27 protein-coding genes (1 of these 27 running past the window's edge) are annotated in these 57,671 nt (G+C 43.5%); 1 reads left to right on the top strand and 26 read right to left on the bottom strand.

Annotated elements, in window-relative coordinates:
- From AABK37_RS05795 to AABK37_RS05830, 8 genes are all read right to left on the bottom strand, one after another.
- Positions 1–7,162: amino acid adenylation domain-containing protein (locus AABK37_RS05795; protein ID WP_432550649.1), on the bottom strand; the 7,162-nt coding region annotated here is incomplete at its 3' end.
- Positions 7,159–13,806, bottom strand: a complete 6,648-nt coding sequence (locus tag AABK37_RS05800) for an SDR family NAD(P)-dependent oxidoreductase (RefSeq protein WP_432550650.1) — start codon at positions 13,804–13,806, stop codon at positions 7,159–7,161. The genes AABK37_RS05795 and AABK37_RS05800, both read right to left, overlap by 4 nt.
- Before the next feature lies 1 nt (position 13,807).
- Positions 13,808–17,470: a MupA/Atu3671 family FMN-dependent luciferase-like monooxygenase gene (locus AABK37_RS05805; RefSeq protein ID WP_432550651.1), complete on the bottom strand. Its 3,663-nt coding sequence runs from the start codon at positions 17,468–17,470 to the stop codon at positions 13,808–13,810.
- Entirely contained in the window at positions 17,455–20,562 is a 3,108-nt protein-coding gene (locus AABK37_RS05810; RefSeq protein ID WP_432550652.1) for a beta-ketoacyl synthase N-terminal-like domain-containing protein, read from the bottom strand. The genes AABK37_RS05805 and AABK37_RS05810 overlap by 16 nt, the downstream gene beginning before the upstream one ends.
- 47 nt (positions 20,563–20,609) lie before the next feature.
- Positions 20,610–21,482 carry a class I SAM-dependent methyltransferase gene (locus AABK37_RS05815; protein ID WP_432550653.1) on the bottom strand — a complete coding sequence of 291 codons (873 nt, stop codon included), beginning with the start codon at positions 21,480–21,482 and terminating at the stop codon, positions 20,610–20,612.
- Positions 21,483–21,626: 144 nt separating this feature from the next.
- Positions 21,627–21,965 (bottom strand): acyl carrier protein, encoded by a 339-nt coding sequence (locus AABK37_RS05820; RefSeq protein WP_432550654.1) that lies wholly within the window; start codon positions 21,963–21,965, stop codon positions 21,627–21,629.
- Between the two features lie 56 nt (positions 21,966–22,021).
- Positions 22,022–22,993, bottom strand: a complete 972-nt coding sequence (locus AABK37_RS05825) for an acyl-CoA desaturase (RefSeq protein WP_432550655.1) — start codon at positions 22,991–22,993, stop codon at positions 22,022–22,024.
- Between the two features lie 27 nt (positions 22,994–23,020).
- Complete coding sequence (locus tag AABK37_RS05830; protein WP_432550656.1) at positions 23,021–24,856, bottom strand: fatty acyl-AMP ligase; 1,836 nt, start codon at positions 24,854–24,856, stop codon at positions 23,021–23,023.
- A 1,076-nt stretch (positions 24,857–25,932) separates the two neighbouring features.
- Between AABK37_RS05830 and AABK37_RS05835 the strand changes: the two genes are divergently transcribed.
- Entirely contained in the window at positions 25,933–26,148 is a 216-nt protein-coding gene (locus AABK37_RS05835; protein WP_432550657.1) for a hypothetical protein, read from the top strand.
- Between the two features lie 284 nt (positions 26,149–26,432).
- Here the strand turns inward: AABK37_RS05835 and AABK37_RS05840 are convergent, their stop codons facing one another.
- From AABK37_RS05840 to AABK37_RS05925, 18 genes are all read right to left on the bottom strand, one after another.
- Complete coding sequence (locus AABK37_RS05840) at positions 26,433–26,768, bottom strand: hypothetical protein (RefSeq protein WP_432550658.1); 336 nt, start codon at positions 26,766–26,768, stop codon at positions 26,433–26,435.
- Between the two features lie 35 nt (positions 26,769–26,803).
- Positions 26,804–27,445, bottom strand: a complete 642-nt coding sequence (locus AABK37_RS05845) for a GNAT family N-acetyltransferase (protein WP_432550659.1) — start codon at positions 27,443–27,445, stop codon at positions 26,804–26,806.
- 19 nt (positions 27,446–27,464) lie between these two features.
- The gene (locus AABK37_RS05850; RefSeq protein ID WP_432550660.1) at positions 27,465–28,970 is read right to left on the bottom strand and encodes an aspartate aminotransferase family protein; all 1,506 of its coding nucleotides are present in this window, start codon (positions 28,968–28,970) and stop codon (positions 27,465–27,467) included.
- A 148-nt stretch (positions 28,971–29,118) separates the two neighbouring features.
- On the bottom strand, positions 29,119–29,883 hold the full coding sequence (locus AABK37_RS05855; protein ID WP_432550661.1) for a class I SAM-dependent DNA methyltransferase: 765 nt from the start codon (positions 29,881–29,883) through the stop codon (positions 29,119–29,121).
- A 190-nt stretch (positions 29,884–30,073) separates the two neighbouring features.
- Entirely contained in the window at positions 30,074–30,379 is a 306-nt protein-coding gene (locus tag AABK37_RS05860) for a cupin-like domain-containing protein (protein WP_432550662.1), read from the bottom strand.
- Complete coding sequence (locus tag AABK37_RS05865) at positions 30,292–30,690, bottom strand: cupin-like domain-containing protein (protein WP_432550663.1); 399 nt, start codon at positions 30,688–30,690, stop codon at positions 30,292–30,294. The genes AABK37_RS05860 and AABK37_RS05865 overlap by 88 nt, the downstream gene beginning before the upstream one ends.
- Before the next feature lie 105 nt (positions 30,691–30,795).
- Positions 30,796–31,719 (bottom strand): cupin-like domain-containing protein, encoded by a 924-nt coding sequence (locus AABK37_RS05870; protein WP_432550664.1) that lies wholly within the window; start codon positions 31,717–31,719, stop codon positions 30,796–30,798.
- 82 nt (positions 31,720–31,801) lie between these two features.
- Entirely contained in the window at positions 31,802–32,674 is an 873-nt protein-coding gene (locus AABK37_RS05875) for a TauD/TfdA dioxygenase family protein (RefSeq protein ID WP_432550665.1), read from the bottom strand.
- A gap of 143 nt (positions 32,675–32,817) precedes the next feature.
- A complete protein-coding gene (locus AABK37_RS05880; RefSeq protein WP_432550666.1) occupies positions 32,818–38,238 on the bottom strand; it encodes an SDR family NAD(P)-dependent oxidoreductase in 5,421 nt (1,806 codons plus the stop codon).
- Positions 38,239–38,249: 11 nt separating this feature from the next.
- On the bottom strand, positions 38,250–39,011 hold the full coding sequence (locus AABK37_RS05885) for a class I SAM-dependent methyltransferase (protein ID WP_432550667.1): 762 nt from the start codon (positions 39,009–39,011) through the stop codon (positions 38,250–38,252).
- Positions 39,012–39,056: 45 nt separating this feature from the next.
- Positions 39,057–43,958 (bottom strand): aminotransferase class III-fold pyridoxal phosphate-dependent enzyme, encoded by a 4,902-nt coding sequence (locus AABK37_RS05890; RefSeq protein WP_432550668.1) that lies wholly within the window; start codon positions 43,956–43,958, stop codon positions 39,057–39,059.
- 133 nt (positions 43,959–44,091) lie between these two features.
- The gene (locus AABK37_RS05895) at positions 44,092–47,331 is read right to left on the bottom strand and encodes a non-ribosomal peptide synthetase (protein ID WP_432550669.1); all 3,240 of its coding nucleotides are present in this window, start codon (positions 47,329–47,331) and stop codon (positions 44,092–44,094) included.
- A 196-nt stretch (positions 47,332–47,527) separates the two neighbouring features.
- Positions 47,528–48,283: a class I SAM-dependent DNA methyltransferase gene (locus AABK37_RS05900; protein WP_432550670.1), complete on the bottom strand. Its 756-nt coding sequence runs from the start codon at positions 48,281–48,283 to the stop codon at positions 47,528–47,530.
- A gap of 123 nt (positions 48,284–48,406) precedes the next feature.
- Positions 48,407–49,426, bottom strand: coding sequence for a TauD/TfdA family dioxygenase (locus AABK37_RS05905; protein WP_432550671.1), 1,020 nt, complete (start codon positions 49,424–49,426; stop codon positions 48,407–48,409).
- The gene (locus AABK37_RS05910; RefSeq protein WP_432550672.1) at positions 49,413–50,996 is read right to left on the bottom strand and encodes a condensation domain-containing protein; all 1,584 of its coding nucleotides are present in this window, start codon (positions 50,994–50,996) and stop codon (positions 49,413–49,415) included. Before AABK37_RS05910 ends, AABK37_RS05905 begins: the two co-directional genes overlap by 14 nt.
- A 61-nt stretch (positions 50,997–51,057) precedes the next feature.
- Complete coding sequence (locus AABK37_RS05915; protein WP_432550673.1) at positions 51,058–51,894, bottom strand: cupin-like domain-containing protein; 837 nt, start codon at positions 51,892–51,894, stop codon at positions 51,058–51,060.
- 146 nt (positions 51,895–52,040) lie between these two features.
- Positions 52,041–52,889 carry an aspartyl/asparaginyl beta-hydroxylase domain-containing protein gene (locus AABK37_RS05920; protein ID WP_432550674.1) on the bottom strand — a complete coding sequence of 283 codons (849 nt, stop codon included), beginning with the start codon at positions 52,887–52,889 and terminating at the stop codon, positions 52,041–52,043.
- A gap of 96 nt (positions 52,890–52,985) precedes the next feature.
- On the bottom strand, positions 52,986–57,671 hold the 3' portion of the coding sequence (locus AABK37_RS05925) for an SDR family oxidoreductase (RefSeq protein WP_432550675.1). 1,209 nt of this gene lie beyond the right edge of the window; only the last 4,686 of its 5,895 coding nucleotides appear in the window; its start codon lies beyond the right edge, outside the window; it ends in the stop codon at positions 52,986–52,988.

A 57,671-nucleotide genomic window follows, 5' to 3' on the forward strand; every position in this document is an offset into this window, starting at 1 on the left:
AGGCAACTAAGCGCTTATCGCCGGCAATTTCTTTGGCAATGACAACAGCTTGTTGCACAGTTGGGTGTTGGCTCAACAGTGCCTCAATTTCGCCCAATTCGATACGGAAGCCCCGTACCTTCACTTGGTAGTCAATGCGTCCGAGATACTCAATGTTGCCATTAATTAAATAGCGGACTAAATCTCCAGTTTTGTATAATCTATGACCAGCATTTCCAAACGGGTTGGGAATGAACTTATCGGCAGTCAATTCCGGGCGGTTGAGGTAGCCCCGCGCCAAGCCATCGCCACCGATGTGCAATTCACCCGGTACGCCTACTGGTACTGGTTGCAGATTGGCATCGAGGATGTAGAATTGGGTGTTGGCGATCGCTCCTCCGATGGACACCGATCCAGAACCTGCCTGTACTTGAGACACCGCTGACCAAATGGTGGTCTCTGTCGGACCGTACATATTCCACAGGGTATGGGTGCGCTCAAGTAATTGCGCTGCCAGTTCGCGATCGAGGGCTTCACCACCGCAGAGTATTTTCAATTGTGGGTTGCCAAGGAAGCCGACTTGAAGGAGCGTTCGCCAAGTAGCTGGTGTGCCTTGCATCACTGTGGCGCTTGATGTCGCTAAGGCGGCAGTGCTTTGACCACCATCGGCAATCAGATCGGGGGTGAGGACGAGGCGTGCGCCTCTGCTCAATGGACTGAACAACTCCAACGCGGCAATGTCAAAGGTGATAGTCGTCACCGCCACCAGCACATCTTCGGACACAATTCCCGGTTTGTGGGACATTGAGCTTAAGAAATTGACCACGGCGCTGTGGCGAATTTGTACTCCTTTGGGTCGTCCGGTGGAACCACTTGTGTAGATGGCATAAGCCAGGTTATCGGCGCAGACATTGCTGTTGGGGTTGGATGAACTTTGGGATATGGGCCAATCTGAGTCCAAGTAAACAACACGCCCATGTACATCCGGCAGTTTGTCCGCCACCGCCTGTTGTGTGAGCAGTACTGAGGCACAGGAGTCTTCCAGGATATACGCCAATCGCTCTCTTGGGTAGATCGGGTCGAGGGGTACATATGCACCTCCCGCCTTCAGGATTGCCAGCAGTCCCACTAACATATCAGTTGAGCGTTCTGCACAAATGGCGACCAAGATTTCAGGTCTTACACCCAATGAAACTAGGTGATGTGCTAGTTGGTTGGCTTTGGCGTTTAACTCGCGGTATGTGAGTTGTTGGTCTTCATACACAACTGCCACAGCATCCGGTGTTTTCTCGACTTGTTGCTCAAATAACGAATGCAGGCACAAATATTTGGGGTAGTCGGCTTGGGTGTTGTTCCACTCCCGTAATATCTGGTGTTGTTCGCTGGCAGTTAGCAGTGGTAGGTCTGATAGCTTTTGCTGTGGATTGACAACGACTGCTTCGAGTAAAGTTTGATAATGTCCTACCATCCGCGTGATGGTGGCGGCGTCAAACAAGTCAGTGTTGTATTCGATTGACCCGTTGAATCCTCGCTCCGTGTTTTCTAGCGATAAAGTCAAATCAAACTTGGCTGTCGAGCTTTGAAGTGGCAATGGTACGAGTGTTAAGTCAGTCAGTTCCAACTCAGGCATCGGTGCATTTTGCAGCACAAACATCACTTGGAACAGTGGTGTGTGGCTTAAAGAACGCTCTGGCTGCAATTGCTCGACTAACTGCTCAAAGGGTAGGTCTTGATGGGCGTAAGCACCAAGTGCTACTTCCCGTACTTGCGACACTAAATCAGCAAAACTGGGATTGTTTGACAGATTACTGCGGAGTACTAAAGTGTTGACAAATAACCCAATTAACCCTTCTATTTCACTGCGATTGCGGTTGGCAATTGGTGTGCCAACGCAGATATCAGTTTGCCCGCTGTAACGATACAGTAATGTTTGAAACGCTGCTAAGAGCGTCATGAACAGGGTAACTCCCAGTCGCTGGCTCAAGGCAAACAGCGCAGAGCCTAGCTGTTGAGAGATGGCGAATGGCTGAGTTGCTCCCTTGTAGGTTTGAATCGCTGGTCGCGGTCGGTCAGTTGGTAGTTCCAACAAAGCCGCAGCACCCGCCAGTTGTTCCTTCCAGTATGTTAGTTGGGACTCAAGTACCTCCCCTTGCAACCACTGCTGCTGCCAATGAGCAAAGTCGGCATACTGAATCGGCAACTCTGGCAGTGCAATTGGCGTAGAGTTGCACTCCGCTTGGTAGACTGCTGCTAGCTCTCGCACAAGTACGCCGATTGACCAACCATCTGATACTATATGATGCATCACTAGTAGCAAGACGTGTTCTGTCTCTCCTAGCTTGAGCAAACTAGCCCGCACTAACGGGTCAACAGCTAGGTTAAACGGACACGCTGCTTCTTCAGTCACCAATTGAAGGCAAGTGGTTTCTCGTTCCGTTTGGTTTAGCTGCTGCAAGTCTAGAACTTGCAGTGTTAAGGTCAAGCTGCTAGCAAACACCTGTATCGGTTGCCCATCTACGGTTACGAAGTTGGTGCGTAAGACTTCGTGGCGGTTGACAATCTGATTGAGACTAAACGAGAGAGCCGCAACGTTAATCTGACCTTGAAAACGCATTGCCACTGCGGTGTTGTAAAAGCCACTCTCAACTTCTAACTGCTGTAAAAACCACAAGCGTTGTTGGGCAAACGATAGTGGCATTGACGACTGCCGTGGGATTCTAACAATGGGCGGAGCTTGTCTTGATTGTCCTTGTGAGAGTGTTGTGTCGATGCACTCGGCTAAAGCAGCGACAGTGGGTTGCTCAAACAAACTGCGTAATGGTAAGTCCACGGCAAATGTGCTTTGCAACCGCGAAATCAATTGCGTTGCCAGTAAGGAATGTCCGCCGCTTTCAAAGAAGTTGTCATAAATCCCCACACGTTCTACATTCAGCAGCGATGCCCAGATGCCAGCGAGTATCTCTTGTGTTGGTGTTCTAGGAGCCACAAAGTTGTGTGATTCGGGTTGTGCTGTGGGTGTGGGTAAGGCACGACGGTCAACTTTGCCATTGGGTGTCAGTGGTAAGCTATCGAGCACCACAAAATAAGCGGGCACCATATACTCGGGTAGCTGCTGTTTGAGGAAGTCACGCAACTGTGTGATGGTGGGTACTGACTGTGCGTGCAAAACAATGTAAGCTACCAAACGCTTGTCGTCTGCAATCTCTTTGGCAATGACAACGGCTTGTTGCACAGTTGGGTGTTGGCTCAACAGTGCCTCAATTTCGCCCAATTCAATGCGGAAGCCACGTACCTTCACCTGATGGTCAATGCGTCCCAGATACTCGATGTTGCCATCTATTAAGTAGCGGACTAAATCCCCAGTTTTGTACAAGCGAGTCCCCGCATCGCCAAACGGGTTGGGAATGAATTTTTCAGCTGTCAGCTCCGGTCGGTTGAGGTAGCCCCGCGTCAAGCCATCGCCACCAATGTGCAATTCCCCCGCGACACCCACTGGTACTGGTTGTAAGTGCGAGTCTAGGATGTAAACTTGCGTGTTGGCGATCGGTTGACCAATAGGAATCGTGTTTTCGACCTGCCCTAGGAGATAGGTAGTAGACCAGATGGTAGTCTCAGTAGGACCGTACATGTTGTAAAGTAACGATCGCATCCCAGTGAGATCCTCTGCCAGTGATACTGAAAGAGCTTCTCCACCGAGCATAAGTTTCTTGAGCGATCCTAGGGCGTTAAGCGATTCCGGATTCATAGTCAGTATTCTTGCCAAAGCAGGGGTACACTGCATATGAGAAACACTGTGCCTTGTAATTTGTGCCGGTACTGAGTAGTCTTCTCCCTTTGTGCTTGTTGCTTTGTTACTGTTTTGCCTGACTGTGTCCAGATAGTGAAGACTGGACATCACCGAATCAAAGTCCATACCAAAATCAATCAAACACCCTAACTCGTCAACACCTACCGCCTTCAGTCGCTCAGTCATCTCCTGGCAAATGGTTGGTGTTCCAAAAAGAGCGCTAGTCTCAAAGTAGCGATTAAATGCATGAGATAAAATCACCTCCATATCATCTTCTGTGAAATCTTTGGAGTTGATATCTTTATTCATGCTTTGCGCCAAGTTTTTGAGCAAACCAACAGAAGATTTTAAATAGTTGCAAAAAGGCGTTCGGACTTTCTCGCGCACAGTATCAATATCTTCACCAACGAAAGTGTGAAGCATGAGTGTCACATGACCTGCACTTGCTTGATGACCAGACTTGCGCCAAGCGTCTCGATAAATCGCGATTTTTTCTGCCAGTTCCTCGATTGTCTGACCCAGTAAGTGAGTTAGTACGTTAGCCCCCATCTCACCTGCCATTTGAAATGTTTCTGGGTTGCCACTAGCGGTAATCCAAATTGGTAGCTTTTGCTGAAGCGGTCGTGGCAGAATCTTGACATCCACATTGTTTCCCGCACCGCCTTGCACAGAGATTGATTCTCCTTGCCAAAGCTTGTGAACGGTTTCGATGTCGCGGCACATGATTTCCTTGCGACGCGTATAATTGTCTGGCGCAAATACAAAGTCATTCGCATGCCAGCCTGAGGCAAATGCAAGACCGATTCTGCCATTCGACAGATTGTCCACCATCGACCATTCTTCAGCAACCCGAATTGGGTTATGAAGTGGTAAGACCACACTGCCTGCCCTGATTTGGATTCGCTCTGTGATTGTTGCAATGGCAGCGCTGGTGACTGAAGGGTTGGGATAGAGACCTCCAAAAGTATGGAAGTGACGTTCAGGTGTCCAAACTGCCTCAAAGCCGTGTTGATCGGCAAATTTAGCACCTTCGATCAAAAGTTTATATTTGTCTTGATCCGTATCGTTCTCAGCGCTGGCAAAGTAAAACAGGCTAAAATCCATCTTTTTGGCTGCCAAGCGCGATCGCACCGTGGCAGCAGAGGAAACGGCATCTTGTTCTCGCTGAATAACAACTTTAAATCCGCATGTCAGTGTCCAAAATAACTCCAATACAGAAATGTCGAAACAGATGCTGGTAACTGCTAGCCAAGTGCCTGAAGCGTCGCCACCAATGCTGTCGTCCATTCCAGTAAAAAAGTTAACAACATTTTTGTGGCAAACCATTACCCCCTTCGGTTTTCCTGTGGAACCTGATGTGTAGATTACGTAGGCTATATTGTCACAAGTTACTCCACTCGTTAGGTTTGCCTCGCTCCGTTGGGCAATAAGCTCCCAGTCTGAGTCCAAGTAAACAATACGCCCCTTGAAGTCGGGCAGTTTGTCCGCTACCGCCTGTTGTGTGAGCAGCACTGAGGCACAGGAGTCAGAGAGGATGTACGCTAATCGCTCTGGTGGATAGATCGGGTCAAGGGGTACATATGTACCTCCCGCCTTGAGAATTCCCAACAGTCCCACTACCATATCTAGTGAACGTTCTACACAAATGCCTACCAGTACATCTGTTCCTACACCCAATGAGCGCAAGTGGTGTGCCAATTGATTCGCGCGACAATTCAACTCATGGTAGGTCAGCTGTTGATTTTCATACACCAGTGCCACTGCATTTGGTGTACGCTCTACCTGCGACTCAAATAAGGAATGGATACACTTATCAGTAGGATATCCCACAGTCGTATCATTCCACTCTACCAATAACTGCTGTTGCTCAACTTCACTCAGCAGGGGCAATTGGCAAATCCGCTCAATCGGATTGGCAACAATTCCCTCTAGCAATGTCTGGAAATGACCCGCCATCCGCTCAATGGTGCTAGCATCAAAAAGGTCTGTATTATAATTGAAAAAACTCTTAAGCGATTCCTTTGTTTCAATTATGTCTAAGATCAAATCAAGCTGACCTTCTTGTTGCTCTATTTCAAATGGTTCCAGCAGTAAACCACCCCAGTTCTTTGGGATTCTTGTTTCGCTGTTGTTGAGTAAATCTACGACCTCATTTTGCTGTGGTTTTTGCAAGGAGAACGATACTTGGAATATTGGCGAATAGCTGGGATCGCGATTCGGCTGCAATTGTTTGACTAATAGTGGAAAGGGATAATCTTGATGGGCGAGCGCTCCTAATACCGTAGAACGGACTTGAGCTAGGAATGCTTTAAAAGTAGGATTACCCAAAAAATTTGCTCGCAGTACAACCTGATTGACAAAGTAACCAACAATGTTTGCAAATTCAGTCTTACTCCTACCTGTGGTTGGAGAACCCACCAAAATGTCTGACTGCCCTGTGTAGCGATGGAGTAGCACCTCAAAAGCTGCCAGAAGAATCATGTAAAGGGTTACTCCCTCAACTTGGGCTAACTCTCTAAGCTTTTGTAGCAATTCTTTAGACAACTTAAAAGCATGGGAGGCTCCCTGATAAGTTTGTACTGATGGTCGAGGTCGGTCTATTGGTAGATTTAGTACTGGCAATTCACCAGCTAACTGTTGCTGCCAGTATTTCCAAAGATCCTCTCCTTGAGAGCTACCTAATGTTTGAGTCTGCCATTGAATAAAATCTTGATAGAAAAATTTTATTGTTGGTAAAGTTGCCTTGACTCCTTCTTTTTGAGCTGCATACAGTAACGGCAATTCGTTCACAAGCATCCAAATAGACCATCCGTCGCAGGCGATATGGTGGATGGTGATTAACAAAACATAGTCTTGTTCTGTGACACCAAACAAACTTACCCGCATGACAGATCGAGCTTCCAAATCAATTGGACGCTTGTACGCTTCAACGACCTGCTGCTTTAGTTCCTCCGAATTCCAAGTGGAAGCATCCACCTCTTCAAACCAGACTTCTTGAAACTGATGAACTTCTTGAACTGGTTCACCGTTTTGCTCGCGAAAAGTGGTACGCAGCATTGGATGGCGAGCTATCAGTGTCCCAAAAGCCTGTCGCAAGGCTAGAACATCTAAATTGGAGCGGATGCGGGCTGTAAAAGCAACATTATAAGCTGCGCTTTCAGGTGCCAGCTTGTACAAAAACCATAGTGCTTGCTGACCGTGAGACAAAGGATAGGTATTAGATGTTGCAGCACGCTTTTTGAGAGTATTTATAATTTCTAGTTTATGTTGCTTAATTTCGCTTAATAGTACTGGAGTCAACGCGTCCTGGGATCCTCTGCAGCGCAGCTTATCACCCTCAACCCATAGTTCGACATTTTGCGTCGAAAGATTCTGGAGGAACTCAACTAAATTCATAATTCAACTTCAATCCAATTATTTAAATTTGATGTCACTGCTAATTCGACAGATGCTTCTGTTGTAGATTGAACCTTTGTTAATTGTTCGTTCACGTAAGTTGTTATACTAGTGACACTGAGTCCCTCCATGAATTTTACCATCGGGATGTCCACCCCGAAGTTATTTTGAACCCAGTTTCTTAGTTCTAGAGCCGTTAATGAGTCAAGTCCCATATTGTTCAAAGGCTTATCTACGTCCAGTTGGTTAGTTATACTAAGAATTTTGGCAACTTCTTCTTGAATATAAGCTGTTAATAAGGAGTGGCGATCGCTTACTGCCGCAGACTTTAACTGTTGTAGAATTTCAGACTTTGGCACTGATGAGTGAGCGGTTTTCTCTTGAAGTTCTATCTTGATAAATGATTCAAAGAACAGCTGCGGTTGTTGACCTCTCACACTCAATTGCTGCCCCAAGACCGACCAATCAACTGGTACCACTCCTATCTGTGAAGTTACTTGTCCCAGCACCTGTTCTAATACCTGCAATCCCTGCTCTGGTGCGATGCGATCTAATCCCAAGGTCGAGTTGGTAGCTTGGTGACGGCTTGCTAAATTGGCTGCCATTCCAACTTCTGACCATGGTCCCCAGTTGATACTCAAACCCGGTAATCCCATGGTGCGGCGATGCTGCATCAGCACATCCATAAACGTATTGGCAGCTGCATAGTTGCCTTGACCGAGTGAACCAAATAAAGCCGCAACTGAAGAGAAGCAGACAAAGAAGTCAAGTGGTAATTCTTTAGTTAAGTTATGCAGATGCCAAGTTCCTTGAACTTTCGGTGCCATCACCCTCACAAAGCGCTCCCAGTTCTGCTGCTGCAAGACTCCGTCATCCAAAACTCCAGCTGCGTGAATAATTCCTCGCAGCGGTGGCATAGTTGCTTGAACTTTATGAAGTAACTGAGCAACATCTTCTTGTTTAGCAATGTCTGCAGAGGCAACCAACACTCTAGCTCCCATCTGTTCTAATTGCTGGATGGCTGCAACAGTTCTGTCGTCAGCGCCACGACGCCCAGCCAGGATAAGATGTCGCGCCCCTTGCTCAACTAACCAGTGTGCTACCTTAAGTCCTAAGGCTCCTAGACCGCCAGTAATGAGATAGCTACCATCTTCTCGCACCAGTTCCTCTAAATGATTTGCATTTGCTGCAATTTCTGGCTGAGAAACCACGACTTTGCCGATATGTTTAGCTTGCGCCATGTACCGGAAGGCATTAACCACTTCCTCCAGAGGAAAGACCTTGTGTGGCAAAGGTTTCAGCTTGCCGTCCTGGAATTCCTGCATCAGTTCTTGCAACATAGAGGCGATCACTTTTGGCTCGTTCATTGAAATGTTGAACAGATCGAAAGGGAAGTAGGACACATCCGGTCTAGTCGCTTGTACCTGCTCATGCTCCCAAATGCCGATTTTACCAATTTCGACGAATCTTCCCCCTCGTCCCAATACCTCAAAGCTCTTGGAAATGAATTCACCACTCAAGCTGTTAAGCACAATGTCCACACCCTGTCCCTGGGTAATTGCCATGATTTCTTCCGCAAAATCTAGGGTTCGGGAGTTCATCACATACTCCACGCCCATAGACTTGAGGAAGTCCCATTTACTTGGGCTAGCAGTGGCAAATACTTGTGCTCCTGCTGCTTGAGCAATCTGAACAGCTGCCTGACCAACACCACCAGCCGCTGCATGAATCAAAACGCGATCGCCTGGTTTGATTTTAGCCAAACACCGCAATCCGTAGTGTGCCGTCGTGAAGGCGATCGGAATTGTCGCTGCTGCTTCAAAGCTCAGTCCTTCCGGTTTGTGCCCTACCAAATTAGCATTGACAACGACAAAGCTGTTAAAACTACCTATAGCATTGGCTGCAATCACTTTGTCACCAACCTTAAAGTTGGTCACACCTTCACCTATTGCTACAATCTTGCCCGCACACTCCCCACCAAAGGGTAGGTCGTCTGTTGACTTAATCCCCAATTGCTCGCTATGTTCCTTGAGCATTCCCAAGGCATTAAGCACATCTCGGAAGTTCAATCCAGTCTCACGGACTTGAATTTCCACTTCTCCTGCTCCTGGCTGGCGTCGGGTCAACGGTACTAAGGTTAGATTATCTAAAATACCGTACTCGGAAATCTTCAATTCAAATGGTTCAACGCCAATCTGAACTTGTCCTTGTTGAACAGTCTCGCTCGACTGGTATCGCTCCAATCTAGAAACGTAACGCAAACCCTGGCGATACGCAATTTGGTTTTCTCGGTCTGGAGAGGATAGCTCTTCCACCAAAGCTGAGATATTATCGTCTGCTACCGGATCTAAATCCAAACACATGCACTGCAGATCGGGGTGTTCCAGAGTTATGACCTTACCCAGTCCCCACAATGGAGACTGTTGAACTTGCACTAGGGAAGCTCCTCCAACCAACTGTGCTCCTTTGGTTACCAACCATAAATGTTGCAACCCAGACAATTGAGTCATAGACAGGGCTTGAACCAAGTGAAGAACACTACCGCTGCCTAAACTTTGCGCCTGTTGTAAAGCATCCGAAGAAAGCTCATTACTCGCTGACTCTAAACTCCACAAATGCACAACCCCACAGAAAGAAGATTCACCATCCTTACCAATGTCCTGAAGTAAACGTTGGAAGTCTGCAAGTGCTAGTGGATCAAGCTCGTAATGTTCTGATGCTATCTGCTTATAGGTGGAGCCAACAAAAGCTAGAACACAGCTATCGCCTTGTGCTCTCAATTGTTTAGCTAGTTTTGTACCAATGCCAGTGCTATCTGCAAAGATGAGCCAGTTGCTTTGCTGTTTGGGACTTACTGATGACGATTGAGGCTGACGTGGCTGAGGTTTCCACATGACTTGATACAGCCAGCTTCCTAAATTTTCCTTTTGAAGCATGCGCTGCAAAACTTTGGAGTTAGTTCGTCTGACGGTTAGTCCCTCCACCTGAGCAATAACCACTCCATTCGGGTCTAGTAGACTCAAATCAGCGCTCAACAGTTGCTGCTCTGACCCCTTAGCTTGTAGAATTTTGACTTGACTCCATAATAAATGAGTATTGGGGCGATCATAAATTCTCAAGCGCTCTACACTCACAGGTAAATAAGCATTTTGCCGCTCATCTCTTGAAAAAATACCCGCTATAACCTGAGAGCTAGCGTCTAGGAGAATAGGATGTAATTGATACTGAGCAACTTCTGAGTGTAATACTTCTGGCAATCTAATTTGTCCGATCGCCTCTTGTTGACGTTTCCTAATTTGTGCAACCGCTTGAAAGCTTGGACCAAAGTCGATGCCTACAGCCTGAAATTGTTGATAGAACTCAGCAACAGAAACTTCCTCTGGGTATTGAGTTTGTAAAGCAGTTAAGTCTACCGATTCTGGCAAGAGTGCTGCTTCGTCCCTCTTGATTTTTCCAATTGCGTGTAATGTCCAGATGGGTTTCTCTTCATTCTGACTTTCTGTGAGGCTAAAGATTTGGAAAGAGTAGCCATAAGTCTCTTGAGGCGTCAACAGCATTTGCAGAGTTTTACCCTCATCTTTTGGCAACATCAAAACTTGCTGAATCTCAACATTCTCTAGCACCAAATTTGAGGATTTGAAGACAGCTGCTCCTGCTGCGAAAGCCATCTCCAAGTAAGCTGTGGCTGGTACAATTACCACACCAAAAATGTTATGAGCCTTCAGATAAGCTGGCGAATCTTGACTGATTTGGGACTGGAAATGAATATTCTCAGAACCCGGTAGATGCAAGCGTTGACCAAGTAAGGGATGATACTTTTTAGCATTTATACTTATTGACGAAAGCTGCGTTTGATGATGGGTAATATTAGTCGTCTCCACCCAACAGCGCTGTCGTTGAAACGGATACGTAGGCAACACCACTCGCCGATGTGCATACTCCCGGTCAAACCCTGACCAGTCTACCTCAGTTCCACGTATGTATAACTGTGCTAAACTCTGCAGCATCTGCTGCCAATCTGACTGCCCCGGACGCAAGCTCGCAAGCCAAACTCCCACTTGTTCGCTTAAGCAGTTACGCCCCATCCCCAACAATGTCGCTTTGGCTCCTATCTCTAGAAACACCTCATAACCCTTTGCATGCAGTGTCTTGATACTTTTGGCAAATTGTACCGGACGCCGTAAATGTTGACACCAGTAATCAGGCGAAATCTCTTGCGATGTCAGTTGTTCTCCTGTGAGGTTGGAGATGAACTCAATTTGGGGAGTGGCGTAATTGACTGTGGCTGCTACCTCACGAAATTGAGCCAGTATTGGCTCCATTAGTGGTGAGTGGAAGGCGTGTGATGTTTGTAGCTTTTTCGTTGTGATTCCTGCTGCTTCTAAGGAGGCACAGATACTTACGACTGCCTGCACTTCACCAGATATCACCGTGTTTTCTGGTCCATTAAAAGCTGCAATCGCTACTTTATCTGGCTTTAACTCCGTGATAGCACGTATGGATTCCTCCGAGGCAAATACTGCGACCATCTCACCACCAGCAGGCAAACTTTGCATCAGTTGGCTTCTTGCTACAATCAACTTGAGTCCATCTTCCAAACTCAAGACTCCCGCCACAGTGGCAGCGACGTATTCCCCGACACTATGACCCATGACTGCATCTGGAACAATGCCCCAAGATTTCCACAACTGGAACAGGGCATATTCTATGGCAAATAGGGCTGGTTGCGTGTAAGCTGTTTGGTTTAATTTTGGATTTTGGATTTCTCCGTCAAGCTCAGAGGACGACAAAACCTCTGGATATAGGATAGATAACAGCGACTCGCCCAGGTAGGGACGTAAAATTTCGTCGCAACGGTTTATAGTTTGTCTAAAAACAGGGGCAATTTCATAGAGTTGACGCCCCATATTAATGTATTGTGATCCTTGTCCTGTGAATAAAAATGCTATTTTCGAGTGCTTGCTGAGTGCTTGAGCGCTATAAAGTCCTGTTGTCGTTTCGGCTCTAGTAAAAGCCCCTAGCTGTTCGTATAATTCCACGGCTGATTGGGCTACCACAGCTAGCCGATAGTCAAAATGCGTACGCCCTGTATTAGCAGTAAAACACATGTCTTCTACGGCTAACAATGGATTCGCTCTTAGGTAATTCTCATACCGAAGTGCTAACTGCTTGAGTGCCTCAGAGGTCTTCGCTGATAGCGTCAGCAGATGCATGGGGCGTTCCACTTGAACTGCCACTGTCTCTAATACTGGTGCTTCTTCCAACACTATATGCGCATTTGTACCACTCATGCCAAAGGAACTGACTCCCGCCAACCGCCGTTTTTCTCCTGAAAACCAAGGCATTGGCGACTTTGACACCACCACTGGCAGTTCATCCCAGTTGATGTAAGGACTCGGATGTTTGAAGTGCAGGTGGGGTGGAATCTCGTTATGTTGGAGGGAAAGCACCACCTTGATGACACCCGCTACTCCTGCTGCTGCTTCCAGGTGACCCATGTTAGTTTTCACTGAACCAATTACCAGAGGGTTCTCTGGCGATCGCCCTTCACCCAGCACAGTTCCTAAAGCTCTTACCTCAATCGGGTCTCCCAAAGACGTTGCCGTACCGTGAGCCTCCACATAGTTTATTTCGGAAGGCTCTACCTTAGCGTTCTTGAGTGCTTGGCGAATCAGCACTTGTTGAGCCGAACCATTGGGAACCGTCAAACCACTGCTGGGTCCATCGTGGTTAATCGCTGAACCCCGAATAACAGCTAAGATGTTGTCTCGATCTGCCTCAGCATCCGAGAGACGCTTGAGAACTAAAACCCCGCATCCCTCGCCCCGCGCAAAACCATTGGCAGCGGCATCGAAGGTGTAGCAGCGACCATCAGGGGAGAGGGCATGAGACCTGGATAGAAAAATATTTACTCCTGGTGACAGCATCAGTTGTACCCCGCCAGTCAAAGCCATATCGCACTCTCCGGTGCGGAGGCTTTTACAGGCTAAATGGATAGCCACCAACGAAGAAGAGCAAGCGGTATCCATAGATACGCTTGGACCCTGTAGCCCTAGAATATAGGACAATCGACCAGACGCAAAGCAAAAGCCATTTCCCGTGCCGTCATAAGCGCTAATGTCTGTATTACCAGAATTCAGTTGCAATTGTGCATAATCATTTTGACCAATACCTACAAAAACACCAGTTCGGCTATTAACTAAAGACTTTGGTGCAATTCCAGCCCTCTCCAAAGCTTCCCAGCTCACCTCTAAGAGTAACCGCTGCTGCGGATCTATGCTCGCCGCCTCTCTAGGGGAAATCCCAAAGAACAGGGGGTCGAACTGGTCTACCTGTTGCTGCAAAAATCCACCCATACGGGTGTACATTTTCCCTTGGGCATCGGGGTCTGGGTCATAGAAATCATCGATATTCCAGCGATCATGGGGAACTTCTACCATCGCATCTACACCATCGCGCATCAGTCTCCAGAAAGCATCCGGATCGTCAGCACCCCCAGGGAAACGGCAGCCGATACCAATAATAGCGATCGGCTCTGTTTTTGAACGCTCAACCGCCTCAAGTTTGGTTCGCGCTTCTTTCAACGCCAGAAGAAGTCGTTGTGATTCAGACAGTTTTTCTATTCTATCAGAAATGTCGCTCATTTCAGTTTCCCCTTACCAAATTTTCTAGTTTCGCGAGTTCCTCGGCAATTGATGCTTCTATTCCATCATCGGAAATCTCTTCTACCTGTGATAAAGCCAAGGCTTGCTCGTCTTCACCTTTAGGTAACTCCGTGTCACTAAAAGCAGGTAACTCCCAACCCATAACCTTCTTAGCCAGATATCCGGCAACATCTTTAATCGTCGGAAATTCAAAGGTTAAAGTCACTGGAAGAGAAACGCCAAAACTAGCTTCCAAACGGTTCTTTAGCTCGACTGCCATCAGAGAGTCCATGCCCATGTCAAAAAAACCTTGTTGCGAATCTGGCAATTTGGATGGCTCAAGCTTCAGTACCTTGGCGACTTCACCTTGAATGTAAGCAGTTAAGACAGAGAAGCGTTCGCGAAGCGTCTCCGCAGGAGATTCGCTTGCCGAGTACTGTTTTAACTGTTGTAAAATATCACTCTTTGGTACCTCTAACCTTTCAGTTTGTAGCTGTGTTTGGTTCTTAAGTTCGGAAAGCAGCGGGGATAACTCAGAGAAGGGCAAATTTAAAAGAAGCTGCGACCAGTTAACCGACACCACTCCAACCTGAGACAGGTCTTGTTGAAGTAACAGTTGCAGCATTTCTAATCCTTGCTGGGGTGCAATTCTCTCAATCCCTAAACGAGCAAGACCCTCATGTGCCTTACGTCCGTAGGGTGTAGCTGCGTGACCAATATCAGCCCAAGGTCCCCAATTGATGCTCAGAGCAGGTTGACCGTGAGCACGTCGGTGATGTGCCAGAGCATCAAGAAAAGCATTGGCTGCTGCATAGTTTCCTTGACCGGGCATACTCACCAGGCAAGCAGCAGAAGAGAAAAGAACGAAGAAATCCAAAGGGCTATTCTGCGTTAGAGTATGTATATTCCAAGCACCCTCAACCTTAGCTGTTCTAACCTTGATAAAGCGCTGCCAGTCTTGCTGAACCAATAAGCTATCGTCAAGAACTCCTGCTAAGTGAACAACACCGCGTAGCGGCAGTTGAGAGCGCTCGATATCTGCAATAACTTTGGCTACTTGCTCTTGACTAGATACATCTAAGAGTACTGTCTTGACTTCAACACCAAGCTTTTTGAATTCGCTCAACGTTTGATTAGCTGTCTCGGAAGCTGCACTACGTCCTAACAGCACCAGATGTTTTGCTCCTCGCTCCACCATCCACCGTGCAACCAACAGTCCCAAACCGCCTAACCCACCAGTAATCAAGTAGGTGGCATCAGGTAATAAATCCGATTGTCTAACTGGCAAGAGCATTTTCCTGGCATATCTCAGGCGGGCGACATAACGCTGTTCCTGACGGAAAGCTATTTGGTTTTCTCCATCTGGATTTTGTATGGTATTAAACAGCAGCCCAGCAGCTTCGTCCAATGACGATGACCGTTCGAGATCCACAAGTGTTGTTGGGAGGTTTGGGTATTCAACAGAGACCACTCGTCCCAATCCCCATAAAGGTGCCTGAGCAACTGCCAACGTTGTAGACTCCTTACTAACTGGCTGTGTTCCCTTAGTTACAAACCATATAGGCAGCTTTGTTGTCGCTGTCTGAGCCAGTGCCTGAATTAAGTGCAAGGCGCTAGCAACACTTAATACCTGATCTTTCTCTAGAGTAGCGATGGTCGTTTCTTCTAGAGGCGTTGTGTCTAAACTCCACAAATGCACCACACCCCGGCAAGGCGATCGCGTCTCCCCCAGTATGGTCTGAATTAACTGATGCATTTGTTCTGGAGCGCTGGGGTTGAGACAAAATTGCCCCTCCAGTGAAACCTTGTAGGCTTCACCTGGGGTAACAATAAAGCAGGTTTCTCCTCGTGCTTTTAACAGTGCTGCCAGCTTTTGTCCTATACCACTCTTGTCTGTAAATATCAGCCAGCTACCTGGCTGTTGTGGTGGCAGAGACTCTTTTTCTTCTTGCAGCTTGAGCTGCCACTGTAGTTCGTAAAGCCAATCCTGTAGAGAAGTTGTATGCGTTTCTACAAGGTTATCTTGGTTACTACGTTTAACTCCGTGGGTAGTTCGCTGTAGTCGCAACCCAGAAACCGTGACTACTACATTCCCTAACCGATCCAGAAGGCGCACATCTCCTTCCAGTAATGGGTCAGCACTATTGCTTACCTCTGACCGCAGAACAGCGTGACTCCAAAGGGTCTGGTCAATGCGACCGTGGAGTTGCAAACTGCGAAGACCAGCAGGTATGTAAAGCGTACCCCCATTATTTAAGAGACTGTAAGTTGGTAGTGCAGCTACTAACACTTGGAAACAAGCATCCAAGAATGCCGGGTGGATTTTGTAAGCATCTGCTGATGGTTTGAGTTCTTCAAGTAGCTGCACTAGCCCTAAGGCTTCCCCATCACGTCGCCAGATGTGTTCTATACCCTGAAAACTCGCTTCCAACTGCACGCTGTATTCGCGCAACTTGTGATAAAATTCCGAACCAAGAATTTCCTCTTGACATCGAGCTTGGATTTGTTCTGGTAGTTCTAAACTAGAATTAGCACCATTAGTTGAAGTTTCCGAAAAACTTAATGCAGTCAAGGTTTCGGCTACAGTTGAACGACCATTTAGCGGCGATCGCTTTTGATCGACATTGTAACGCTCTTTTAGTTGATTTAAATAAGGTAGATGCTTTAAAATTAAATCTGCGCTTGGTCCAAAGTCGAGCAGACAGGCTGCTTCATCGACACCTATACTATCTAATTGCTCTAGCAAATTAACACAGGTTTCTGGTGTTCCGATGAGTCCTCTAGAAGAAGCAAATCTTTCAAATAAGAAATTAACAAAATCATCCAGGTCTTTTGCAGACATGGCAGCGATATTTATGCTGTGACCTCTACTGCTGCCAAGATTCTTAAGCAGACCGATGTTTGACTTGAGATATTCGCAGTAGGGTGTGCGAACCAGCTCGCGGACAACATTCATGTCCTCTCCAACAAAGGTATGCAACATCACCGTTACCACACCTGTTTTTGGATCGTGTCCGTGCTTCGCGCGTGCCTGACGATAAAGGGCAATTTTTTCGGCTAACTGCTCAATGCTCTGATCTAATAGATGAGTCAAAAGATTGGCACCAATCTCCCCAGCTTTAATAAAAGTTTGGGGGCTTCCAGCAGCTGTGAGCCAAATGGGTAATTCTTTTTGGATTGGCGTTGGGTAGATCCGCAGATCAATCTGATTACCAATGCCATTTGTTGTCTGGATGGATTCCCCCTGCCAAAGTTTTTGTACTATCTCGATGCCAGAAAACATTTCTTTATGGCGATCTTGATATCTTTCTGGAAAGAAAGCAAAGTCATCAGGGTTCCAGCCAGGAGCAAAGGAAATTCCTACCCTACCTCCGGACAAATTATCGACAACAGCCCACTCTTCCGCAATCCGAATGGGATTGTGTATTGGCACTACCACACTGCCTGCCTGCAAGCGGAGGTGCTTAGTTTCCCTTGCAAGTGCCGCGTGCAGCACTGCTGGATTTGGGTAAAGACATCCAAACTTAGTAAAATGCCGTTCTGGTACCCACAAACTAGAAAAGCCGTGTTGGTCTGCAAATTTAGCACTATCAATAACCAGATGATATTTATCTCCGATTAAAGCTTCTTCACTGCTGGCAAAAAACATCAAGCCGAACTGCATAATTTTTTCTCCTGTTCGTTACTGTGAGCAATTTTTGCAGTTGCGTGCAGTGTCCACTTTTTAGAGGATGGGTCTGCATCTGTTGGGCGGCTGTAAACTTGAAAAGATGTTAAGCCATCCACATCAGTAGCAAGGATAATCTGAACGGTTTGAGTGCCATTCTCAGGAATGAACAGTACATTGTGCAGTTCCAAATCCCTGACTTGGTGAAATCCCCCAAAGGCTTCTTCGCAAGCAACCAAAGCCATTTCTAAGTAAACTGCGACAGGTACAACTGCGGCTCCAAGGAGTCGATGCTGCGTTAGATAAGGGAGGCGGTGCTTATCGAGCTCAATTTCCCAAAAGTAATGGTTGGGAAGATGCGCTAAGTTTTTTAATTGAGAACCTAAAAGCGGATGTCCCTTGATACTGTTTGAGTTCTCCCAAGCTTCCAGAGGCTGCGAGTTTTTCGATGGTAGTTTTGTCTCAATCCAATAGCGCGATCGCTCCCAGGGATAAGTCGGTAGATTTACCCACTGCCCCTGATTTTCTTGGTAAAAACCAGACCAGTCTACATCTACCCCACGTACATATAGTTCCCCCAAACTTTCGAGCATTTGCTGACAATCTGACTGTCCTTGGCGCAAGCTGGGGAGCCAAACTCCCTCGACTGCGGGCAAGCAGTTGCGACCCATCCCCAACAACGTTGGTTTTGGTCCAATCTCCACAAACACCTCATAACCAGAGGTATGAAGTGTCTTTAAACTTTTGGCAAATTCTACGGGGGAACGTAAATGGCGACACCAGTAGTCAGGGGTGATATCTGATGTCAGTTGCTCACCCGTAAGGTTGGAGACGATCGCCATTTGCGGAGCTGCGTAGGTAACATTGTCCGCCACCTCACGGAATTGAGCCAGTATCGGCTCCATCAGTGGTGAGTGGAAGGCGTGGGAGGTTTGTAGCTTTTTAGTTTTAATTTTTGCTGCTTCTAATTGGGTACAGATTGCCTGCACTGCTTGCGCCTCTCCAGAAATTACGGTGTTCTGCAATCCATTATAAGCGGCAAATGATACTTTTTTATTATCAATTTCATGAAGTTTCCGTATAAATGCGGGTGAGGCAAACACTGCTACCATCTCACCACCAGTCGGTAAACTTTGCATCAAGCGGGCACGTTCGCTGATGAGCTTTAGTCCATCCTCCAAGGTGAAGACTCCCGCCACAGTTGCGGCGACGTATTCCCCTACACTATGACCCATCACCGCTGATGGGTGAATGCCCCAAGATTTCCACAACTGCACCAAAGCATATTCTAGGGCGAATAAAGCTGGTTGGGTATAAGCGGTCTGGTCTAGCGGTGAAGCCTCGCCAGGTTTGGGATAGAGGACTTGCAGCAGTGACTGCCCCAAGTAGGGACGCAGAATTTCATCGCAGCGGTCGAGGGCTTGCCGGAAGATGGGCGCTTGTTCGTAGAGTTGGCGTCCCATGCCCAAATACTGAGAACCTTGACCAGTAAACAAAAACGCTATTTCCTGGCGCTTGCTGTTGTTTACCTGACCGCTTACTAGTTTGGCAGTCTCTTTCTTAGCAGCGAAGGCTTCTAGCTGTTCTCGTAACTGCACGGTAGATTCAGCAACTACGGCAAGGCGGTGGTTAAAATGCGATCGCCCCGTATTGGCAGTAAAGCAAACATCCAAAAGCGATACTTCAGGATGAGACGCTAAGAAATCTACATAACTTTGTGCTAGTTCCAAAAGTGCCTTCTCGCTTTTTGCTGAAAGCGTCAAAAGGTGCATCTTGGGTTGAATATCATTAACACTTGTGGTGGTAGGTGGTGCTTCTTCCAGAATAACATGACAATTTGTGCCACCGAAGCCAAATGAGCTTACCCCTGCCAAGCGGCGTTCTGTGAGCGCAACCCAAGGCTGGCGTTCAGTAGGGATAGAAAAAGTTGTTCCTTTTAGGGAAATATAAGGATTTAGCTGCTCTAAATGCAGATTCGGTGGTATCTCCGCGTGTTGCAGTGAAAGTACCACCTTGATCAGTCCAGCAATTCCAGCAGCACCCTCTAAATGACCAATATTAGTTTTAACCGAGCCAATCCAACAGGGTTGGTCTGGCTCCCGACCCTGCATTAACACGGCTTTTAGGGATTTAACTTCGATTGGGTCTCCCAAAGAGGTAGCAGTGCCGTGAGCTTCAACATAGCTAATCTGTGTTGATGCCACGCCTGCATTTTCCAAGGCTTCACGGATAACCGCCTGTTGGGAAGGTCCATTGGGTGCAGTCAGTCCATTGCTCAGACCATCTTGGTTAACTGCTGAACCTTTGATAATTGCTTGAATATTGTCTTTATCCCGAAGTGCATCTTTTAGGCGCTTAAGAACTACTATGCCGCAGCCCTCCCCCCTTACGTAACCGTTAGCACTTGCGTCAAAGGTTTTACACCGACCATCAGCTGACATCATGTGTGCCTGAGAGAAAGTTATGCTCGGCTCAGGGGACAGAATCAAGTTTACCCCTCCAACTAAGCACAGATTGGACTCGCCGTTCTGCAAACTTTGACACGCGAAGTGGACTGCAACCAAGGAGGAAGAGCAAGCAGTATCTATTGCCACACTCGGTCCTCGTAAATCCAGCACATAGGATACGCGGTTAGCGGCAATGGAGAAAGCAGTACCTGTACCGCTGTGTGCATTTATGCGGGAGGAGTCCTGGTAGGTAAGTCTGTGATAGTCAGCATTACATATGCCGATAAAAACTCCAGTCTTGCTGCCTGCTAGCTTTTGCGGTACAATTGCGGCGTTTTCTAAAGCTTCCCAAGCGACCTCCAACAATAATCTTTGCTGGGGGTCCATCGGTTCTGCCTCACGAGGGGAAATGCCGAAGAAGCTTGGTTCAAATTGATCTACCTGCTCTAGGAAGCCACCACAACGGGTGTTCATTTTTTCTGGAGTAGCTGGCTTTGGGTCATACAAGGTGTCAATATCCCAGCGTTCTTTTGGTACTTCGGTAATGGTATCTACCCCGTTACGCAAGAGCTGCCAGAATGATTCTGGGTTGTTAGCACCAGGAAAACGACAGCCAGTACCGATAATTGCTATAGGTTCCATTTCCTTCACGTATCATTACTAATGTGCTAGCCAATTAAGGACGAGGACTAATTACGAGGGTTGTCAATGCGGCGCATGGAAATTCGCAATAGGTCCATAGTTCCTATGTGGAAACCAATCTTACAAAAGTTGAGATATTTTTCATATTTGGCAACTACTTCCTCTCCAACCAGTTTGACTGCTTGTTCCCTGTTCGCTTTTAGCCTATTGAGCCAAACTTTGAGTGTGCGTTCGTAATGTTCGCGATCGTTTTGAAGTGTGACAATCTCGAAAACCCGTTCGCTCGCTTTGGCGATGTCTGCAATAGTTGGTAAATCTGATTCGGGGAATATATCATCGCCGATGAACTTGCTCATGTCTTGTTTGCGACAGTTACCATGAGCGATTGTTTGAAGCGATACCCAACCTCCTGGTTTCAGCCAGTCGTGACAGCGCTGGAAAAATGTACGATAGCCCTCTATTTTCTGAGATTCGGAAAAGTCCGGTTTAGCAAAGTGCTCGAAGGCACCAATGGAAATTATTGCATCGTAAGGTTCTTTTGGGGAATGGTCTGACCAGCTCTCTAACTTAACTTCAATTTGTGGATGGTTCAACGACGCAATCCAGTCTGCCTGTGCCTTGCTCAAGGTTAGACCAACACCGTGCTCAACACCATAGATTTCCACAAGGCGCTTTAATGTGGAACCCCAGCCGCAACCCACATCTAAAACTCGTTTGGCACCCTTTGCTCTAGCCCGCTCAATATGAAAGTCAATTTTTCTTAACTGCGCTAATTCGAGATCATCGTTTTCTTCCCAAAGTGCAGACGAATAAGTGTTTGTGCTATCAAGCCAAATTCGATAAAAATCGTTACTCACATCATAATGATGCTGAATTGCCTCTACCGATGCACCAGGATTTTGAGTTTTCACAGAATTCATAGCAATGTCCTCCCTTTGACAAGCTGATTGACCTGATTGTTACTGATTTCAAAAACCCAGCATTAGGGCGCAAACCGCCTCACGCTCCAAACTACCGCACGCTTATTGCCAAGAAATGGTGAGGGGGTATATGCCTGATGAGGCTTACACCTTTACTTTCAATTCCTCAGCTAAATGCCGCGCCAGACCCTCAATGGTAGGGTAATCGTAGAGTAAAGTAGGATCGATTTCACATCCAAGCCAGTCCTCTAAGTCACCACTCAGACTTACTGCTGCTGAGGAATCCAGACCGTAGCGCTCGAAGGGAATCGTGACATCAATATCATTTGAGTTAATTTCTAGTTGTTCTGCCAGATGGGAGACAAGCCAGACTTGAATTTCTGTTGCAGTCGGCGGTTGCTTTTGTGCATTTTTTTTCGCATCGGCATTGTTATTTCCAGAAATCGCAGGCATCTGGTTAACTTCAACATTCTGTATTTCCATTGATTGTGCCTCTAGAGGTTTAACAAAGACGTTTCTTCACAAAGCGGTTGAAAGTACTAGGCGATTTTTTTGGCTTCTTTTTTGGCTTTTATCATGCCTGCTGTGGGAGACTTGACATCCCAGGCTAGACCAATCATTTCAAGAACTCGAATTACCCAGTAACCGAGGTCAATTTGCCACCATGAGAGTCCGAACTTTGCTGAGTTTGGAAAAGCATGATGGTTGTTGTGCCACGCTTCGCCACTAGTGGGAATGGCTAGCCAGATATTGTTCCTACTCCAATCGTCGGTATTAAAGGGACGGGTGCCAAAAAGATGGGTGATTGAGTTAATGCTGTTGGTAGCCTGATATGTGAGGAACAAGCGGACAAGACCACCCCACAAAAATCCTGATAAAACACCCATCCAAGTCTTGGTCAAAATTCCGCCTAAGATAGCAGGGATGAATAGACCCAGAAGTACCCAAACGTAGTAAAGCTGGTTGACTTTGGAGATGACAGGATCTCGAAGCAAGTCTTTGGCGAATAGAAAAGTATTAGTGATTTCCTGGGTAAACGTCCAGCCAACGTGGGAATGCCATAAACCCTGGAGAAAACCTAGCTGTTCATCATCCTTGACATATGGAGAATGGCTATCCCCAGATTCATCGCTGAACTGGTGATGACGCCGATGAGTGCTCACCCAAAAAATGACCGGACCTTGGCAAGCCATAGACCCCAAAATGGCGAGTATAACTCTAACCCAAGTGTGAGTCTTAAAGGTGCAGTGCGAAAACTGCCGATGAAAACCCACACTAATCGCAGTCACGGTCAAGACATACATGCCGATCAATAGCCCTACTTCTATTGGACTAATTCCCGAACGCGAGGCTATGGCAATTGCTACTACTGTTCCAAGTAAAGGAATTAAGACACTAGCCAAGGCATGAAGTTGCTGTGGAGTTTTCAGGCGATCGCTTTTGATTGTTATTTTCTGCTTATGAGGTGAACTCACAAAAGCTTCATCTGTGCTATCTAAATACATCGTCATTGGTTTATTCTTATTGCTTTTGAGTGTTCACAAACTTTGATTTACTGCCATAGTTTTTGTTGCTTGCGTTTCTTGCAGTTGTTGCAATAAAGAATCAACTTCACTATCCAAATGCAGGAATTTCGTTTTGTTCTGAGGATTCTCACTCCAATCTTGCACCACATCTAAACTTCCACTTACAAAACCAGATCGACAAGCATGACGCTGAATTTTATTACTGGAAGTTTTGCAAATAGTGCCAGTCCTAACTAATACCGCAGCATAAATTTGGAGACCGTGGTGCGTCGCTACGCTGTGGCGGATATTTCCAACTACCTCATTCACATCGAGTTTTCGCAGGTAAGAGCGCTCCACCTCATGAACAATTACCAGTCGTTCTTCACCCTTTACCTCTACCGCAAACGCTGCCCCGCAACCACGCCGCAGTGCCGGATGACTTTTCTCTACGGTCAGTTCAATGTCTTGGGGATAATGGTTTTGCCCTCGGATGATAATAACATCTTTGATGCGCCCTGTGACAAACAACTCGCCATCCTGCAAGAATCCCAAGTCGCCCGTCCGCAGGAAGGGTCCTTCTTCTGTGTCTAGCAGTTGCGCTTGAAAGGTTTGCTTTGTTTGCTCTAGTTTATGCCAATAGCCCTGTGCCACAGAAGGACCTGATACCCAAATTTCACCTATCTCATTGGGCTTACAGCGGGTCATTGTTTCTGGATTGGCAATGACAACCTTTATGTCTTGCAAGGCTTGACCGCAACCAACCACTGTTTGGCTGCCGGATTTCTCCTTGCTAGCTGTAACTACCCGATTTTGCTCTAGCGCTTCTTTTTGAACGTTTTGCAGGACTGGCGCGGCGCTTGCATAACCACCAGAAACGATCAGAGTCGTTTCTGCCATGCCGTAACACGGGTAGAATGCCTCGCGGCGGAAGCCACAAGGCGCAAAAGCCTCTACAAAACGCTCCATAGTTTCGGGGCGTATCTGTTCGGCTCCGTTGAAAGCCACCTGCCAGCTACTGAGGTCGAGAGTCGCCCGCTCTTCCTCCGTAATCTTGTTCACGCATAGCTCGTAAGCAAAACTAGGTCCGCCGCTGGTGGTGCCTTTATATTGAGATATTGCCGTCAGCCAGCGCAAAGGCTTTTGTAGGAAGTTTTCCGGCGACATAAGTATGACGGGGAATCCACCATAGAGAGGCTGTAAGACTCCACCAATCAATCCCATATCATGGTAAGGAGGCAGCCATATAACTCCTTTGCTGTTGGGGGTATGCTCAAAACCCTTATGGATCAGAGTTGAATTGTGCAGCAAATTGCCGTGACTTACCATCACCCCTTTTGGTGTTCCGGTAGAACCTGAGGTATACTGGAGAAAAGCTAGGGCACTGCTTTCCAAGGCTGTTTTCTGCCATGACTCCGCCTGATGTTCGTCAATGTTGTCAGTAGCCAAACAGTCCAATCTGGCTAGTTCTGGATTCTCGGCAAACCGACTCTCGATGTTACTCAATAGAGCTTCTGTGGTGAGTAACACCTGAGGTTGGGCATCTGCGACAATCGCCTCGATTCGGGACATTTTTTGATTGCGCCTGGGTGGATAAGCGGGAACAGCCACAACAGAAGCGTACAGACATCCGAAAAAGGCGGCAATGAATTCCAGACCGGATGGATATAGCAGTAAAGCTCGTTGTCCGGTAGCTCCTATGCTCTGGAGTTTCGCCGCGATCGCCCGTGCCTGACGATCCAATTCTGCATAAGTTAGACTACTTAATTCTGTGTCTGCATCTTTTATAAAGGTATAAGCTCTTTGGTCTTGCTGCTGTTGCGACCTTTCTCTCAAGACATCTACCAAACTAGAAAATTCTCGTAACATTTCTTTTGAATACTCCTAATTATTAGACAGGTGGATTTTGATGAAATGTTTTCGTCTGAAGTTATCAGATTAGCGATCGCTCACTTTAATGAATGCTGAAAATGATGCTTTGAACTTCAGTTCATCGAATTTTTACTTGATTTACAGTGTACCAAGCGCTACTCCGTTTGGAGGCTCTTTTAATAACTTTGCTACGCTAACCCCGTATATTCACTTAAGCATAATTTATCTGATTATGTTCTCTAGTATCCATTCTTTACTGAAAATATACATAAACTTTATATAACCCTTTAATCTTTAAATAACCCAATCGTGGGTAATATATTGTTTATCGTAGAAAATGCACCATGAGCGTAATTGTACTAAGACTATCCTTACTGAAAGCTCTACACTTAAGTACTTAGCAATAATTATACTCAATATTATTTGTATTTTAAAATACTCTTAGTTTGTCGCTTGATGACTTCATAATAGACCCCGTCCGCGCAACCAGGGGGACTAATTAATAATATGCCACGGTTATATTTCTGGAAAATCTAGTCTGAATCCCCGCAACGGTGTTTTTTTTCTCTCATAAAACATTTACATTCCTATACAACTGAGTTTTATTGAAACTACACGATTTGTCAACATTAATTTGTAATCTCTTTCTAAAGAGAATAACCAAATCCATCACAACTGCTATAAACTAGCGAGACTTTAATAAGTTAAACTAATACATTGTTAAGTATCTAAAAATACATTAACCCTAGAAATAATACATGCATAGGTTCATCAAAAGCATCGTCAGCCTACATTTAGTTACTTTCTGAACATTATCTACCAACTACTTTTGCAGATGTTCTTACATATGCTAAAATTCACACGCAAAACAAAGAAGATTTTAAACATTAGATAAAGATTAGAAGCTGGCAAGGCAGATTTATAAAGATTAAATGAAATTATAATAATTAATATTTATATCTTTCTCAAGATATATGAGGAAAAAATTATTTTTATTTCTCAAGATAGATATCTAAAACAATCAAAAAAAGATAATAATTTCTAAATATCAAAGAAAAAAGCCAAACAGAAAAATGTATCAGGCAAAGCAAACGGCAACTAAAGCTGACAATGAAGCAAAAAAATGGGAGCAGGAAGAGGAACTGGATGATGCAGATTTAATGACTGTGGTAGGTGGGTTTTTGGATGTAAGTAATAACAATGTGTACATCCCTATTGGTGGACTTACATTACTGGGAGGAGGTTCGGGAGGATCTGGAGGTCCGGTATTTTCCAATTCTAAGGATTAAATGGACTTAGGGGCTTACTCGACAATGCTTTCCACAATGGTCAGTTACTAATTTGTATTGACGAAGCCCACATTCATCTTGATAGCGATGAAGGCTATGGTTAGTCAATTAAAGGGAACATTTTTGGGTTGTTCTAATTCTCCAGGAAGACTCTTTCAAAGCGGTTGCTGTTTTATAAAGTCGCAGACTTGCTTCAAGGGGATATTCCCCTTCCGACAATCTTTGCACTAACTCGCTCATAAAAGTCTTTCCTGAAACTGGGGTGCTTTTTTTAAGCCAAATACCTATGAATGATCTGTGTCTTTACCTGCGGATGTTTGTACCTGCACAGGTTCGTAAACTGGAATATCGAACAAAAGTGTATTTTTACAGAACTTTTGCCATTCAAGTGTTATATTGTCAAAAATGATATTTTCATCCTTAAAAATACCATCTGTGACTACATAGTTTTCTTGCAGATAAAGAAAGTCATCATCAGTCAGCACCCGATTAACTTCGACTTCCTTACCATCGACTTGTTGCTTTTCTTTTCTTGTATTTTCTGAATGCTCAGTCCACTGACTGAACTCACGTAATTTTTTGAGTGAGTAAGCTTTGCAGTATTTTCCCATTGTTGCCATAGTTTTACTTCCTTTATCCAGTCAAAAAGTATGGGCTAAACATCCTTAACGTAGGAAATCCAAGTGTAGAGCTTATAAAAGCCAACGGATTCGTAAAGCTGCAAAGCACCATTCGGGTTATTAAAATAGACTGACAGCTTTGCCATATCCGCACCAGCAGCTTGCAGGTGACGCATTCCAAAAAGCAACATTGCACGTCCCAGCCCTATGCGGCGAAAACCACGTCTTGTACCAAGTTCGTCGATCCAGCCTTCGTTGTGTCCAGTGCGAATATTACTCTCTGAGTTAATTATGCACTTGCAGCAGGCCGCAAAAGTACCATCAGGAGCGATCGCCACCAGATCCAAATCGGGTCTGTATGTAGGGTGACTCCGCAGGTATTTGTAATGTTCGACCGTTAAGTCATGGTGATTCCAGGCATCGATAAAAGACTGGTTGTGCATTTCTACCCATGCTTCGGCATCCTGTTGAGGTTTAACTTGGCGGAGGGTGAAATTTGCTGGGAACTGCGGTTCTGGGATGGGTTCTTTAAGCGATCGCCTCATTGTCAACAAGTAACGGTCAGACTTGAAACCACTACTTTCCAGCAGAGCAATAAAATCTGCTTTGTCATCACGAGCGGATGCATGCAGTTTAACAGTTTTGCCCTGATAAGAGCGGATTGTTAGACTAATCATCAATTGCTCCCAATAGCTTTTATGTTTTAGCCGATTTGTCAGAGGGACTGGGCAAGAAACCTCCGTCTTGCAGTTCCCTTACACTATCCTTAATAGCCTGAATAATGAAATCAAGGTCTTCATCTGTATGGGTTGTGGATAGTGCATGTAATGACGATCGCAGGTAAACTCCTTTATCGAGAAGGTGATGATATAGTAATAAATTTATCATCTGCATCTTCTCTAAAGAATCCGAATTAGCTTTATAGGCTGAATTTCCAAAACGAACAGAGTTAAATATTGAACCAAAATTCGCAAGTCTGATGGGTATTTCATCAGCTTCAAAGTAAGTATTCAGCGTTTTAACGAACTGCGATGTGCGTTGATTCAACTGTTGCTGAAGGGCAGGTCCTTCACTCTTAAGACGCTTTAGTACAGCTCGTGCAGCAGCCATAGCTAACGGATGCTTACAGAAGGTGCCAGAAAAAAATGTCATTTCTGCCTCTGGCTGAGGATAAGATAAATCCCCATAGTTCCACATACCACCGTCGATTTTATCCATGTAGGTAGCCGATCCTGCGATGATACCAATTGGCATACCGCCACCGACAATCTTTCCGTAAGTAGCTATATCGGCTTTAATACCAAACCAAGCCTGTGCGCCACCTAAATGAACCCGGAAGCCAGTAATTATTTCATCAAATATTAAAACTATCCCTGATTTTCTTGTCAATTGCCTCAGTTGCTGGAGAAACTCTTTAGGCTGTAAGTCTGGTCGGCTACTCTGTACTGGTTCAACGATAACAGCTGCTAATTCGTGCTCATGCGCTTTTATGATTTCAAGCGACTGAGGATTTACATAGTCTAGAACTAAAACATCAAGAGCAACATTTGGTGGTACTCCTGGATAACCTGGTACTGAATGTGGATAGCCGTCTGCTTTTTCTGCTTTAACTAGAGTGCCATCAGAATGTCCATGATAAGAGTCTGAAAACCGAACAATCTTATAGCGACCTGTTGCTGCTCGTGCCAAGCGTATTGCTGTCATTACAGCTTCTGTGCCTGTATTACTAAAGGTCACTCGCTCCATCCCCGTGAGTTCACTGACTAACTCAGCAACCTCACCAGCAAGATCTGATTGTGGTCCGAAGTGTATGCCTTGTTCAAGTCGCTGTTGGAGAGCTTCCTTAATAAAGGGGGGGTTGTGACCAAAGAGATTTACTCCAAACCCCATTACTATATCTATATATTCATTGCCATCGATATCCCAAACTCTAGAACCCAAAGCGTGCTTACCAATAACCGGATAAACCATCTCTTTTACAAGAGGGTAAAATCCTTCTAAACCTCTTGGGTCAGCCAGAACCGGACGATAGGCTTGCGTGAGTTGTTTTGAGGTTTTTGTGCGCTTGGTGTAGCGTGCAATTAAAGTTTCTAAATGTTTCTGTTGACGGGAATTCAGGCTTCCTGTTGATATCTGTTCAGGAGATTGTATTGAATTAATCTGCGGCTGAGTTTCTTGTAAGTTAGATTCTTTGGTTTTCATAAAATTGTATGTTTATTGACTTGAGGGGAAAAAATAGCGAGTCACAAAATGAAATATTTTTCCTACCTCTTTGGCTGTACCTGGTCTACGTCATAGTCTGTAAAGATGGACAGTAGTAATGAATTTACGGCAAATTTATACTGAGTATTCAACTTTGTTTACGACAAACAAAGCAGACCATATCAGCTTCTGTAATTAATCCTAAATCAAGTTGTAAATCATAGACAATAACTTCTGTAAAGCCGACATTCTCTAAAGATGACTGAACTTCATCCTTTGAATAACTCATGAGTGAAAAACTAGTATCTAGGCGTTTCCAGCAATCTCTTTCTCCTAATTGAAATGTCGTTACAAAAACTCGACATTCTTTGCTTTCTGGATGAGAAATGTTTTTCATAGCCCAAGCATAGTCATCTTTAACATCGCCTAATAAACGATTGTTCAAAGTGGAACTATATGCATCTTCTAGACGTAAGTCGAATACAAATATACCGTTACTATGAAGTGCGTTGTATACATTGTGAAAAGTACCTGTTAACTCTTTCAAATTCAGAATATGATTGAAACCTAAACCCATTGAAGAAACTGCATGGAAAGTAGGCGAAAACTCAAAGAAGCGCACATCGCTAAGAATCAATTTACAATTAGGTGCATTATGACCAGCATATTGCAACATTCTCTGGGAGCGATCAATTCCAGTCACCTGATAACCTTTATTTAGCAGCCATTGTGACAGTTCCCCCGTGCCACAACAAAGGTCAAGGATATTTGCTTTCTCAGGAATGTAAGGTAATAGTAATTTTTCTAAGGTTGGCAAGGCTATTTTGTTGTAACTTGGTCCCAAAGTCTCGTTATATATTCGGGCAAATGGTTCATCAAATTTGTTATAGCTAGTTGCTGAAGACGAAGACATAAAAGTTTTTCCTTGCTTTACGTATTGTTTTGCAACCCTATTATTACCAACGCAATGAAAAATGATTTATTCATAATTTTGACCAAAAAACCAGGTTTCGTTGGGCTGCAATAAGTAAATTATGGTTTTAAAAGACGTAAAAACTGGCTTTCTCAGTCTCGCGTTTTATTACTGAATCGATGTTCTAGTTTTATAGCAAACCAACAGCCAATAAAGCTCTGCCTAGGAACGGAAATTTCACAATTAGCGGAAAAAGATGACCTTTTATTGGATCCCTCTCTAAAATCTTTTGGCAAACTACTTCATAGTCCCATTCATTTAGTGTGTTGATAGCCAAACTGATTGTGTTTTCAAGGTTTTTTACATGATGCCACCAATCCGATGGTATGTAGAGCATTTCTCCCTGGTTTAGTATGCATTCCACTGGTTTGGCATTGGCGTAGAGTGGAAACTTTTGTAAGTCTGGGTTAAAGCAGTCAACTTGACCATTGTACAAATATTTTTCTTGACTGACCCGTACTGTGACCTGAAAAAATCCACAGTCCACTTTGTGGAGGCTTTCCAGTTTTTCATCGCATCAGTGATGATGACAGGCTTTCCAACAGATGCGTACTCCCTGACAAACTCCTCATACGAAAGGTTACTGCGACGCTCTACAAAATCAATTGGCGTCCATACCAACTTACATTTTTTGTACCGCATCCTCTGAACCAAATAGATAACTAAGGGTATGAGGAAAATAAATGTAATTGTGAAAAAACTCAACTCAATAATGTTGGAGAAAGAAAAAAGTGATTGTATAGTCATATCAAGTTTGATTGCTTTGTCTATAGATATTGATTGTTCACTTCTATTTTGAGCTTACTTTCAAGATGAATGGCACACTGGATGTAATAAGCTAAACCCTTAGTGTTAGAGCAAACCAACAGCCAATAAAGCTTTGCCTAGAAACGGAAATTTCACAATTAGCGGAAAAAGATGACCTTTTATTGGATTTTGCTCTAAAAAACCTTGACGAACTAATTCATAACTCCATTCATTCATCGTGTTGATAGCCAAGCCGATTGTGTTTTCGAGGTTTTTTAGATGATGCCACCAATCGGGCGGTATGTAGAGCATTTCTCCTTGGTTTAGTATGCATTCCACTGGTTTGGCATTGGCGTATAGTGGAAACTTTTGTAAGTCCGGGTTAAAGCAGTCAACTTGACCTTCGTACAAATATTTTTCTTGGTCTGGTGACAACAATACTACTTGCTTCTGCCCAGAAATCACAGCAACCCATGCATTATCATGACGGTGATCGCAGTGAAGACCTACCGATGTATTTTTCTGACCTATCTGGATGTCATAGGTATCGTTGATATATTTTTTAAAAATTTCTAATGGGATTTTTCTATACCAATCGTTGAAATATATTGGATCTTTGCAATCTTCCCAAAGTTCGGGATGATCGCCAACATGGAATTCCGATAGGTAGAGCAATTTGTCACAAGTACCACTAGTTATGACATCTATATAATCAGCAATATTCATTGACATGTAAGTTCGACTCCACATCTTAGTTTCAGCCTTATAATCCAATACAAAAGCCTCGTATGAGCCGTACTCTGACTTGAAGAAATCCATATTCCACTTCGTCAAAGCTTTCCAGTTTTTCATGGCATCAGTGATGATGACAGGCTTTCCAACAGATGCGTACTCTCGAACAAACTCTTCATATGAGAGGTTACTGCGACGTTCAACAGAATCAACTGGCGTCCATATCAACTTAGATTTGTTATTGTACCGCTGAGATTTGGAATTGCTAGTTTGAGAATAGCTAGTTGCTGAAGACATAAAAGGTTTATCCTTGTTGAATAATTAATGATAAATGACAGTTTCCTGGCGTTAATGTGCAAGTTAAATGTGAAACAGCTTATTAAAACTTAAGGTTACTTAGGGTAGTAAAAACTTGCCGTCGGTTATCGTTAAATGCTCCACGACCGTGTAGAAATCTTGAATTATCCATCATCACTAGATCGCCTGCTTGCCACGGTATCTTCTCCGTTAACTTGTCGAAGATTGTTTCAATTTCGTCAGCGACTTGATTAGAAGCTCTTGAACCGTCATCAAAAATTGCTTCTTCTGTTTTTTTCTGATATACCCAAAAGTGATTTGCAAATGCATTTTGGTGACTATATTTGTTTTTTACCACAGCTGAACAAATATATTCAATAGAAACAGTTTTATCATCGTTCAACTGATAACTTACACCGTCAAGACTGTCTAATATTCGCTTGATATCATCTATAGTGTTAGCATTTGAACCCAAAATCTTCTTCAATCTATCAACCGGAATCTTATTATAAGAAAACTTTAGTTGCTTGGAAAGAAATAACTCTTTCGACTCTTGACTTAGTTCCTCCCACACTCGGACACCATCCCAAAATAAAGTTTCGCCTTCTTGTTCGGCTGGGACAGTACAGCAAAACCAAATAACATCAGGTCGAAAGGGAAAACAAGAATTTTCGCAATGAGGAATAAGACTATCCGTCCCGCCATCTACAAAGTTGACAAACTTGTCAGAATCAATGCTTACTTTTGTAAAGTCTATGATATGTCTGTCACTAAATCGTTCTGAAAAATCTTTCATCTGCTTGGGAGTTACCCCAAAACCTCGAAAAAGAATAACTCCAGATGACTTGAATAGCTCCATAGTCTCTGCTACGGAGAGGTCAAGAATATTTTGGCAATCACTACTATATAGTATCTTTCCTGTGCTAGTGCCTAATGCTTCGATTTTACTGTTCATCGGATGAATCTCTCTGATTTTTTATAATTTGTCTGTTCATTTTTTAAATAATAATTACTGTTCAAATCAAATTCAAAAACTATCCAAGTTCCAAAAAAGTTATAAAAAACGATATTTTCTATATTGGAAAACCTCTGTTTTATTTAGGTTTGATTTAGAAAAACATTCAACTGCTCAACCACAACTTGTATATGAGGCTTGGTAATGATTGTGTAATGATTGCTAGGGATAGTAATAATCTCTATTGGTTCACATGAAAGTCCACCCCAAAATAAAGTGGGATTATGCAAATCATTAGATACTTCATCGCTAGCTTGAAAGTATACAATTTGGTTTGGATAAACTTGTGGTACATAACTCTGTAGAGCTAGTACGTTACTCTTAAAAACATTCAGAAGACAACGAAGCTGTTGAAGTTCAAAATCCGGAGGTAAGAGGTTAGCTATCCTTGCTTGCTTTAAAAAATAGTTCAACTGCTCGTCTTGCGTAAGTCCCTGAAGTTGGTCAACCGAACCTAATAGATTTTTCCCAGCAGACTGTGCCATATCCATAGCAAAATCAACTAATATTTTCACATCGTCGTACTCATCAATCTCTGCGGTTTTCTCGCTCTTAACTGGTGCTGGGCTATCTAGCATGGCAAGCATGGCAACTCGATCGCCATGTCTTAGTAACTGAGTTGCCATTTCAAAAGCTACAACACCACCCATAGACCAACCTCCGAGAAAATATGGACCATTCGGCTGAATCTCGCGCAGTGCTTTAATATACTGGGTCGCCATATCTTCTATTCGGGTGTAAGGCTGACATTCTCCATTCAAACCTAGTGCTTGCAGCCCGTAGAGTGGTTGATCTGAACTTAAATGAAGTGACAATTCATAGTAGCAGAGAATATTCCCACCTACTGGATGGACAAAAAACAGAGGTGGCTTGGAACCCTGAGGTTGAATCGCGACTAAAGGAGACAAGGTTTGGTTATTAGCTTGCTCGTGCAAAATACTCGCTAGATGTTTGATAGTTGATTTTTGGAAAAGAGCAGATAGTTGAATATTTTGCCCCAACTGTTTCTTAATTTTTGCCATGAGGTGTACAGCTAAAAGTGAGTGACCTCCAAGCTCAAAAAAGTCGTCGTGAATGCCTACCTGCTCAATACAAAGAATTTCTCGCCAAATGTCAGCAAGGGTTTGTTCAACATGAGTGCGGGGAGCAACATAATCATTTCCCAGATTAGGGCGGGGATGAAGTATTCTGCCAAGACTTGTTGATGCTAATTCCTCTTTTGTGTCTCCAGCAGAAGAGGTCTGCTCAATATCACGTAAAAATTCTAGCTTCAGCCATTGGTCGAATCTAGCTTGTAAATCTCCTGTGGAAACAACAACTTGAGTTATTTTATCACTTGTTAAGATACGTTGAAAAGCTTTTATACCTTCTTCTGGTGTGATGAATAATTCAGCTAATGTTGTTCTATTAGCTGTATTTTGTTCTTCTCCAAGTTGCCAGCGATCGCAATTAACACTAATCCAGGGAACAGGATTTGTTTGGTTTTGCTTGTGGACAAAAGTATCTACAAAGACGTTTGCTGCTGAATAAGCGGCGTACCCTAATCCTCCCAAAATCGATGACAAAGAAGATATCAACAGATAAAAATCAAGCTCTCTCGCTTGTAAAACTTTTTCTAGTACGAATAGTCCATTAGCTCTTGATTGAAATTGACACTGGCAATCAGTTTGACAAATTTCTTGAATAGATTTTTGTGAGTTGTCGCCGACAATCTCTGCTGCGTAAATAATACCATGTATGTCGCCAAAGTGATTTGTGACAAAAGCGATCGCACTTTGCATCTGTTCAAAGTTGGTCACATCCGCACTCAAAACTAAAACCTCGGCTCCTAACTCCTCTAACGCTTGGACTTCCCTAATTTTGCGGCTCATCTCATCTTGGTCATTATGAGTTGCCAGCCACCCTGACCACTCATCTTTTTCAGGAAAACTATTGTGTCCAATCAAGACCAGCTTTGCCTGCACTGTCTGAGCTAGATACTTCGCTAGTATCAGTCCAATATTTCCCAGACCTTCAGTAATTAAGTAGACTCCCCCTTTGCGTAATCTTGATATTTTTCCGTTAGCTTCTGACAATCGCACTGGCTCAAACGTTTGCACCCAACGATTTAAACCACGGTAGGCAATAACCAACTCAGAAGATTTAGTTTGTAGCTCGTCCAGCAAATAATCTACAAGTTTCTCCTCTTGCCAACTTCCTTGCCGTGGAAGAGCAACATCAATACTACGACAGCTGATGTTTGAGTATTCTTGAGGAATGACTTTAACAGGTCCAAGTACAGTCGCTTTCTCTGGGCACAACATTTCTTCTGCTGTCACTGACTGTATGTTGTTGGAGACAACCGTGATTTGAAATTCATCAGTCCAATTCTGTTTTCCAAGTGCCTGGGTGAGAAACAGCAGGCTGTAGAATCCCAAATATTGAGCGCTGTTAAAGCATTCAATTTCTGATTCTGCACAGTCGTCTGGTGTAACACTCCATAAATGAACAATTGTCTTGGGGATTTTGTTTTGTGCTAGAAGTTCATTGAGCAACGCATCGTAATCATTACTTTGTCTTGGATTGAGGGTATATAGGCGATCGCTTAGTTTGGAGAATTCTGACCCTCGATGGATTGCGATCGCCTCTTGACCTTGCTGTTCGAGTTTTTTCACCAGTTGAGAACCCAAGCCGCACTCATCGATAAACACAAGCGTGCAGGACTTTTGCTCTGCCAAATCTCCTTTACCCAGCAGCGCTAACGGCACGGATTGCTTCCAAAAAGGTAGGTAAAACCAGTCGGCGATATCTAACTTTTTACTCAGTGACACTTGCGTAGCGCGGACATCGCGTGGCTGTGCTTGTGGCGAAATCCAGTAACGTTGACGCTCAAATGGATATGTCGGTAGAGGGATGCGATGACGCTGTTCGTTGGCGTAAAAACCAGACCAGTCTACTTGAACTCCGAAAAGCCAGAGTTTACCTAAAGTATTAAGTAAAAATGCTACATCTGACTGTTGCTCCTGGGGATGGCGTATTGAAGTCAGCACCACTGGTTCCGAATTATAATGCTGTTTGGCAAAGGTACTCAATGTCCGTCCAGGACCAACCTCTAGCAAGATTCGCTCTGGTTCTTTAAGCAATTCAGTCATCCCTGAGCTAAAGCGCACAGTTTGTCGTAGATGTTTTGCCCAATAGTTCGGGTCTGTTGCTTGTGCTGTGGTAATCCAAGTACCAGTGACGTTGGAGATAAATGGAATTTTCGGGGGATTAAGCTTGACTTTTTGTATATATTGTGTATAAGGTTCGATGACGGAATCCATCATTTGGGAATGAAAGGCATGGGACGTATGCAGCTTTCGACAGCCTACGTCTTTCTCCAGTAGTTGCTGCTGCAATTGAGCGATCGCCTCTGTCGAACCGGAAACAACACATAACGAGGGACCATTGATTCCCGCAAGAGAAAGCTCTTTTCCAAGCAGGGGCTGCACTTGTTGTTCAGAAAGTTGAACGGAGAGCATAGCACCTTTTGGAAGTTCCTGCATGAGTTGCCCTCGGATCGCTACTAGCGCTAAAGCATCTTTGAGAGAGAAAACTCCAGCAAGAGTTGCTGCCACATATTCCCCAATGCTGTGACCAATCATCGCTTCTGGGCGGATGCCCCAAGCCATCCACAATTTGGATAAGGCGTACTCAATGACAAATAGCGCAGGCTGGGTAATAGAAGTTTGTTTTAATTGCTGTGTAGCTGTTTGGGTTTGTGCTTCGCTGGGATAGAGAATATCTCGTAAATCTAGCCCTAAGTGAGGTTTTAGTATCAGGCAGCAGCGATCAACTTCCTCAGTAAATTTGGGTTCGTGGTACAATTGCCGAGCCATATTCACGTACTGCGCTCCCTGTCCAGGAAACATAAATACGACAGGGTGATTGCAGGGCTGCTGGTAGTAGGTGAAAACTCGTTGAGGATCGAGAGAATGCAATGCCTCAACTGCATCATCAATTGTCTCACACACCAGTATCCGGCGATGGTTGAAAGTCTGACGTCCCACCGCAAGGGTGTAAGCCGCATCAGCCAGATTCAAATCGGGATGCTGCTTAAGATGATTTGCCAGATTTAGTGTGGCTGTTTCTAAAGCAGAGCTAGTTTTGGCAGACAGCATTAACAACTTATAAGTTCGCCCAGGACTAGACGCTTCGATAAAAGGAGCTTCTTCAACAATTACATGGGCGTTGGTTCCACCAAAACCAAGAGAAGTGATTCCAGCTCGGCGAGGAATTCCGTTTGTTTTCCATTCTGATAGTGCGGTACTAACATAGAAGGGACTGTTAGTAAAGTCGATCTGGGGATTGGGTTGCTCACAATGTAAGCTAGCTGGTATTTGTTTGTGTTTGAGAGCCAGAATTGTTTTTATTAAGCCCGCAATACCAGCAGCCGCATCCAGATGTCCAATGTTGGTTTTCACTGAAGCGATCGCACAGAAGCCCCGCTTTTGTGTACTGGTACGAAAAGCTTTTGTCAGAGCTTTAATTTCTATAGGATCGCCCAGTGGTGTTCCTGTCCCATGTGTTTCTACGTAAGTGATAGTATCAGCTTCTACCCCAGCAGCAGCTATGGCTTCTGCAATGACATCCGCTTGACGTTCTACACTGGGCGCTGTGAATCCAGCTTTCAAAGAACCGTCATTGTTGACGGCAGAACCTTTAATTATTGCATGAATGCGATCGCCATCAGCAACAGCATCTTTTAACCTCTTGAGAACCACAATTCCTACACCGCTACCAAAAATAGTTCCCTTTGCCTTAGCATCAAAAGCGCGGCAGTGTCCGTCAGGAGACAAAACCCCATCTTCTTGATAGAGATAGCCACTTTTTGGTTGCATATCCAATATCGAAATGCCACCCGCCAAAGCTATATCACATTCATAATTGAGCAAGCTTTGGCAAGCAACGTGGACAGCAACTAAAGAAGTGGAGCAGGAAGTTTGAATTGCATAACTTGGTCCAGTTAAATTTAATTTGAAAGAAACACGCATGGGAAGATAATCGGGATGATTTCCCAAACTAATTTCCACATCGCTGACTGATTCTCTGATATTGGGATTTGAATAAATATTGAATAAATAGTTACTTATAGTTGAACCAGCGTAAACCCCTATTGAACCAGAGTAGGTTTGGGGATCATAGCCAGCATTTTCAAGTGCAACACATGCACACTCTAAGAAAATGCGGTGTTGGGGGTCCATAATTTCAGCGTCCCTAGGGTTATAGCCGAAGAATGACGCATCAAACAAATCTATATGTTCTAGTGGAACTGCTGCTTTTACATAGTTGGGGTCACTTAGCGTAGCAGAGTCTATCCCCGCAGACTCTAATTCTTGAGCAGAAAAAAATGAAATTGATTCTACTCCGTCTCGTAGATTTTGCCAAAATTCTTCAATATTCTGTGCTTTAGGAAACCGTCCAGACAAACCGATAACAGCTATGTCAGCATCATCTACCTGATTAAAACTTTCTAAGTTGTTCATCACATCTAATTTTATGATTTTAGGGGTTTACGACAAACAAAGCAAGCTATTCCAGTCTCACCAGGTACTCCTAAATCACGTTCTTCATCATAGCTCCTAACATCCGTAAAGCCTACCTTTTCTAAGACAGACTGAATTTCTGTTGTAGAATAAGGTTTCGTTAGGAAAGTCACGTCTGAGCGCTGCCATTCTCCCTTGATTAATTGAAATTTAGTAAAGTTTTTTTGGGCTATTTTTTTTTCTGGATCGTATATATGACGATCAATCCAGGCAAAATCATCTTCAACACCACCGCTACTAGTAGGAACGCTCAAATTTAATAGATAATATTCTTCCAACATCAACTCAAATGCAAATAAACCGTTTTCTAGCAGTGCTACGTACAAGTTGTGGAAGACGCTTTCCATTTCCTCAATACTCATAGTATTGTTCAAGGAGTTACCTATTGAAACAGCTGCGTCAAAAGTAGGTGGTAATTTGAAGTAGCGTATGTCATCTAGTATAAATTCAACACTAGGTGCAATTTTACGAGCATAGCGCAAAAATTCCTCAGAGCCATCAAGTCCAGTTACTTGATATCCTTTTTTTAGCAGTGGTTGTGCTAAATATCCTCTTCCACAACAGAGGTCAAAAATGTGTGCTCCTTTAGGGAGTTCTTGTAAAATTAATTCTTCTAGCTTCGCCGCATAAGCTTCATATACTTCTTCATTTACAGAGGAGTAATAAATACGCTCAATAGCATCAAAATCGGAATAGCGAGTTTCTGAAGACATAAGCTGTTAAACTCCATTTAATTGTTAATTGCTTTCTCAATATTACTATCGTTGACTTCTTTTCTCTCTTCGTCTTTGACCACGAGAAATACTTTTTTCAGCAGAAATTATTTCATTTTGTTCAGGGCATATAATGTTTGCAAGGGAGTTTATGGTTGGTGCTTCGTAAATGCTTTCTATAGGCATTTCAACATCTAACTTTTTGTTGAACAAAGAAATAGCCTGAAGAGCTGTTAGAGAATCACCGCCCAACTCAAAGAAGTTGTCGTGAATGTTCACCTCAAAACCAAAGAGTTCTTGCCAAATGTCAGCAATAGTTTTCTCAACCTTTTTACGGGAAGCCGCATAAGTATTCTCCAAAGCGTCAGGCATTTGCTCAACCAGGGTTTCAAACAACTCATCAGCAGACTTTGCGTTTGAAGTAACCGGGAGAGATGTAGCTAAGTTTAAATTTGATAATCCACCAGTTTGATGGGTTATCAGTTCTCCACTATTTGTTGAAATGTGTTCAGATGGTAAAAATCCCCCTTCTTGCATTTCAACTACGCTTTCCTTGACCGCCCAAATCACCTGCTCAATATCTTCATCAGTATGAGCTGTCGATAGATAAAGGGTGCGTCCTTCCCACACATAAATCCCTTTTTCAAGCAAGTGATAGAAAAGCAAATTACTAAGCTGAGTCTGGCAATTAAAACGGAAGAGAGAGCCAAAATTAACGACTCGAATCGGTACTTGCTTTTGTTCAAAGTAACTATTGAGGGTTTGGGCTAATTGTGTTGTCCGTTGATTTAACTTTTCCTGAAGTTTAGGTCCGCTGTTCTTGATATGATTGAGTGCAGCCCAGGCAACAGCCATGACGAGAGGATGCTTGAAAAAAGTACCAGCAAAAAAAGTTGTTTTCACTTGGGGATAAGACTCATCTCCATAGTTCCACATACCTCCGTCCAATGCATCCATGAAAGCAGCTTTGCCAGCCACTACCCCAATAGGTATGCCAGCAGCAACAGCTTTACCGTAGGTCGTGATATCTGCTTGAATACCCCATAAAGTCTGGATACCGCCTGGATGCATCCGAAAGCCAGTAACTACCTCATCGAAAATTAAAACAGTTCCAGTTTCTTGAGTTAATTGTCTTAGCTGAAACAGAAATTCTTTGGGCTGCAAATCTGGGCGACTACTTTGTATCGGCTCAACTAAAATCGCTGCTAAGTTATGAGCATGGTCTTTAAGAATATTCAGAGATTCGGGAGTACCATACTCCAGCACCATCACATCCTCAGCCAAGTATGATGGAATACCTGAAGTCATCGGGACAGAACGCAGCGTTCCGTCGTTGGTTGTTACTCCTTTGACTAAAACTCCGTCAGAACCACCGTGATAAGAACCAGCAAATAAAGCAATTTTTGAGCGTCCTGTCACAGAACGTGCTATACGTATGGCTCCCATTACTGCTTCTGTGCCATCATTACAAAAAGCCGTCCGTTCCGCACCTGTTAACTCGCAAATTAACTCAGCTAATTGACCGGAAAGACGCGATTGTGGACCATTTAGTATGCCTTGCTTGCTCTCCTGTTGGATCGCTTCAATAACAAAAGATGGCGAATGACCAAATAAAAGCGTACCAAACCCCATTGAAATGTCTACGTATTCATTGCCATCGACATCCCAGAGTCTAGCACCCTCTCCACGCTGTCCGTGGATTGGATATACCATCTCCTTAATAAAGGGAAAGAACCCTGATACCGCCCTGCTATTGGCATGGTAAGAACGATAAGCTTGCGTCAGTCGTTTGGATTCTTGAGTACGCTTGACATAACGTGCAATTAATGCCTCAAGATGTTTATGCTGGCGGGGACTCAACATCATCGATTCTTTCTCAGTCTGTTGAGAAGCTGCTTTGGGTGTAAAAGCAATTCTCTGGTCTTTGGGCTGTTGCTCAAACTCTGCCCTAGTAGATGTAGAGGAAAAGTTTGTAGACTGATTTACACCAAACCCAGAGGCATTGGTTGAAGTTTTAGCAATTTGCCCATTTTGATTGAGAGGAGAAGATTGGATAGCTTCGGGTAAACTTCCCTGTGATAATAAGTCTACCAGTTTAGACATCACCTGAAGATGCTGTGAAATGATCTGTTCAATAACTGTGTTTGCTACAGGTTTGTTGTCTTTTTGCTTGACTACTGGCGTATCTGGAGGTTTGATTGATGATGGTGGCTGTGAGTTGGTTGTGACATCTTTTGATTGAGACATAGAAATTTCCTTTTTAGCTGATAGATTGTCATCATTAGCTAAAATAGGCTCAATCCAGTATCTTTTTCGCTCGAAAGGATATGTTGGCAAGGGGATACGATGACGTTGTTCATGAGCATAAAATTCTGACCAATCCACATTTATTCCCTCTAGCCAAAGTCTGCCCAACGTATTTAGTAAAAACGCCACATCTGATTGTTGGTTCTGTGGATGTCTTAGTGAAGAAAGAACTATCTGCTCAGAGCAGGATTGCTTGTTAACTAAGGTACTTAATGTCCGCCCCGGACCGACTTCTAAAAGAATTTGTTCTGGCTGTTGCAGCAATTCGGCAACCCCCTCGCTAAAGCGTACCGTTTGCCGTAAATGCCTTGCCCAATATTTCGGGTCTGTTGCTTGTGCTGCGGTTATCCAAGTACCAGTGACGTTAGATACAAAAGGAATTTTTGGAGCATTGAGGCTAATTTTGCTCACCTGTTCTTGGAATGGCTCTAGAATTGAGTCCATCATTTGGGAATGAAAAGCATGGGAAGTATGCAGACGGCGACAGTCCACACCTTGCTCGGTCAATCGGTTTTGTAAGTCATCAACTGCTTCTTCCACTCCAGAAACCACGCAGAGATTTGGTCCGTTGATTGCAGCTAGAGAGAGTTTCTCGCATAGCAGGGGTTGAATTTCTTTCTCGGATAGTGGTATTGCTAGCATTGTCCCTGAAGAAAGTTGCTGCATCAATCGCCCGCGAGTAGCTACCAGCACCAATGCCTCTTCTAAGGAGAACACACCAGCAATGCAGGCTGCGACATATTCCCCAATGCTGTGACCAATCATTGCAGAAGGACGTATGCCCCAAGCTATCCACAACTGAGCTAGAGCGTACTCAACCACAAACAGCGCTGGCTGGGTAATATGAGTTTGTTGTAGTTGCTGTGCTGCGGCTTTTGTCTGTTCCTCATGGGGATACAGTAATGTACGCAGGTCTAACCCCAGGTAAGATTTGAGAAGTTCACAACAGTCATCAATCTGTTTGTGGAAAATTGTCTCAGTTTGGTATAACTCGCGACCCATGTCCGCATACTGGGCACCCTGTCCGGGAAACATAAATACAACTTCTCGTCCAGAGGGTTCAGTGAATTTGGTGAAAACCCGTTGCGGATCTGGGGGTTCTAGGACTTTTACCGCATCGTCAAGATTCTGGCAAACTACTATCCGGCGATGCTCAAAAGCTCGACGACCCACACACTGGGTGTAAGCGACATCAGCGAGGTTAAGATCAAGATGCTGCTTAAGATGCTGAACTAAATTTGTAGTGGCAGTCTCTAGTGCTGATACCGTTTTGGCGGAGAGTACTAATAACTGCCAAGGACAAGAAGAAAAAGAGGGTTCGGCAACTGGGGCTTCTTCAAGAACGACATGGGCATTGGTTCCACCGATACCAAAGGAACTGACTCCTGCATAGCGGGGGGTTCCATTCGTTTTCCATTCTGAAAGCGTGGAATTGACGTAGAAGGGACTGTTGGCAAAGTCAATCCGGGGATTAGGCTGCTTAAAGTGCAAGCTGGATGGTATCTGTTTGTGTTTAAGTGCGAGAACGGTCTTGATTAGACCTGAAACACCAGCCGCAGCATCTAAATGTCCGATATTGGTTTTTACCGAAGCGATGCCACAAAAGTTCTTTTTATCTGTGGTGCGAAAAGCTTGTGTCAGTGCTGCAATTTCAATCGGATCTCCTAAAACTGTTCCCGTGCCGTGAGTCTCTACATAGCTGACCATCTCAGGAGAAATTCTCGCCATTGCAAGCGCTTCAGATATTACTTTCGCTTGACCATCTATACTGGGAGCTGTATAGCCAACTTTTAACGATCCGTCGTTATTAATAGCTGAACCCTTAATTATAGCATGAATATAATCTCTATCTGCTAGAGCATCTTCTAACCGCTTTAGAACTACAATACCTACACCGTTGCCGCTAATAGTTCCTTGTGCTTTGGCATCAAAAGCACGGCAATGTCCATCAGGAGACATAATTCCCCCTTTTTGATAGCGATAACCCGCTTTGTGTGGCACTTGGATCGAAACCCCACCGGCTAGAGCGATGTCACTTTCGCCGTTAAGCAAGCTTTGGCAAGCTAAATGAACGGCAACTAATGAAGTCGAGCAAGCAGTTTGGACATTAATGCTTGGTCCTTTTAAATTCAATTTATATGAGACATAGGTAGGCAGAAAATCTTGACTATTTCCAATCGAAGTTCGGTAACTGCCCACTGATTCTATAAGTTCGGGGGCTGTATAAATTTTTGATAAAAAGTATGTATTTAAACTGACACCAGCGTAAACACCAATCCGACCTGCATATGTTTGGGAGTCGTACCCCGCTCCTTCAAGAGCTTCCCAAGCACACTCCAGGAATAAACGGTGTTGCGGGTCAGTAATTTGAGCTTCTTTCGGAGAAAAGTCAAAGAATGAAGCGTCAAATAATTCAATATCTTCTAATACAGCTCCTGCTTTTACATACTGAGGTTGACTCAACCTAGCTGGGTCAATTCCAGAAGACAAAAGTTCTTGATCACTGAAAAAAGAAATTGACTCTACACCATCTCGTAGATTCTGCCAAAACTGTTCAATATTTTTCGCTCCAGGAAAACGACCAGTCATGCCAACGATCGCTATTTCATCGGGGCAATCAAATGCATCTGAGTTATTCATCAAAGCCTCCTCTATAGGAGCATCCCAATTTTGCAAAAATACCAGGACTTACCCAAAAACTCTTTATAACCCTCTTATCTTTGCGCTCTTTGCGTCCTTTGCGGTTCATTATTTCATTCTCCTGTTCTTCCTGCTACTGATTTGTTTCCCGATGTTTTTGTCTGAGTTGTCTTTGTTGCTTCTTTGATTCTCTACGAGTTTCAACTAACTCATGGCTTGGTTGAAAAGAAGTCTTTTCTTCTAATTGTTGACTGAAATGTTTCGCCAACGTGCTAATAGTTGGATATTGAAACATTTCAACAATTGGTATATCTCTGTTAAGACTTTGATACAGTTTGCTATGTACCTGAACCATCAGTAATGAATGACCGCCGAGATCGAAGAAATTATGATGAATGCCTACTTTTTCGACATGAAGCACCTCTTGCCAAATTGTTGCAATAGTGTGTTCAAGTTCGGTCTGGGGAGCGACAAAGTTTTCTTCCAGATTAAGCTGTGGCTCGTCAGGTAGCACCCGACGATTTATTTTGCCGTTGGGCAACAGTGGCATTTCCTTCAGCAGAACAAAGGCTGACGGTATCATATATTCAGGCAGCTTATCTAACAAATAGCGGCGAAGTTCGCTTTGGAGAGAAGCTGGCTGCTGGTTGGCAACTAGATATGCCACGAGACGCATATCTTTAAGTTCATCCTTCTGGGCTATAACTACAACCTCCCGCACCTGTGGATGTTGACTCACTACCGCCTCAATCTCTCCCAGTTCAATGCGATAACCCCGGATTTTAACCTGTTGGTCAAGCCTTCCAAGAAATTCAATGTTCCCATCGCTCAGATAACAAGCTAAATCTCCCGTTTTGTACATTAGCATTCCTGGGCGATCGCCAAAGCAATTAGGAATAAACTTTTCGCTAGTTAGAGCAGGCTGATTGAGATAACCTCTAGCTAAACCATCACCACTGATATAGACTTCACCAATAACGCCGATAGGAACAGGACGCAAATGAGAGTCAAGTATATATATTTGCGTATTACTAATCGGGGAACCAATCGAGACTTGCTTTCTAGTTTGTTGAGAGCCGCAATGATATACACTACTCCATACTGTTCCTTCTGTTGGTCCATACTCATTAAACAGAGATGTTTCTGACAGCAACTGGTAGTGATGTTGCACCAACTCTGTTAAACAATGCTCTCCTGCAACAATCACGGTACAAAGTGATGTTAACTGTTCGGGTTTTGCCGACTGCAAGAGGAGAGCATACAGAGAAGGAAGACTTAATAGATGGGAGACGTGATTTTGAGCGATTAACTCTAAGAGTTTTGGTATCTCCAGTTGTAAACCTTCTTGGGGAAGACAAAGAGTTCCTCCAGAGCAAAGTGTCCAAAAAATACCCGCAACCGAACTATCAAAAGCAAACGAAGAAAGCAATAAAAAGCTGGTAACTGTTTCTTGGTAGTAAGTAATACGAGCAGTTGTTGAATGAACTAAATTTCGATGTGCAATCTGTACTCCCTTAGGTTTGCCTGTAGAACCGGAGGTGTAGATGACGTAAGCCAAGTTTTCAGCACACGTTTTCAAAGCGGGATTTTCGTCACTCTCTTGAGCAATAATTTCCCAAGCTGTGTCCAAGCAAATCGTTTGGGCGTTGTGAGCAGGTAAACTTTCCTTTAGTTGCTGCTGAGTTAATAATACTGGTGTTTGGGTATCTTTTAATATGAAGGCTAAACGCTCTTTAGGGTAAGCTGGGTCAAGTGGTACATAAGCTCCCCCAGCTTTGAGAATGCCCAGGATACCAACAATCATTTCCAGCGTTCGTTCAACACAAATTCCCACCAGTACGTCTGGTTTAACTCCTTGCCGTTGTAGGTAGTGAGCTATTTTGTTGGCACGAGCATTTAGCTCACGGTAGGTGAGTTTTTCATCAGAAAATGTAACCGCAATATTGTTTGGTGTACGTTCTGCTTGTTCTTCAAATAAGCGGTGAATACACTTGTCTTGTGGGTAGTCAGCTTGTGTTTGATTGAACTCGACGAGAAGTTGATGGAGGTGGCGATCGCTTAAAATTTCTAATTCACTAATCGCAGCTTCTGGATGATTTACGGCACTTTCTACTAACTTGTGAAATTGCTCTGCTAAACCTTCAATATCCTTTGTATAAAATAAGTTGGAATCATAATGAAATTCTGTACTTAGGAAATCATCTTTTTGCCGACAAAAGAGCTTTATTTTGAAACGCTCAATGCAGGTGTAACGCTTGTAAATTGAAAATATTATACTATCTGCAAAATACTTTGTATCTTCTGACTCAAAATCAAAGCAAAAAGGTAAAAAAGGCAAATTCTCTGATTTTGTATCTGATGATATTTGTTCCCAAGTAAAACTCTCTTGCCATTTGTAGATAGATTCTACAGATTCATTAATTTCCTGTATAATTTGACGAAATCGTAAATTTTCTTGTAAATCACAATGAAGTGGTAAGTATTTAGTAAACAGCCCTAATGCTTTTTTTAGTTCATCATATTTCCTGCCATCAACAGCTTTGCCAACTATCATCTCGGATTGTCCAATAAGCCGCCAAAGCAGAATCAACCAGCAAGTTAAATAAAATATAGAAGCAGATGTATTATACTTATGGGCTAATACTTCAATTTTTTCTATTAGTTCAGGTGCAATTATTGAACTTACTAACTTAGGTTCAAATTTTTGTTTTTCCGAAAGAGAGTTTTCAAAAGGAAGTTGGAACTTTCTCAAATCAGAAAAGTCTTGCTTGCCCCAATACTTTCTTCCTACTGCCGTTTCTTCTGCCTCAAGTATTTGATTTTGCCATTCCGAAAAATCTGCGTATTGTAGTGGTTCTTCAGATAGTTCATCTGGTGATTGCTTGGAATAAAAAATAGCAATTTCTTGTACCAGATTATTCAGAGTTGCATTATCTGCGCTCATAGCAGGCAAATTAATAAACAACAGATGTTTCTCTGGCGATAAAGTTATAAGGGATGTCTGTAAAATTGAATTTTGCTCATAGTCAAAAGCCAACTGATTAAATTGCTGAAATATTGCCTCAATCTTACCTTCTTGTTGTTGAGGATTCAAACTACTAAGATTGTGCTTTGTGTCTAATTTTAACTTGCGGTTTGTAATTACCTGTACTGGAAGAGTCATCCCAGGCAGACAAGGAAAACAGGTACGGAGTATCTCATGGCGATCGACAATATCTTGTAATGCCAATTCTAAATTATTGATATCGACATGACCTTCAATTAAAATTGCACAATTACTACGATAAGCTTGACTTTGATCAATTTGTTGCAGTAACCATAAATGCTCTTGCTGAGGTGAAAGTTGAAACCCCTCCATACTTTCTGCTTGCATGTTTATACCTTTATATTTTTCAGTTTCATTCCTGGCAAGTGTACGTTAAAATTGTTATTTTTTAATTAGCCAACTTTTGAATTAGTGAACTTAACCAAGCCAAGATTGTGATAATTTTTTTGGCGAGATAAAACACAAAAGACTAATGTTCAATGCCACTCTTCCTAGCTCCAAGTTATCTTCAGCTTTTTAAGGCTTAGGTATTTAGCCGTTTACGACAAACACAATAGATATAGCCAGCCTCTCCCGGTATTCCCAAATCCCGTTCTGAATCATAAATGTTAACTTCCGCGAAGCCCACATTTTCCAAAGCAGACTGAATTTCGCTGGTAGAATAACATTTCTCTAGTAGAGTAGTATCTGAACGCTGCCAGTTTCCTTCTACCAAATTGAATATAGTTAGTTGGCGTCGGTTTATTTTGTCTTCTGGATCATATCTCTGTAGCTCCGCATAGGCATACTCGTCTTTGACATCGCCAGAAAGGTAAGCTTGCACATACTTCTGATACGCTTCTTCTGTATCCAAGTTAAAGACGAACAGACCATTTTCCACAAGTGCTGTATGTACGTTACGAAAGACCCACCTTAATTCCTCAAGGCTCATAACATAGTTAAGGACAGCATTTGTAGAAACAACTGCATCAAAGATAGACAGGAATTCAAAGTAGCGTGCGTCAGCAACAAGAAATTTACCACCCGGTGCATTCTCGCGAGCAAAGTGCAACATTTCCTCAGATCCATCAAGTCCTGTGACTTTATACCCTTTTATTAGCAGATGTTGTGCCAGTTGTCCGGTACCACAACCGAGGTCGAGAATATGCGCTTCTTCCGGTAGATGTGATAGCAACAATTTTTCCACCTGCGGTAGTGTTGGATTAACGATTTCTGGAGCCTGTTTGTTATATAGCCAAGCTTGAGAATTATAGGCTGAGTAAAGAGTTTTTGAAGACATCGAATATTTCTCCTATATCTACATAAATTTATGAAATTCAGCCCTGAACAACAGGTATAAAAAAATGAACTTTAATAGAATTTTTTTCTACATGTCTATTGCTTTATGTTGGTTATGTCAATGCTAGGGACTATATGGTTGAGCCATTCCTACTAAAATTTTTCTGGGAGGGACAAATGGCTTGCGGGCATGTATTGATAACATATTGTCCAACATCAATACATCTCCTTTTTGCCAGGAAAAGGTGACCATTTCCTGTTGATAAGCTTCTCTCAGATGAGCTAACACTGATGGCTCTATTGGGGAACCATCTCCGTAATATGTATTAGTTGGTAAGTCTTCTTCTTTAAGATTTGTCAACAATGAATCGCGGACTGTTGGTTCCAATGTGGAAACGTGGAAAAAAGTCGCGTGGTTGAACCAGACCATTTCACCCGTTTGAGGATGTTTGATAACAGCGGGTCCAACTTGTCGAGTTCTTAAGCGATCGCCTTGTTTCCATTCAACCTCAATTCCGTTGCTTTGGCAATACTCCTTTACTTTTGTTTTGTCTGTTGTTTGAAATACAGTTTGCCAAGGAAGACCAAATCCATCGCCAAAGTTACGCATATACATCACTTTCTTTTCGATAAAGCGATCGCGAATCTTAGGATCAATACGCTCAAACACTTTTCGACAACTACCAATTGGAGTTTCTCCTCCCGACTGCGCCGGAGTCAAACAAAAGAAGAATATTTTCAATGGAAAAGTAGGAGAGTAAGCGTGTTCATTGTGAGGAAAGATACTTTGTTCAGCAGGGTAGTCAGTTGAAGTGTAAATTCTACCACCTACTTGAGTTCGTGGAGATGCCCGATAACGATACTCCATTGCTTCTCCACAAATAGCTGCGATGATTTGCTCTAATTCTTCGACTGATTTGACTTTGAAATCTCGAAAAAGTATAGCTCCATATTCTAATAATTCGGCTTTCAAAAATTCCCGATTGTTCTCAGCCCAGTTTTGCAGATTCACACCTTTTATGCTAGGTTTTATCACCAAAGGAAAGTTGGTTCCTGGCTGGAGAAACTCTGTTTTTATTAAGTTTTCTTGGGATATGTTGACAGCTTTGCGTCTTGCAGAAGCTAAAGATTCAATTTTTGTCATAATTTGTATTTCCTTCTGCTTGCGGTTTGCTATTAGCTCTACGTTTAATGTTTCTTAATTTTTTCTGTATAGTGCTTTGATAGGCTTCTTCTTTGGTGAGATTCTGCTGCTTATCTGCTTCACAGAGAAATGCTTTTAGCTCATTTAATTTGGCTTGTGGATGTGTCGCAATCTTGCCTAAAAGTGCTTCAAAATTTCTCGACATCTGGACAATACTGGCAGTGTCAAATAGGTCTGTATTATATTCCCATACACCAAATAGTCCTTGCTCTGTCTCGTTTAACTCCAGGAGCAAGTCAAACTGCACTGTTTTATTTTCGACCTTCAGGGAGCTTATAGTCAGACCCGGAAGCTCCAAAGAGGGGGTTTGGGTATTTTCCAAAACTAGCTTGACCTGAAACAAGGGTGAGCGGTTCAACTCCCGTTTCGGATTAAGAACATCTACCAGCTTGTCAAAAGGCAAATCTTGGTGAGCATAAGCTTCCAGAGTCATTTCACGGACTCGTTCTAATAACTCTAGAAAAGTCGGATTTCCTGACAAATCTATACGCAACACTAGTTGGTTGACAAAGAACCCGATCAATTCCTTGGTCTCGGCTTGGTTGCGGTTGGCGATATCAGTACCCACGACGATATCTTCTTGCCCTGTATACCAGAAAAGCAAAGTTTGAAACGCTGCAAGCAGTATCATAAATAGCGTAATGCCTTGGCGTTGATTGAGAGCTTTAAGCTTTTCGGATAAGGTTTTGGGTAACGCCAGAGATTCTCTTGCTCCTGAAAAAGTCTGGATTGTTGGTCGGGGGCGATCGCTGGAGAGTTCCAGTACAGGTAGTTTACCACCCAGTTGTTGCTTCCAGTAAGCAAGTTGAGTTTCTAGTTGCTCTTTTTGTAACCATTGTCGCTGCCAAACGGCAAAGTCTGCATACTGGATGGATAGTTTAGGAAGCGGTGAGGGTTTTCCCAGAGAAAAGGCTTCGTAAAGGGCTGCGATCTCACAAATAAGCACGCCTATTGACCAGCCATCAGAGATAATGTGATGCATTGTTAACACTAACGCATGATCTGTCTCGGTTTGCCGCAATAGAGTAACTCGGAGTAAGGGACCTTTGGCTAAGTTGAAGGAGTGTTGAGCTTCTTCATGAGCCAGTCGCAGAACCTCAGCTTCCCTCTTGTCTTTGGGAAGTTCTTGCAAATCTACCAGTAGTAGTCTGAAGGTAGGGGTCGGAGCAATAACTTGTATCGATTGACCATCGACTGTAGTGAATGTGGTTCTTAAGATTTCGTGACGCCTGATTACTTCGTTGAAGCTTTGCTCTAGCGCCGATACGTTCAACTGTCCTACCAGATGCATGGACTGGGAAATATTGTAGGCGCTATGACCAGGCTGCAAATGATCGAGGAACCACAAGCGCTGCTGGGCAAAGGATAGGGGGAATGAGCTGGTTTCTCGACTTTGAGGAATTATTTGCGATCGCAACAAGACCTCCCCTTTTTTGTTATGAAGCCTTTGCAGGAGAAGCTGACGTTTTCCTGGGGTAAGAGCAGCAATTTTTTGGGAAAGGTCACTCATTTACAAAAACCAATATCAAATAATAAATGTAAAAGCGCTGATTGTTTAAGAAATATAAACTTTAAATCACACCAACAGCAAGTAGAAATCTACTCAACCACGGAAACTCCAAAATTAATGGTAGAAGATAAGCTTTGATATCACCCTTCTCAAGAAAGGATTGGAACACTAATTCTGAGTTATATTCGTTCACAAAAAGATTTCCCATACCGATGCTGTTCTCCAGGTTCTTCACTTGATGCCACCAGTTCGGCGGGATATAAATAATTTCTCCTGGTTCAAGTACGACTTCCACTGGCTTTGCTTTGGCGTAGAGTGGAAACTTTTCTAAATTAGGATTGAAAACATCGACTTTTCCACCATATAATAAATCTTTTTGCTCTGGTGTAAAGAAAATAATTTTTTTCCGTCCATAAATCAGTCCCAACCAAGCAGCACAACTACTAGGGTCTTTGTGAAGACCGACCGATGTACCCTTATGACCTATAAATATTTCTGGGTTATCATATTCATATTTTTGTAAAAGTTTTCTTGGTAATTTTTGAAACCAATTAGAAAAGTAAACTGGTTCTTTGTAGTCTTCTAAAAGTTCAGGGTAATAAGAAACTACCCAATTAGCTAGATATAGACATTCGTCACTATCCTTGACACTCATATAGTCAATGTAATCAGCAATAGTCATAAAAGCCCGATCTTCATTTTTGTCGTTTTTTACGACGTGTTCAATTGAGCCGTAATGCAACTTGAAAAAATCCAAAGTCCACTTTTTCATGGCTTTCCAGTCTTGCATCACGTCAGTGATGATAACTGGTTTACCAACAGATGCGTACTCCTGCACAAACTCATCATATGAGAGATGACTGCGACGCTCAACAAAATCAATAGATGTCCATACCAATTTGCATTTGTTCTTTTGCCGCATCCTCTTGAGTAGATAAACGATTAGGCGTATGGCAACAAACAATGTAATTAAGACAAAACTCAATTTAAGAGTGTCGAAAAAAGAAAGAGATTCTATAGCCATATCAAGTCTGATTGATTAATTTATTTTAAATTTTTTAATAATTTCTTTAAGTATTGTGAATCTTGTGTTCCGTTGTATCCACCTTCTACTCCTATCAAATTGAAATACTTGAGTGCTAACTGTAGTAGATTCTTTTCAATTTTTGTCAGTTCAGGATGATATAAATCTAATAATAAAACAACTCTATTTTCTTGACCTTTATTCCAGGCTTCGTGTATAAAACTATTGTCAAAAAATAAAGTCTCTCCTCTAGCCCAACTTCGTGTTTCACCTTTGACTTTGATACCACAACCCTCTGGGGTTTTTATTCCCAAATGACATGTTAAAGAAATATTTATATCATCAGTGTGTGGTGGTAAGACAACTCCAGGTTCCATGACGATAAACACTACTTCTCCAGCGAAAGGGTAGAGAAAAGGTTTCAGCTTACTCACAATATTTACTGTTTTTGGAAAAAGAGACAAAGCTGCTTCTGTAAATTTACCCTGTCTCCAAATTAAGTAATACTTCCAATTTTCATCTTTATCCTTGAGTGTTTCACCAAATATTTCACTTGGCTTGTACCTTGGAACAATACTATGCCCGGATGATAAGTAAGCCAACCACTCATTTTCTATATCACTGAATCCTTTTTTGAGGGTGTCTGATACAAATTTTAAATCCTTATAATCATCAGATTCGTACCAGGGTTTGTGAGTAATACCAGGGTAGATAAATTTGCTTGATTTATCAGTTGAATTGAAAGTTTGTCTAGCTATTAACTGAATTGCCTCTTCAAAGCGATGAACATTTCCTTGTGGATACAATAATTTTAATAACTTAAGCAACAAAACGGAGAATCTAGTTTTTGTGGAATTTCCCTGAAGCATTATATACTCCTTCAAAGTGACAAATAATATTCTTGATAAATGGCGCTTGTTAATTCATTAGAGAAAGTGATGATTGTATAGTCATATTAAGTCCAACTAATTACTTAAGTTTTGCGAAGCAAGTATTGTCTGCGCCTCATCTTCTGATAGTTGTTCAATATCTGCTAAAGCTTTAGCTAAATCTTCCAAATCTGTCTGTTCAGCCAGCTTTTGTACAATCACCTCAGCCAACTCAGCTACTGTCGGTCTATTAAAAAAGCCCTTATATGAAAGTTCTATTTGGAAAGTTTTGCACAGTTGAGAAACGAGCTGAGTGGCAAATAAAGAATCTCCTCCTAACTCAAAGAAATTGTCGTGAATGCCTATTTGTTCAATACCCAGTAGTTGTTGCCAGATATCTGTAAGGCTTCGCTCAACTTCGTTGCCAGGAGCAACATAAGCATTCGCAAGATTGGGGCGGGAGTGGGTTGGTTTGGATTGACTCAGCTGGGCTAATTTTTCCTCCAAGGACTTAACTGATTTCTTTGGCTTCATCAGGCTGGAAAAATCTTGAGTTGATACAATGACCTGAGGAACTGTACTATTGCATAAAATGCGTTTAAATGCTTCAATGCCCTCTTCATAGGTCATTCCTCCTGTCAACTCTTCTCCTGTTATCTCTTTATGCCGTGCTTCGACAGGAACTGCCATTCCTAAACTGTTCCATCTATCCCAGTTAATAGATTTGATAAATGTGCCATATTTGGAAGCACTGTAGTGAGCGAAAAAGTCAAGGAAGGCATTTTCGGCGGTATAATCTACCATCCCGGATGCCCCAGCAAATGAACTCAGTGATGAACACAGGACAAAGAAATCCAACTTGGTCTGTTTGAAGAGAGTTTCTAGTACTCGCGTTCCCCGCACTTTCGGTGCGATCGCATTTGCTGCATCTTCTTTTGTTTTTAGTTGAATCATCCCTCCGCCGAAGACTCCTGCCGCATGAATCACTCCATTGATCTGACCAAATCGTTGATTTACTTTTGCGATCGCCTCCGACATTTGTTCAGAGTTAGCAACATCAGCACCGATCACCATGACTTCTGAACCTAGTGCTTCGATACTTTGCAATTTGCGAATTTTAGAACTGATGTCATCTTGCTGATCATGAGTGGATAGCCATGTTTCCCACTCGTCTGGTTCCGGGAAAGGCGATCGCCCTAACAATACTAATTTTGCCTGTATACTCTGTGCCAAATATTCTGCTAGTGTCAAACCAACTCCCCCCAATCCACCAGTGATGAGATAAACTCCTCTTTCTCTTAATCGAGGATTTTCTGCAAGGGTTGCATCTAATCGGACTGGTTCAAAATCTTGCACCCAGCGGTGGAGTCCACGGTAGGCAATAACTTGGTTGGAAGTTTGGCTAACTAGTTCCGCTAGTAGTTGGTCGATAAGTTGCTGCTGTTGGCTACTTTCGGATTTTGGAACAACAATATCAATGCTACGGCAGCTGATGTTTGGGTACTCTAGCGGTATGACTTGACATGGTCCAAGAACTAGTGCCTTCTCCGGACACAGTACCTCTGCACCCGTTACTGCCTGCATATTGTTTGAGATAATTGTAATTTGAGAATCAGTTGGATTGTGTTCTCCAATTGCCTGGGCAAGAAACAGTAAACTGTAAAAGCCTAGTGCCTCAATTTTCTTTTGTAACTCAATTTCTGATTCTGATTCTATGTCGGTTGTGACGCTCCATAAGTGAACTATTTTGCTGGGAATTAAATTTCGTTCACGCAGTTCTTTGAGGAGAGTATCGTAGTCATCCCGTTGTTGAGGATGAATCGTATATCTGCACTCACTCTCACGCTCAAATTGTTCTCCGATTTTTACAGTCACAACATTCTGACGCGCAAGTGCTAGCCGCTGCACCATTTTTTCGCTTAACCCGCACTCATCCACAAATATTAACCAGTTCCCCGGTTCATTTGTCCCAGTTCCAGGTATAAATGATTGCGGCGGCATCGAGCGTTTCCAAGAAGGAATGTAAAACCAGTCGGCAATATCAGGTTTTTTGTCTGGAGATAATTGAACATCTTCTCTTTGAAGCAGAACTGTAAATGCAGTAGGTGCTGAGTCAGTTGTCGAAGCTCTAGCTAAGAGTATTTCTTCCCCGAAAGCTTCTGTTTCTGAGAAAACAGCTACCTCACCAAATCCATGCGATCGCAGTTTTTCTTGCCATTGCTCTTTAGACAAAAATGGATTACCTCGGCTGCGTTCTTCATCCTCTAACGGATTCATTAGCAGACCGTCTGTAATGTCAAAATCTAATTGAGGTTGAGTTATCTCCCAAAGCAACAAAAATCCTCCAGGAGCCAGCAAAGAGCGTACGTGATCTAGAGTTTTTTCAATATTACGGGTTACGTGCAATACATTTACAGCGATGACAACATCAAAGCTGTCGCTGGAATAACCTTGCTCAGTCGGCGATTTTTCAATGTCTAAAAAACGATACTCGACGAAAGGATAAGCAGCGAACTTTTCTTTGGCTCGGTTTAAGAGCAAACCACCCACATCGGTAAAGGTGTAGTTTGTTTGTTTTGGAGGCAACACAGGCAATAATTCGGTCGTGGCAATACCCTGTCCACCACCGATTTCCAAGATTCTTAAGTTCACGTCTTGCGGTAAAGACTTCACCACTTGTTCCAGACTTGCCCGGAGAATTCCTTTTAAGTAGGTATTTAAGGGCAATTCAGATTCTGATGTTTTTGCCTTTTGATCTGCCGTAGCAAAGTACAACTCTAACGGTTCTTTTTCCCCCATCAGAACGGCTGGCAGATTTTCGCCACACTGCTCAATTAAATCTACCATTTGGGGCGTGTCTGCCCATCTGTGTTTAATTTTTTCTAGCAGAGTATTTAAATACTCAGTAGAAAATGGTACAAACTTAGTAAACAGTTTCTGCTCCTGCTGTAAGTGACCTTGCTCTACCAACACATCCAAAAAGCGACATAACAATTGCTGATAGCGAGGAACAATATGGCATTGCTCAAATAACTCTTCAAAAGAATATTTATCATCGGAGTTACTAAAAGCACCTAAACTCCTCAGGGCAAGGTTAATGTAAGTAGTGCATAAACGATCCGACCACTGTTTGTTCGCCAAATAAGTTTGTTCGTCAAGTGTCGCGATAGTTGCACGAGCCTGCGTTTCCCCTGCTTCTAACAGAGATTTCCACAACTGGGTTGCTGTTAGTCTTGGCTGCAACTGTCCTGCTAAAAGTGATTGTTTTGGAGGTTCAATCCAGTAGCGCTGACGCTCAAATGGATAGGTCGGCAAGGGAATATGATGGCGTTGTTCATTGGCATAAAAACCAGACCAGTCTACTTTGACTCCGAAAAGCCAGAGTCTACCTAAAGTGTTGAGTAAAAATGCCACATCTGACTGTTGCTCCTGTGGATGGCGGATTGAAGTCAGCACTACTGGCTTGTAATTATAATGCGTAAGCGCGAAAGTACTCAAAGTTCTTCCCGGACCAACCTCTAGCAGTATGCGCTCAGGTGTTTTGAGTAACTCAGTTATTCCCTCGCTAAAGCGCACAGTTTGCCGTAGATGTTTTGCCCAATAGTTGGGGTCTGTTGCTTCTGCTGTTGTAATCCAAGTACCACTCACATTAGACACAAACGGAATTTTCGGGGGATTGAGTGTGGCTTTTTGTAACGAATGAGAAAATGGCTCAAGAATTGGCTCCATCATTTGCGAATGAAAGGCATGGGATGTATGCAGTCGCCGACAGCTTACAGCTTTTTCTTGTAGCTTTTGATGCAATCGTTCAATTGCCTCGGTTGGACCAGAAACCACACAGTACGCAGATCCATTGCTTGCGGCTAAAGACAGTTCCCTTCCCAATAGGGGTTGTACCTCTTGTTCGCTAAGTTGAACAGAGAGCATTTCCCCACTGGGGAGTTGCTGCATCAGTCGTCCTCGGGTTGCGACTAGCGCTAAAGCGTCTTCGAGCGAGAAAACTCCAGCTAAAGTGGCTGCCACATATTCCCCAATACTGTGACCAATCATCGCTTCGGGACGCACACCCCAAGTTATCCACAACTGAGCTAGGGCGTATTCAATAGTAAACAGCGCTGGCTGGGCAACAAAAGTCTGTTTCAGTTGCTCTGCTGCCTTTTCTTTCTCTGCTTCATCAGGATACAGTACATGGCGGAGGTCAAAACCCAAGTGCAGTTTAAGTAGTTCACAACAGTTATCAACTGTTTGAGTAAAGATTGGCTGACTCTGGTAGAGTTCCCTACCCATATTCACGTACTGTGTTCCCTGACCGGAAAACATAAAAACGACAGGACGATTGGAAGGCTGCTGGTAGTGAGTGAACACTCGTTGTGGATTTAAAGTAGAAAGCACCTTCACTGCATCGTTAACGTCTTGGCACACCACCATCCGGCGATGGTCGAAAGCTCGACGACCCACACTAAGAGTGTAAGCGACATCAGCGAGATTAAGATCGGGATGCTGCTTTAAATGGTTAACTAAATTTGTAGTGGCAGTTAAGAGTGCTGATACCGTTTTGGCAGAAAGAACTAACAGCTGATATTTCCTCCCCTGCTCCCCCTGCTCCCCCTGCTCCCCCTGCTCCCCCTGCTCCCCCTGCTCCCCTGCCCCCATGCTCCCCTGCCTCTCCACAGGGGCTTCTTCGAGAATCACATGGGCATTCGTCCCACCAATCCCAAAGGAACTAATACCTGCACGTCGGGGGGTGCCGTTTGTTTTCCATTCGGAAAGTATAGTATTAAC

The sequence above is a fragment of the Tolypothrix sp. VBCCA 56010 genome, from assembly GCF_050875635.1.
Classification (GTDB): Bacteria; Cyanobacteriota; Cyanobacteriia; order Cyanobacteriales; family Nostocaceae; genus Hassallia.

Excerpts from the sequence above, each read along its gene's own strand:
- AABK37_RS05800 (WP_432550650.1), bottom strand. The coding sequence starts at position 13,806 with ATGAGCGACATTTCTGATAGAATAGAAAAACTGTCTGAATCACAACGA.
- AABK37_RS05805 (WP_432550651.1), bottom strand. The coding sequence starts at position 17,470 with ATGCAGTTCGGCTTGATGTTTTTTGCCAGCAGTGAAGAAGCTTTAATC.
- AABK37_RS05810 (WP_432550652.1), bottom strand. The coding sequence starts at position 20,562 with ATGGAACCTATAGCAATTATCGGTACTGGCTGTCGTTTTCCTGGTGCT.
- AABK37_RS05815 (WP_432550653.1), bottom strand. The coding sequence starts at position 21,482 with ATGAATTCTGTGAAAACTCAAAATCCTGGTGCATCGGTAGAGGCAATT.
- AABK37_RS05820 (WP_432550654.1), bottom strand. The coding sequence starts at position 21,965 with ATGGAAATACAGAATGTTGAAGTTAACCAGATGCCTGCGATTTCTGGA.
- AABK37_RS05825 (WP_432550655.1), bottom strand. The coding sequence starts at position 22,993 with ATGACGATGTATTTAGATAGCACAGATGAAGCTTTTGTGAGTTCACCT.
- AABK37_RS05830 (WP_432550656.1), bottom strand. The coding sequence starts at position 24,856 with ATGTTACGAGAATTTTCTAGTTTGGTAGATGTCTTGAGAGAAAGGTCG.
- AABK37_RS05835 (WP_432550657.1), top strand. The coding sequence starts at position 25,933 with ATGTATCAGGCAAAGCAAACGGCAACTAAAGCTGACAATGAAGCAAAA.
- AABK37_RS05840 (WP_432550658.1), bottom strand. The coding sequence starts at position 26,768 with ATGGCAACAATGGGAAAATACTGCAAAGCTTACTCACTCAAAAAATTA.
- AABK37_RS05845 (WP_432550659.1), bottom strand. The coding sequence starts at position 27,445 with ATGATTAGTCTAACAATCCGCTCTTATCAGGGCAAAACTGTTAAACTG.
- AABK37_RS05850 (WP_432550660.1), bottom strand. The coding sequence starts at position 28,970 with ATGAAAACCAAAGAATCTAACTTACAAGAAACTCAGCCGCAGATTAAT.
- AABK37_RS05855 (WP_432550661.1), bottom strand. The coding sequence starts at position 29,883 with ATGTCTTCGTCTTCAGCAACTAGCTATAACAAATTTGATGAACCATTT.
- AABK37_RS05865 (WP_432550663.1), bottom strand. The coding sequence starts at position 30,690 with ATGACTATACAATCACTTTTTTCTTTCTCCAACATTATTGAGTTGAGT.
- AABK37_RS05870 (WP_432550664.1), bottom strand. The coding sequence starts at position 31,719 with ATGTCTTCAGCAACTAGCTATTCTCAAACTAGCAATTCCAAATCTCAG.
- AABK37_RS05875 (WP_432550665.1), bottom strand. The coding sequence starts at position 32,674 with ATGAACAGTAAAATCGAAGCATTAGGCACTAGCACAGGAAAGATACTA.
- AABK37_RS05880 (WP_432550666.1), bottom strand. The coding sequence starts at position 38,238 with ATGAACAACTTAGAAAGTTTTAATCAGGTAGATGATGCTGACATAGCT.
- AABK37_RS05885 (WP_432550667.1), bottom strand. The coding sequence starts at position 39,011 with ATGTCTTCAGAAACTCGCTATTCCGATTTTGATGCTATTGAGCGTATT.
- AABK37_RS05890 (WP_432550668.1), bottom strand. The coding sequence starts at position 43,958 with ATGAATAACTCAGATGCATTTGATTGCCCCGATGAAATAGCGATCGTT.
- AABK37_RS05895 (WP_432550669.1), bottom strand. The coding sequence starts at position 47,331 with ATGCAAGCAGAAAGTATGGAGGGGTTTCAACTTTCACCTCAGCAAGAG.
- AABK37_RS05900 (WP_432550670.1), bottom strand. The coding sequence starts at position 48,283 with ATGTCTTCAAAAACTCTTTACTCAGCCTATAATTCTCAAGCTTGGCTA.
- AABK37_RS05905 (WP_432550671.1), bottom strand. The coding sequence starts at position 49,426 with ATGACAAAAATTGAATCTTTAGCTTCTGCAAGACGCAAAGCTGTCAAC.
- AABK37_RS05910 (WP_432550672.1), bottom strand. The coding sequence starts at position 50,996 with ATGAGTGACCTTTCCCAAAAAATTGCTGCTCTTACCCCAGGAAAACGT.
- AABK37_RS05920 (WP_432550674.1), bottom strand. The coding sequence starts at position 52,889 with ATGCTTCAGGGAAATTCCACAAAAACTAGATTCTCCGTTTTGTTGCTT.